This window comes from Alteromonas australica (genome assembly GCF_000730385.1).
Classification (GTDB): Bacteria; Pseudomonadota; Gammaproteobacteria; order Enterobacterales; family Alteromonadaceae; genus Alteromonas; species Alteromonas australica.
The window spans coordinates 57,672-115,342 of sequence record NZ_CP008849.1; the positions used below are offsets into that span (position 1 = coordinate 57,672).

Annotated in this window: 45 protein-coding genes and 1 tRNA gene (2 of these 46 cut by a window edge); 32 read left to right on the forward strand and 14 right to left on the reverse strand. The window is 44.3% G+C overall.

The features are described 5' to 3' along the window. The 5 genes from EP13_RS00270 to mutM form a co-directional block, all read left to right on the forward strand. Positions 1–1,675, forward strand: the 3' portion of a protein-coding gene (locus EP13_RS00270) for a YjbH domain-containing protein (protein ID WP_044055441.1). It extends 443 nt beyond the left edge of the window; only the last 1,675 of its 2,118 coding nucleotides appear in the window; its start codon lies off the left edge, out of view; its stop codon occupies positions 1,673–1,675. Positions 1,676–2,034: 359 nt separating this feature from the next. Further along, positions 2,035–2,271, forward strand: a complete 237-nt coding sequence (rpmB, locus tag EP13_RS00275) for a 50S ribosomal protein L28 (RefSeq protein WP_044055442.1) — start codon at positions 2,035–2,037, stop codon at positions 2,269–2,271. Positions 2,272–2,282: 11 nt separating this feature from the next. Further along, positions 2,283–2,438, forward strand: coding sequence for a 50S ribosomal protein L33 (rpmG, locus tag EP13_RS00280; protein WP_013786148.1), 156 nt, complete (start codon positions 2,283–2,285; stop codon positions 2,436–2,438). A 119-nt stretch (positions 2,439–2,557) separates the two neighbouring features. Continuing rightward, on the forward strand, positions 2,558–3,034 hold the full coding sequence (locus EP13_RS00285) for a hypothetical protein (RefSeq protein ID WP_044055443.1): 477 nt from the start codon (positions 2,558–2,560) through the stop codon (positions 3,032–3,034). A gap of 24 nt (positions 3,035–3,058) precedes the next feature. Continuing rightward, positions 3,059–3,868: a bifunctional DNA-formamidopyrimidine glycosylase/DNA-(apurinic or apyrimidinic site) lyase gene (mutM, locus tag EP13_RS00290; protein WP_044055444.1), complete on the forward strand. Its 810-nt coding sequence runs from the start codon at positions 3,059–3,061 to the stop codon at positions 3,866–3,868. Between the two features lie 28 nt (positions 3,869–3,896). On the opposite strand, the gene coaD is transcribed toward mutM, so the two are convergent. Next, on the reverse strand, positions 3,897–4,394 hold the full coding sequence (gene coaD, locus EP13_RS00295; RefSeq protein ID WP_044055445.1) for a pantetheine-phosphate adenylyltransferase: 498 nt from the start codon (positions 4,392–4,394) through the stop codon (positions 3,897–3,899). 59 nt (positions 4,395–4,453) lie between these two features. Further along, positions 4,454–5,281: a 3-deoxy-D-manno-octulosonic acid kinase gene (locus EP13_RS00300; protein WP_231401215.1), complete on the reverse strand. Its 828-nt coding sequence runs from the start codon at positions 5,279–5,281 to the stop codon at positions 4,454–4,456. A gap of 25 nt (positions 5,282–5,306) precedes the next feature. Between EP13_RS00300 and EP13_RS00305 the strand changes: the two genes are divergently transcribed. From EP13_RS00305 to glpG, 8 genes are all read left to right on the forward strand, one after another. Further along, a complete protein-coding gene (locus EP13_RS00305) occupies positions 5,307–6,269 on the forward strand; it encodes a glycosyltransferase family 9 protein (RefSeq protein WP_231497898.1) in 963 nt (320 codons plus the stop codon). A gap of 98 nt (positions 6,270–6,367) precedes the next feature. After that, entirely contained in the window at positions 6,368–6,847 is a 480-nt protein-coding gene (locus EP13_RS00310) for a substrate-binding domain-containing protein (RefSeq protein ID WP_196897817.1), read from the forward strand. Then, positions 6,844–8,031: a hypothetical protein gene (locus tag EP13_RS00315; protein WP_044055447.1), complete on the forward strand. Its 1,188-nt coding sequence runs from the start codon at positions 6,844–6,846 to the stop codon at positions 8,029–8,031. The genes EP13_RS00310 and EP13_RS00315 overlap by 4 nt, the downstream gene beginning before the upstream one ends. A 9-nt stretch (positions 8,032–8,040) precedes the next feature. Further along, positions 8,041–10,491, forward strand: coding sequence for a putative bifunctional diguanylate cyclase/phosphodiesterase (locus tag EP13_RS00320; RefSeq protein WP_044055448.1), 2,451 nt, complete (start codon positions 8,041–8,043; stop codon positions 10,489–10,491). A 141-nt stretch (positions 10,492–10,632) separates the two neighbouring features. Beyond that, on the forward strand, positions 10,633–11,829 hold the full coding sequence (kbl, locus tag EP13_RS00325; RefSeq protein ID WP_044055449.1) for a glycine C-acetyltransferase: 1,197 nt from the start codon (positions 10,633–10,635) through the stop codon (positions 11,827–11,829). Further along, complete coding sequence (gene tdh, locus EP13_RS00330; RefSeq protein WP_044055450.1) at positions 11,826–12,851, forward strand: L-threonine 3-dehydrogenase; 1,026 nt, start codon at positions 11,826–11,828, stop codon at positions 12,849–12,851. Before kbl ends, tdh begins: the two co-directional genes overlap by 4 nt. After that, positions 12,851–13,162: a thiosulfate sulfurtransferase GlpE gene (glpE, locus tag EP13_RS00335; RefSeq protein WP_044055451.1), complete on the forward strand. Its 312-nt coding sequence runs from the start codon at positions 12,851–12,853 to the stop codon at positions 13,160–13,162. Before tdh ends, glpE begins: the two co-directional genes overlap by 1 nt. A gap of 2 nt (positions 13,163–13,164) precedes the next feature. Next, complete coding sequence (glpG, locus tag EP13_RS00340; protein WP_044055452.1) at positions 13,165–14,046, forward strand: rhomboid family intramembrane serine protease GlpG; 882 nt, start codon at positions 13,165–13,167, stop codon at positions 14,044–14,046. Between the two features lie 28 nt (positions 14,047–14,074). Here glpG and EP13_RS00345 read toward each other — a convergent pair whose 3' ends face one another. Continuing rightward, positions 14,075–14,488: a flagellar basal body-associated protein FliL gene (locus tag EP13_RS00345; protein ID WP_081869406.1), complete on the reverse strand. Its 414-nt coding sequence runs from the start codon at positions 14,486–14,488 to the stop codon at positions 14,075–14,077. 193 nt (positions 14,489–14,681) lie between these two features. On the opposite strand from EP13_RS00345, the gene EP13_RS00350 reads away from it, so the two are divergent. Both EP13_RS00350 and ubiA read left to right on the forward strand, forming a co-directional pair. Further along, positions 14,682–15,233, forward strand: coding sequence for a chorismate--pyruvate lyase family protein (locus tag EP13_RS00350; RefSeq protein WP_044055453.1), 552 nt, complete (start codon positions 14,682–14,684; stop codon positions 15,231–15,233). Then, entirely contained in the window at positions 15,223–16,095 is an 873-nt protein-coding gene (ubiA, locus tag EP13_RS00355; RefSeq protein ID WP_044055454.1) for a 4-hydroxybenzoate octaprenyltransferase, read from the forward strand. Before EP13_RS00350 ends, ubiA begins: the two co-directional genes overlap by 11 nt. 83 nt (positions 16,096–16,178) lie before the next feature. Here the strand turns inward: ubiA and ubiK are convergent, their stop codons facing one another. Continuing rightward, positions 16,179–16,427: a ubiquinone biosynthesis accessory factor UbiK gene (gene ubiK / locus EP13_RS00360; protein WP_044055455.1), complete on the reverse strand. Its 249-nt coding sequence runs from the start codon at positions 16,425–16,427 to the stop codon at positions 16,179–16,181. Between the two features lie 113 nt (positions 16,428–16,540). On the opposite strand from ubiK, the gene rep reads away from it, so the two are divergent. Next, complete coding sequence (gene rep, locus EP13_RS00365; protein ID WP_044055456.1) at positions 16,541–18,556, forward strand: DNA helicase Rep; 2,016 nt, start codon at positions 16,541–16,543, stop codon at positions 18,554–18,556. Between the two features lie 6 nt (positions 18,557–18,562). Here rep and EP13_RS00370 read toward each other — a convergent pair whose 3' ends face one another. After that, positions 18,563–21,163: a sensor domain-containing phosphodiesterase gene (locus EP13_RS00370; protein WP_044055457.1), complete on the reverse strand. Its 2,601-nt coding sequence runs from the start codon at positions 21,161–21,163 to the stop codon at positions 18,563–18,565. A gap of 107 nt (positions 21,164–21,270) precedes the next feature. Then, complete coding sequence (locus EP13_RS00375) at positions 21,271–21,678, reverse strand: c-type cytochrome (protein ID WP_044058624.1); 408 nt, start codon at positions 21,676–21,678, stop codon at positions 21,271–21,273. Positions 21,679–21,922: 244 nt separating this feature from the next. Here EP13_RS00375 and EP13_RS00380 point away from each other — a divergent pair. The 8 genes from EP13_RS00380 to EP13_RS00415 all read left to right on the forward strand — a co-directional run bounded on the left by EP13_RS00380 (position 21,923) and on the right by EP13_RS00415 (position 34,062). Then, positions 21,923–21,999 (forward strand) — tRNA-Arg (locus EP13_RS00380). A 27-nt stretch (positions 22,000–22,026) separates the two neighbouring features. Next, positions 22,027–22,647 carry a hypothetical protein gene (locus EP13_RS00385; RefSeq protein WP_044058625.1) on the forward strand — a complete coding sequence of 207 codons (621 nt, stop codon included), beginning with the start codon at positions 22,027–22,029 and terminating at the stop codon, positions 22,645–22,647. A 246-nt stretch (positions 22,648–22,893) separates the two neighbouring features. Then, positions 22,894–24,480 (forward strand): DNA phosphorothioation-dependent restriction protein DptF, encoded by a 1,587-nt coding sequence (gene dptF, locus EP13_RS00390; protein ID WP_044055458.1) that lies wholly within the window; start codon positions 22,894–22,896, stop codon positions 24,478–24,480. A gap of 4 nt (positions 24,481–24,484) precedes the next feature. After that, positions 24,485–25,792, forward strand: a complete 1,308-nt coding sequence (gene dptG, locus EP13_RS00395) for a DNA phosphorothioation-dependent restriction protein DptG (protein ID WP_044055459.1) — start codon at positions 24,485–24,487, stop codon at positions 25,790–25,792. Further along, positions 25,773–30,878, forward strand: a complete 5,106-nt coding sequence (gene dptH / locus EP13_RS00400) for a DNA phosphorothioation-dependent restriction protein DptH (protein WP_044055460.1) — start codon at positions 25,773–25,775, stop codon at positions 30,876–30,878. Before dptG ends, dptH begins: the two co-directional genes overlap by 20 nt. Beyond that, a complete protein-coding gene (locus EP13_RS00405; RefSeq protein ID WP_044055461.1) occupies positions 30,865–32,328 on the forward strand; it encodes a HEPN domain-containing protein in 1,464 nt (487 codons plus the stop codon). Before dptH ends, EP13_RS00405 begins: the two co-directional genes overlap by 14 nt. Then, positions 32,315–32,818, forward strand: a complete 504-nt coding sequence (locus tag EP13_RS00410) for a hypothetical protein (protein ID WP_044055462.1) — start codon at positions 32,315–32,317, stop codon at positions 32,816–32,818. The genes EP13_RS00405 and EP13_RS00410 overlap by 14 nt, the downstream gene beginning before the upstream one ends. Further along, positions 32,818–34,062: a DGQHR domain-containing protein gene (locus EP13_RS00415; protein WP_052364219.1), complete on the forward strand. Its 1,245-nt coding sequence runs from the start codon at positions 32,818–32,820 to the stop codon at positions 34,060–34,062. The genes EP13_RS00410 and EP13_RS00415 overlap by 1 nt, the downstream gene beginning before the upstream one ends. Positions 34,063–34,094: 32 nt before the next feature. Here EP13_RS00415 and dndE read toward each other — a convergent pair whose 3' ends face one another. The 7 genes from dndE to EP13_RS18815 form a co-directional block, all read right to left on the reverse strand. Further along, positions 34,095–34,460: a DNA sulfur modification protein DndE gene (gene dndE, locus EP13_RS00420; protein ID WP_044055463.1), complete on the reverse strand. Its 366-nt coding sequence runs from the start codon at positions 34,458–34,460 to the stop codon at positions 34,095–34,097. Next, positions 34,460–36,448, reverse strand: a complete 1,989-nt coding sequence (gene dndD / locus EP13_RS00425; protein WP_044055464.1) for a DNA sulfur modification protein DndD — start codon at positions 36,446–36,448, stop codon at positions 34,460–34,462. Before dndD ends, dndE begins: the two co-directional genes overlap by 1 nt. After that, entirely contained in the window at positions 36,445–38,070 is a 1,626-nt protein-coding gene (locus tag EP13_RS00430; RefSeq protein WP_044055465.1) for a DNA phosphorothioation system sulfurtransferase DndC, read from the reverse strand. The genes dndD and EP13_RS00430 overlap by 4 nt, the downstream gene beginning before the upstream one ends. Further along, positions 38,067–39,152 carry a DNA sulfur modification protein DndB gene (dndB, locus tag EP13_RS00435; RefSeq protein ID WP_044055466.1) on the reverse strand — a complete coding sequence of 362 codons (1,086 nt, stop codon included), beginning with the start codon at positions 39,150–39,152 and terminating at the stop codon, positions 38,067–38,069. Before dndB ends, EP13_RS00430 begins: the two co-directional genes overlap by 4 nt. A gap of 138 nt (positions 39,153–39,290) precedes the next feature. After that, positions 39,291–41,171, reverse strand: a complete 1,881-nt coding sequence (locus EP13_RS00440) for a DNA phosphorothioation-associated putative methyltransferase (RefSeq protein ID WP_044055467.1) — start codon at positions 41,169–41,171, stop codon at positions 39,291–39,293. Beyond that, positions 41,171–41,851 (reverse strand): hypothetical protein, encoded by a 681-nt coding sequence (locus EP13_RS00445; RefSeq protein ID WP_052364220.1) that lies wholly within the window; start codon positions 41,849–41,851, stop codon positions 41,171–41,173. The genes EP13_RS00440 and EP13_RS00445 overlap by 1 nt, the downstream gene beginning before the upstream one ends. A 115-nt stretch (positions 41,852–41,966) precedes the next feature. Then, the gene (locus EP13_RS18815; RefSeq protein WP_052364221.1) at positions 41,967–42,395 is read right to left on the reverse strand and encodes a hypothetical protein; all 429 of its coding nucleotides are present in this window, start codon (positions 42,393–42,395) and stop codon (positions 41,967–41,969) included. Between the two features lie 350 nt (positions 42,396–42,745). Between EP13_RS18815 and EP13_RS00455 the strand changes: the two genes are divergently transcribed. The 5 genes from EP13_RS00455 to EP13_RS00475 all read left to right on the forward strand — a co-directional run bounded on the left by EP13_RS00455 (position 42,746) and on the right by EP13_RS00475 (position 52,932). Beyond that, positions 42,746–43,801 (forward strand): HlyD family secretion protein, encoded by a 1,056-nt coding sequence (locus EP13_RS00455; RefSeq protein WP_044055468.1) that lies wholly within the window; start codon positions 42,746–42,748, stop codon positions 43,799–43,801. Beyond that, the gene (gene rbbA / locus EP13_RS00460) at positions 43,798–46,530 is read left to right on the forward strand and encodes a ribosome-associated ATPase/putative transporter RbbA (RefSeq protein ID WP_044055469.1); all 2,733 of its coding nucleotides are present in this window, start codon (positions 43,798–43,800) and stop codon (positions 46,528–46,530) included. The genes EP13_RS00455 and rbbA overlap by 4 nt, the downstream gene beginning before the upstream one ends. Positions 46,531–46,533: 3 nt before the next feature. Beyond that, positions 46,534–47,655: an ABC transporter permease gene (locus tag EP13_RS00465; protein ID WP_197035940.1), complete on the forward strand. Its 1,122-nt coding sequence runs from the start codon at positions 46,534–46,536 to the stop codon at positions 47,653–47,655. A gap of 154 nt (positions 47,656–47,809) precedes the next feature. After that, complete coding sequence (locus EP13_RS00470; protein ID WP_044055471.1) at positions 47,810–49,903, forward strand: TonB-dependent siderophore receptor; 2,094 nt, start codon at positions 47,810–47,812, stop codon at positions 49,901–49,903. Positions 49,904–50,205: 302 nt separating this feature from the next. After that, positions 50,206–52,932: a TonB-dependent receptor plug domain-containing protein gene (locus tag EP13_RS00475; protein WP_231497899.1), complete on the forward strand. Its 2,727-nt coding sequence runs from the start codon at positions 50,206–50,208 to the stop codon at positions 52,930–52,932. A gap of 106 nt (positions 52,933–53,038) precedes the next feature. Here the strand turns inward: EP13_RS00475 and EP13_RS00480 are convergent, their stop codons facing one another. Beyond that, complete coding sequence (locus EP13_RS00480) at positions 53,039–54,259, reverse strand: acyl-CoA dehydrogenase family protein (RefSeq protein WP_044055472.1); 1,221 nt, start codon at positions 54,257–54,259, stop codon at positions 53,039–53,041. A gap of 174 nt (positions 54,260–54,433) precedes the next feature. Here EP13_RS00480 and EP13_RS00485 point away from each other — a divergent pair, with 174 nt between their 5' ends. The 3 genes from EP13_RS00485 to EP13_RS00495 all read left to right on the forward strand — a co-directional run. Next, the gene (locus EP13_RS00485) at positions 54,434–55,357 is read left to right on the forward strand and encodes a LysR family transcriptional regulator (RefSeq protein WP_044055473.1); all 924 of its coding nucleotides are present in this window, start codon (positions 54,434–54,436) and stop codon (positions 55,355–55,357) included. 40 nt (positions 55,358–55,397) lie between these two features. Further along, the gene (locus EP13_RS00490; protein WP_044055474.1) at positions 55,398–56,159 is read left to right on the forward strand and encodes an MBL fold metallo-hydrolase; all 762 of its coding nucleotides are present in this window, start codon (positions 55,398–55,400) and stop codon (positions 56,157–56,159) included. Between the two features lie 225 nt (positions 56,160–56,384). Then, positions 56,385–57,671 carry the 5' portion of a YcjX family protein gene (locus EP13_RS00495; protein WP_044055475.1) on the forward strand. 99 nt of this gene lie beyond the right edge of the window, so only the first 1,287 of its 1,386 coding nucleotides appear in the window; the start codon lies at positions 56,385–56,387; the stop codon falls past the right edge of the window.

A 57,671-nucleotide genomic window follows, 5' to 3' on the forward strand; every position in this document is an offset into this window, starting at 1 on the left:
CGAATACGTGAATGCCAGTAAGTCCATTGGCCCCTTTGATATTCACCTTGGCGTGGGTTGGGGTTATTTGGGTACCGCCAGTGATTTTACCAATCCATTTTGTGAATTTAGAGAAAGCTTTTGTGAGCGTCCGACAGGGTTTTCCGGTGAAGGCGGTAAAATTGATTACGACCAGTTCTTCAAAGGCTCAGCGGCCATTTTTGGCGGTATTGAGTACCAAACGCCGTGGGAACCGCTAACGCTAAAGTTAGAGTTTGAGGGTAACGATTATACCCAAGACCGTGCTGGCGTACTTGAACAAGATAGTCGCTGGAATGTGGGGGCGGTGTATCGTTTGGATAATTTTGACTTCAGTTTAAATTACCAACGTGGCAACACCGTGGGCTTTGGGGTGACGTACAGGTTCAATATGAACACAATTACCCAGCTTAAATTTGATAAGCCGCCTAAATCGCTAATGGCTCGTCGGGCCCCCGAAACGATTGACGAGGTAGACAAGTCTCGCTTGTATAATACCTTGTATCGCTCTGGTGGATTTGCCTTAACGGACGCCAACATCACAGAAAAAGAAGCCACATTCTACGGCACTCAGTATGCTTATCGAGATCAAGACGAAGCTATTGAGCGAATAGGGCGCATTGCTGCGGCAGAGTTACCAGATTCTGTAGAAACGTACCACGTTATTGATAATAGCGGTGGCTTGCCCATGGTAGACACGCAGATAGATGCAGAGGCGTTTATTGACGCTGCGCGCTACGAATCCCTTGAGGCTGACATTACGCAAACCTACACCCGTACAGCGCCGTCAGAGGAAATTATTGATGCCTATGATGCGTCAAATATCGAAGGGCTGTTCTACAGTGCTGATTTCTTCTTTACTCAATCATTCGGTAACCCTGAAGACTTCTATCTGTACCAAACCGGGCTTATTTTAAGTGGCGGATACTCGGTTAACAATAAGTTGTCTTTCATCTCCAGTATGCGCGTAACCTTGCTAGATAACTTCGACCAATTTAACTTTTTAGTTGATAACGAAGAAACCTCGGTGCCGCGCGTGAGAACCCGTGTACGTGAATACGTCACTGAAAACCCCATTGGTTTAGACACCGCGTTTGCGCATTACCAAGACAGCGTTAGCGAAAACCTATTTGGTCAAGTTTACGGCGGCTATTTAGAAACCATGTTTGCCGGTGTGGGTGGAGAGTTGCTGTATCGACCTGTAGATAGCCATTTCGCTTTTGGTATCGATCTTAACTATGTGAAACAGCGCGATCCTTACAGCAAACTGGCCACTATCGATTACGAGGCCATTACCGGCCATGCAAGTGTGTATTATCGCCCGCCGTTTTTAGAAGACACCCAAATTACCGCCAGTGTGGGTCAGTTCCTTGCTAAAGACAAAGGGGTTAATATCGACTTCGCGAAACGCTTCGACAGCGGCATTATCGTGGGTGCCTACGCCGCATTCACCGACGTGTCTTCTGAAGAATACGGCGAAGGTAGCTTTACCAAAGGATTCTATATTTCCATTCCTTCAGATCTGTTCTTATTGCAGCCATCTAAAGGTAGGGGATCCTTCCCTTGGGTGCCAATTGCCCGAGACGGTGGGCAAATGCTACGTCGCCCTGTTCGGTTAATTGATACCACTGAAGTAAGATCCCCTTTCTTCGACTAATCCGTTAGTAGGCGAGGGCTATTTGCTCTCGCCTATAATAATTATTTGCCAAATTTTACGAAAAAAGCGCGTTTAATTGTTTAACTTGTGTTACTTTTCACGCCCCACGTGAAGGTACAGATCCTAAAAATCGGCTTAGCCGATCCGCGAGGTAAAGACGAAAAACCCCGCTTTTTTGTCTAAAGTGGATAAATAAGTGACAAAAATTGAGCTTTTTATAGTTTCTTATTGAAATCCGCAGGGCTTTGCTGTATAAAATGCGCCCTCTAATTTATAGTAATACGTCATTTGACCCAACGTCTGTTTGAGCCGTGGGATTGACTGGCGCGACAGTTATCGTTGTTCTGGAGACAAATACAATGTCAAGAGTATGTCAAGTAACAGGTAAGCGTCCTACGGTTGGTAATAACCGTTCGCACGCAAGAAATGCGACTCGTCGTCGCTTTTTGCCAAACCTTCAAACTCACCGTTTTTGGGTTGAGAGCGAAAACCGTTTCGTTAAACTACGTTTGTCTGCGAAAGGCATGCGTATTATCGATAAAAAAGGTATCGATTCAGTATTAACTGATATCCGTGCCCGTGGTGAGAAAATCTAAGGAAGCCGACAATGCGTGATAAAATTAAACTAGTTTCTTCAGCAGGTACAGGTTTCTTCTACACCACTGATAAAAACAAGCGTAACATGCCTGGCAAAATGGAGATCAAAAAGTTTGATCCCGTTGTGCGTAAGCACGTTATGTTCAAAGAGGCAAAAATCAAGTAAACAAACTTGCTTTTGTCTCCACGAAAACCCGGCTTTGCCGGGTTTTTTGCGTTAGACAAAGTGGAAAGTCTACGCCGTTCCCTTTACTATGTTGTTGAACAAATACAGTAGGGTAAACAGTGGCAAGACTTTCTCAAAGGGCAATGAATAATGTGGTGATCCTCGCGATGTTAGTGATGATTGCTTTATTCAACTTAGACAAGTTTGCCTCAACGCCAGACGCCCCCTCGTCACGCTCGCTTTTACCAAGCGATGCCTATGTTTTAAAAATAGAACAAGATGGCCATAAGCTAGAGCGCAACGGCCAAACTTGGCGACAAGTGTCTGGCAGGGCAGCGTTGCCGGTAACGCCACAAGCGCAATATGCGGCATGGCAACAGGCTGCCCTAGTGCCAACGCCCTTGCCAGATAGTGCCTTATCTCAGGTAGAGCCCATTATTACCGTAGTATGGCTTGCGGGCTATTCTCAAGGCATTGTGTACGCCTTCTACCCCAGCTCTCACCCCACGACAGTAAAACTTGATGGTCAATGGTACGCATTGGAAAACGCCGAATTGCGCACGCTCTTGCCTTGGCTTTCCTTCGCTGACCAATAACGGCAGCCTTGTTGGAGTATTTTCATGCCTGAATTACCAGAAGTAGAAGTGAGCCGGTTAGGTATATCACCGTTTCTTCAAAACCAAACCATTACCAATATCATTGTACGTGAACGGCGGATGCGGTGGCCCATTCCCGAAACAATCGCCGACGTGATAGGCCATTCTATTTCGGCAATAAAACGGCGAGCCAAGTACTTGCTAATTGAAACTTCAGTGGGCACGGTTATTTTGCATTTAGGTATGTCGGGTAAGTTACGGGTTATTGATGCGGCAACGCCGCCAGTGAAACACGACCATGTAGATATTGTTTTAGCCTCTGGCCAGTGTTTACGGTTTAACGACCCCAGGCGTTTCGGTGCGGTGTTGTTCCAGCCACCCGGTGAAGCGTTAAGCCTACTTGCGCACCTAGGGCCAGAGCCACTCACAGACGACTTTGATGACCAGCGTCTTTTTCAGTTATCTCGGGGCAAAAAAAGCCCAGTAAAAACTTTTATTATGGACAATGCAGTGGTTGTTGGAGTGGGCAATATCTACGCAAACGAAGCCCTATTTTTGGCTGGCATTCGCCCAACTAGGCAAGCTGGAAATATTAGTTTAGCCCGTTACCAGGTGCTTACCGCTACCATAAAGCAAGTACTAGCCAAAGCTATTGAGCAAGGGGGCACCACGCTGAAAGATTTCGCCCAAGCCGACGGTAACCCGGGTTATTTTGCGCAACACCTCAATGTGTATGGGCGAAAAGGCGAGCCATGTGAGGTGTGTGGTAATGCTATTCAAAGTAAGGTGATAGGACAGCGGAACACGTTCTTTTGTACGCAATGCCAGCGTTAGAATAACACTGGCATGCTGGTTGTGGGGCTTAGACTTTTTTGTCGTCTCTGCTTAAGCGGTCTTTTAACGCTTGTTCTACCACAGGGTGGCAAAAACCGCCTACTTGGCCGCGGTGTAAGGCGACTTCTTTTACCAAGGTAGAAGAAATAAAAGAGTTTTCTTCAGCGGGGGTAAGAAACACACTTTCTAATTTTGGGTTAAGCCTACGGTTCATGTTCGCCAGTTGAAATTCGTATTCAAAATCGGATACCGCACGTAGGCCGCGGATAAGAATAGTCGCATTTTGTTGGTCAGCAAAATCGGCTAATAAGCCCGTAAAGCCAACCACTTCTACGTTGGCCAAATCTGTGGTGACTTTTTTAATCATTTCCACCCGTTCTTCAAGTGAAAATAAAGGCTTCTTGCTAGGGTTGGATGCAATGCCAACAATAACGTGAGAAAACAGTTGCGACGCCCTTTCTATAAGATCGGCGTGTCCATTTGTAATTGGGTCAAACGTACCCGGGTACAGTGCTCTTGTATGCATATCGTTCACATTTTTATCGTTGAAGCGCAACAGTAGCGATAATTGCTCAAAGATGCAATTCAGTTACTGTGGTAACCGTCTAGGCAATGCTGCCAATCGTCGGTCTGCCAATGAAAGACAGGGTTGAGGGCCTTCTCTTTATTTAACGAACGTAGCAGCCTATCGAGGTTTCCTTTTTTCCAATGATCGCCACCTCGTTTATGACATCGGTCAAAGTCTATTAACCAAATATTGCCCTCATCATCCATCATGATATTTCGGATGTTGGCGTCATGATGATACACCTGACATGCATGCATAGCGGCTAGGGCCGCGCCTACTGCCTGCCATCGCTCTGCGGATAAGGGCTCACGGGTTAAAATATGATGCAAATCTTGGCTGCTAGGAATGGTTTGGGTAATTAAATCACCACGGTAAATTAACCCGCGCCTATGGATGTACGCACCAATGGGGGTAGGCACATTCAGGCCATGTTGCCGCATGATGTGCAAAAGCCTAAATTCCTCGAATGGCCGAGAGTGTTCCACACCAAGAAATACGTATTGGTCGCTAAGTAGCTTACCCACTAGGCCGCCGCGCTTAAAATGGCGCAACACCCACTCCTGACCTTCGTGAGACACAAACACGGTGGTGCCTCTGCCCTTAGCGAACCCCGTAATTTTGTTATGGATCTGCCAAAACTCGCGACTGAACATGTCAGTGGTTGGCTCTTTCATCAGGGTATCATCGTATAGAAAATGATGCCCAGCACCTAAGTCTCGTCGTATTATCGCCATGCCGTCCACAACTTTATGGTAAATTTGCCATTCTAACGATTTATTCTGGTATTTCAGCAACGAGAGAGCATCTGTGGGAAAAAAGATTTGCTTAATGCGCCTATCGGCCATTGGAGATGTGTGTCATGCAGCCGCAATGGTAACAAGAATTCAGCATCATTGGCCCAGCGCGGAAATAACCTGGGTGATTGGCAAAGTTGAATATCAATTGGTTAAGTTAATGCCCAATGTACGCTTTATTATTTTTGATAAATCACAAGGCAAGGCTGCAGTAGAAGCATTAAAAGAGACCGTGCAAGGCGAAGTGTTTGACGCCTTGCTCATGATGCAAGTAGCGTTACGAGCCAATTTAGCCTCTCGCGTGATAAGAGCGAAAACACGAATAGGCTTTGACTGGGCGCGCAGTAAAGAGTTGCACTGGTTGTTTGCCAATAAGCGAGTGGCAGCGCACCAACACGCCCATGTATTAGAAGGCTTTATGGATTTCGCCGATGCCCTTGGCGTCCCCCCGTCTGATCCTCTACAGTGGAATATTCCAGTGTCTGAAGAAGATGCACAATGGGGCGAAGGGCAAGCGCAAGCACTAGGCAAGTATGTGGTCATTGCACCCGCCGCCAGTAAAGCAGAAAGAAATTGGTTGCCAGAAAGATACGCTGATATTGCAAATTATATCAATGACAAAGGGATGAGTGTGGTATTGTGCGGCGGCCCAGGCAAGCTAGATAGGGAAACCGCCGATGCTGTGCTTGGGCATAATGCAAAAATAGCGCAAGACTTCACGGGTAAAACCTCGTTACATCAGTTGCTTATGTTACTAAAACATGCCGAGTTTGTTATTGCTCCTGATACCGGCCCTGCCCACATGGCCACCACAGTAGACACACCAGTGGTTGGGCTTTATGCCCATTCTAACCCTCGTCGAACTGGCCCATATAAAAATATTCATCGCGTAGTGTCAGTCTACGATGACTGTATTTTGCAGCAAAAAGGTAAACCTTGGACGGCATTACCTTGGGGCGCGCGAGCGAAGGGCAATGATTTGATGGAAAAAATAACGTTGGACGCGGTAATTGAAAAAGTTGACGAACTCTTTACTTAAGTTCACTTAAATGCGTTAATTTTAAGCAAAATTTTAAATCATTATCTAAACTTGAGAAAGCGGTGATAAAAAACCTATTAAAGCAGGGAGACGTAACATTGAAGACGACGTTCGCGTTGTTGTGGAAATGGCGTAAATACTTACGTTTTCCCTCCCCAAAGCATATAGCTTTTATTGTTCTAGTGTTAAGCACTTGGTCGTTAAACGCGCAGGCAGATCAAACAGTGGTGGTCATTAACCCCAGTGTGGCCAAGCCTACCTTAACGCAAGTGGAACTTCGCCAAATATTCACAGGGCATCTTCAATACTGGGAAGACGGGAACAAAATCCATGTCTTTGTATTAGAAGATAACGACCCTTTACACAAAGCGTTCTGTCGGGAAACGTTGAAGATGTTTCCCTATCAACTATCACGTTTATGGAATCAGTTGACGTATTCAGGGCAAGGAGTCACGCCTACCCGCGTTTCATCGAAAGAAGAACTCATTGAACGGCTGGAAAAAACCCCCGGTGCTATCGGCTATATGCCCTCGGGAGTAGTGTCAAAGGCGAGAATGGTGAAGGTGGTATCACAATGACGTATTTTTATGGATTAATGACGGCGCTATGGTTGTGTTGTGTTTCTTTTAGTGCCAATGGGCAAGAATCTTCAAATCTGCAATGGCACGGTTACTTTTCACAAGGTATTACACAATCGATAGACAGTGATTTCATTACAAGCGATAACCAAATTAGCGCCGAGCTTACCGAAATTGGCCTAAACGGGCTGTATCAGGTAGCCAGTAATATCTCGATTGCAGGGCAGGTGGTTTACCTCGACGGCGGCAATAGGTTTGAACAGGGCAGTCGACTCGACTATCTGTTTATCGATTGGACTGTTGACGATATCGCCGGCTGGCAAGCACAAATTCATTTAGGCCGCTACAAAAACAGCCACTGGTTGTATTCCGTTACCCGTGACGTTCCCCAAACTCGGGATACCGCGGTACTGCCTCAATCGGTTTATTTCGATGGTTTTCGCGACGTAGCCCTAGGCAGTAACGGTATTCAAACCCGCTTTAGCAAATACACCGACAATCATGTGTGGGAAGTTAACTGGAGTTATGGTCGCTCGACTATTAACGAAGAACAGCGGGATTACCTATTAGGCAGCTTAGCGTTGGGGAAAATAAAACAAGATTTTGTGCATCAGTTTAGTGTGTTCTGGCAACCAGCTTCAATGAACTGGAAGCTGGGGGCAAGCTGGTTAGATTCAGATTTCGAATACATCCCCCTTGAACAAGATAATCGTTTTGCAGGGATGTCCAACATACGCCGCTTTATGATTTCAATGCAGTACTTTAGTGAGAACTGGGAGCTCAGTTCGGAACTGCTTAGGGAAATACAAGACTTTAATGGTGTATTTACCCCTGACTATTACGACAAGCGCACCGGTGAAGGCGGCTTTGTGCAACTACGCTATCTGTTTTCTCCACGGTTTAGCGGTTTGGTGAGTTACGACAGTTACACCAATGACGTGGACGACCCCAATGGCGTGCAGTTGGAATTGGAAAGTGGCGGTACTGTGCCTTCTTACTTTGGTTATATGGATACCACCGCCGTGGGCTTGCGTTGGGATATTGCGCCTAAATGGCGATTACAAGCAGAGCACCATTGGGTAAACGGCGCCACACGCGCTGTTAGCTTGCTTGACCCTGACATTGCCGACCATACTGAAGAAACATGGCGTATGTGGTCTATACAGCTGATGTATTGGTTTTAGGTCTTCTCTATGCAAGTAAAACTGTCGTTTACGACAAAAACGATTTTAATCTTACTGGCCATGGTGCTAACGGTAACCGTTGTTATCTCCACCATGCTTATTCGAGAATCTGAATCAAATATTACCTTTCAGCAGCAAGAAGAGCAGGTGTCGAATCAACGCCGTTTACAGCTTTTCTCTGATGTGCTGCATAGCAGAATGGTCATGTGGGTAGATACCTTCTCCCAAGCTGAATTAAAAAACCATCAAGATTTATCAAAACTGGCGCTTGCACTCAAAAATACGCAAGAGTACCTCATGCTCAACTTTCAGGTTGAGTCATTGTTTTTGTTTGACGAATACGGCGTGGTGGGAGACAGGCAAGCTGAACCCCCAGTGTTTGTTCAACGTCTGGTTAAAAGTACGCAAACCACGCTGGAAAGCAAAACCCTAGTTACCTGCGAACTCATTTGTCGTTTTTACTTGTCGGTTCCCATCATGACCTCAGATGATGTGGTGCCTGTGGTGGTCATGTCCACATCGATGCGCGAGATATTGTCGTTGTTTAGCCGCTCAACCGACGCGTACAAGTTAGCAATGGTACAATTCACCACCACCGATCACGGCACTAAGGTATTGAGTTTATCCAGCCAATTAGCGCCGTTAAACAGAGAATACCTTAACCGGGTTATTGATGCCTTGCCCAGTGACTGGAACCCGGATGAGCTGGTAATAAGAGGCCAGCGGGTTACCCACAATAACCAAGATTTACTGGTGAGTTTACTGCCTTTCCCATACACCTACGCGAATAATGATCACCCCTATTTGCTGGTGGTAAGAGACATCAGTGTGCTATTAAAGCAAAAAGCCCAATACGAGCTTTTAGTGATAGCCTCTGCCGCGGGGCTTTTCGTGGTGTTTTCTTTACTGTTATCCTTGTTTCTCAATCAATATCGCACCCGCCTTATTGCGGTTAGTGAACGCTTACCCATGCTTGCGCAGCACAACTTTAAAGAGTTTTACGCGCTATCAGCGCGGCGAAGTATCAGCCCAGCCTTTCGATTGACCGACGAACTTGATGTGGTAGAGCAAGCGGCGAATGATTTGGCTAAACAGCTAGAAGACTTCGACGGACAAATGGCCATAAACACCGCGAAGCTTGAGAAAATGGCCATGTTCGATGTGTTAACCGGGTTGCCCAATCGAAACATGCTCACCTTTCAGATAGAACAGCAACTGGCGCTTGCTGCTCGTGACGATCGTCTAGTGGCACTGATGTTTATGGACTTAGACGACTTTAAAAAGGTAAACGACAGTTATGGTCACGACGTGGGAGACAAACTGTTAAAAGCCGCCGCCATGCGTATCTCTAAACCCATAAGAGAAACCGACATTGCCTCGCGTTTTGGTGGCGATGAATTTGTGGTGTTGTTATCTGACATAGACACAAAAGAGCAAGTGACGCTGGTGGCCAAGAAAATCATTGCCGAGTTTGCCCAGCCGATTGAAGTTAATAAGCTGCAATTTTATGTGTCTATTAGTATTGGCGTGGCGATTACACGCCAAGCAAGGGCTACACCAGTAGAACTGCTACGTCATGCTGATATTGCCATGTATGAGGCCAAAGCTAAAAAGGGCACTGGCTATCGGGTATACGACGCCACCATGAACCTTAAAGTCATGAAAAAGGTAGAGCTTGAAGCAGAAGCGCGAGTGGCTTTACGAGAAAATCAGTTTAGCTTGGCACTGCAACCTCAATTAGACCTTAAAAGCCACAAGTTACTAGGGTTTGAAGCCTTACTGCGTTGGTATCACCCTGATAAGGGGCATATTTCACCCGCTGAGTTTATTCCGTTATTGGAAAACACCGCGTTTATGCTAGAACTGGACTATTGGGTGATTAACAAAGCCACCCAACTCGTGCGCGAACTCAACGCGAATGGTTACCCAGGCATAAAAGTGGCCATTAACCTATCCGCAGCGCAATTCTTAGACCCCAGCTTGCCTAACTTCTTACAGCAGCAAATTATCAACAATGACATTGCGCCATCTCAAGTGTGTTTAGAGCTTACCGAAACGGTATTGGTTACCGATATTGAACGCGCCACCAGTGTGATGCGTAAAATTCGTGAAATGGGATGTATGCTGGCTATTGACGACTTTGGTACCGGCTACTCTTCATTGAGCTACCTGAAATCGCTACCGGCAGACTACATAAAAATTGATCGTTCCTTTATTTCTAACATTACAGAAAACGCCGATGACAGAAATATTGTGCATTCCACCATTTCTATGGTGCGAAACCTTAATCTGCAAGTGATTGCTGAGGGTATCGAAACCATTGAGCAACACGAAATGCTGTGCCATTTTGAGGCGCATCAAGGGCAGGGCTATTTAATTAGTCGCCCCATTCCTGAAACGGAACTTTGGAATACGTTAGAAGACAAAGTGAGTTCTGGTGTGTGGAAAAGCACGATTTAACTGCAAGTAGTCGTGAAAACTTGCAAGTGTGCGCAAATATTTACACATACGAATTTTGACACCGTAAAATCCGCCCTTTGGTGGTATACCCTCTATTTGGGTTTCTTTAAAATACCCTTTTTAGCATAACGGGAGACAGGCATGTCTGCGGCATTTATCTCGCATCTAAACGCACAAATTTCAGCCACAAAAGATGAGGGCTTGTATAAAAAAGAGCGCGTTATTACCTCTCAACAGCAAGCCGATATCGACGTGGCGAATGGCGACCATGTCATTAACTTTTGTGCCAATAATTATTTGGGGCTCGCTAATCACCCCGACCTTATAGACGCGGCAAAGCAAGGCCTAGATTCCCACGGGTTTGGTATGGCGTCGGTGCGCTTTATCTGTGGAACCCAGGATATTCACAAACAGCTAGAGGCTGAAATCAGTGATTTTCTAGGGACTGAAGACACCATTTTGTATCCCTCTTGTTTTGATGCGAACGGCGGTCTTTTTGAAACCCTGCTAGGGCCAGAAGATGCGATTATTTCCGATGCCCTCAATCATGCCAGCATTATTGATGGCGTGCGCTTGTGTAAAGCGAAGCGCTACCGCTATGCCAACAACAATATGGAAGCCCTTGAAGATCAGCTTAAACAAGCTGATGCCGATGGCGCACGCTTTAAAGTGATTGCTACAGATGGGGTATTTTCCATGGACGGCGTGATTGCCGACCTTGCCAGCATCTGCGACCTAGCAGACAAATACGACGCCCTTGTTATGGTAGATGACTGCCACGCTACTGGCTTTTTAGGTGAGTCTGGCCGCGGTAGCCATGAGTATTGCGGGGTAATGGGTCGGGTAGACATTATTACCGGTACCCTAGGCAAAGCCATGGGCGGTGCGTCTGGCGGTTATACTTCGGGTAAAAAAGAAGTGGTTGAGTGGTTACGCCAACGCTCGCGCCCTTATTTATTTTCTAACTCGGTGGCGCCACCTATTGTTGCCGCGTCGCTTAAAGTGTTTGAAATGATGAAACACGGCGACGAGTTACGGGCACAGTTATGGCGAAATGCCGAGCATTTCCGCACTCGCATGGAAGAGGCTGGCTTCACCCTAGCCGGTAAAGACCACGCTATCATTCCCGTTATGCTAGGCGATGCGCGCACGGCCAGCAACATGGCTGATAAACTGCTGAGCAAAGGCATTTACGTTATTGGGTTCTCTTATCCTGTAGTGCCTAAAGGGCAAGCTCGTATTCGTACACAAATGTCGGCGGGGCACTCAATTGAACATGTCGATAAAGCGGTAGACGCCTTTATTGAAGTGGGCAAAGAAATGGGAGTGATTGCATGAAGTCGTTAGTGAAAGCGAAAGCGGAAAAAGGGATTTGGCTGCAAGACACGCCAGAACCCGAAGTAGGGCATAACGACCTACTCATTAAAATTAGAAAAACCGCTATTTGCGGTACCGACATGCACATATACAACTGGGATGAGTGGTCGCAAAAAACCATTCCTGTTCCCATGGTGGTAGGCCACGAATACGTGGGCGAAGTGGTTGGTATGGGGCAGGAAGTACGCGGTTTTAACCTAGGTGATCGGGTATCAGGTGAAGGCCATATTACCTGTGGTCATTGCCGTAACTGCCGCGCTGGACGCCGTCACTTGTGCCGTAATACTGAAGGTGTAGGGGTAAACCGCCCTGGTGCATTCGCTGAATACTTGGTTATTCCAGCGTTTAACGCGTTTAAAATTCCAGACAACATTAGCGACGAGCTAGCGTCTATTTTCGACCCTTTTGGTAACGCTGTTCACACCGCACTAAGTTTTGACCTAGTGGGTGAAGATGTACTTATTACCGGTGCTGGCCCTATTGGTATTATGGCCGCAGCGGTTGCCCGCCATGTTGGCGCACGCCATGTGGTGATTACCGATATCAACCCATATCGCTTAGCGCTAGCAAAGAAAATGGGCGCCACACGGGCGGTAGACGTGAGCAAAGAAGACCTACAAGAAGTGATGAACGAGCTAGGAATGTCGGAAGGTTTCGACGTTGGGCTTGAAATGTCAGGAGTGCCTGTCGCATTGCGAGATATGCTGAATAAAATGAACCATGGCGGAAAAGTGGCCATGTTAGGCATACCGCCACAAGACGTGGCTATCGACTGGAATCAGGTGATATTCAAAGGGCTGATTATTAAAGGCATATACGGGCGAGAGATGTTCGAAACCTGGTATAAAATGGCCAGCTTGCTACAAAGTGGCTTAGATTTATCGCCAATTATCAGTCACCGCTTTTCAGTTGATGACTTCCAGAAGGGATTTGATACCATGGGCTCAGGGCAATCAGGTAAAGTTATTTTGGACTGGCAATAATGACAACGTTTTCTCATATCAGCGTACAAGATGTCGCTAACTTCGACGGCGACGTGGCCATCGTGGATATACGCGACCCGCAATCGTACGCCAATGGTCACATGCCAAATGCATCACCGTTGAATAACGACAACTTTTCAGCTTTTGTTGAAAACACACCCAAAGACACCCCCGTGGTTGTGGTGTGTTATCACGGCATTAGTAGCCAGCAAGCGGCACAAGTTATTGCACAGCAAGGTTTTGCTGAGGTATATAGCATGGACGGTGGCTTTGAAGCGTGGCGAGCGAATCAATCTGTGGTTACAGAGTAATTGTGAGCCACCCTTTAATTGCGTTTCGCCAGCAAGGTGTTGCACACCTTCTGGCGAATTACCTAAAAAGCGAAAATATTGCCTGTTCAGTTAGCCCCACGGACGCCGGCGACGAATACGTGATATTGCTTAACGACGAATCTCAAGCGTTGAAGGCGCGAGAAATTACCGAGCAATTTTTAAGCGACCCCAATAACCCTAAATATCAACAAGCCGCATGGCAATATGGGGACAAGGTTAACCTGCTTCCTCAAGCGTCTGGCTTTAATCTTAAAGCGCTCTTCCTAAACGCCCTGAACACCCCTTTAACCACACTGATCTTCACCATTTGTGTGTTGGTGTATGGCTTTTCATTGCTCGGGTTGTTTAGCCCCATCGCGCAACATTTGCTTATGCAGCCTCTATCGGTATTGGCCGACAACAACCAGTGGTGGCGATTGCTCGGGCCCGCATTTATTCACTTTAGTGTACTTCATATTGTCTTTAACCTGCTTTGGTGGAGTACATTAGGCGCAAAAATAGAGCAGGCATTTGGCAGCAGTATGTTGCTATTGGTGTTTGTGGTGTCGGCGGCCACGTCGAACATAGCGCAAGCTTTCTTTACCGAGCCTGTGCAAGCCAACTTGCTGCTATTTGGTGGTTTGTCTGGTGTGGTGTATGCAGTAATGGGCTTTGTATGGTGGCTTGGATGGCTAAAGCCGCAATGGGGCTTACAACTGCCCAACGCGATTGTGGGCTTTATGTTGGTATGGCTGGTGTTAGGTTATGCAGATATTTTGTGGGTAAATATGGCCAATGCAGCGCACACCGCAGGTTTAATCACCGGGTGCGTAATGGCGGCCTTAATATCGTTATTGGCAGATAAACGTAAGGCGTCACGCTAGGTTTATCTCGCCTTAAACTAGCCCTGATTTAGCCTTGGTATAGGTACTTAGTGAAAATAACGTTTTTCACCACTTCACCACCTGTTTCTTGGCGCATATGATCTTGTAATGCTTTTAAAATGGCGCGACGAATATCTTCACGGCCGGTAAGAGATTTCACTTTTTCTTCCGGTTGGCGGCCAAAAATTTCAATGGCAGTGGCGCGCAGAAGCGGCATGTGATGTTCAGCCACTTCTAAGTTATCAACATCGTTGATCATCAGCTCTACCGTTACCCTAACATAGCCTAGCTTGCGAGCACTTTGGCCCACATAGTTAGTCACTATGTCTGGCTCTAAACCTAGGTAGGCGTAGGTTGCTTTATCCTGCGCAAACGAAGGCGAGAGTACGCCGCCAAATAAAAGGCAGGTGGCAATGAATCTGAAAACGCGAATCTTCATCATGGAATGAACAAAAACCAAATTAAAAGGTATAGATTGCTAGTGTAGCAAAACATGCAATAAACACACTACTGCAAAAGTAGAAGCATTCAAGCAAAATCAATATCATAAAGGTATAGTTGAGCATAACAGCGCATTAATGTTTAAAGAGAATGGTAAACACACACACACTCATTATTTCAAATAGGCATACCCTGTGAGCTTCGCAGGTGGTTTCCCAGTGGGGCTATCGGTAGATTGGCACGCACCAAATACTATAAGCATTCCAGATGCGTATTTGAAAAACTGGCTATTAGATACCGGCTCGCTCACCGAACGGGTTCAGTCTTTGTGCCATCAGTTTTCGCTCACCCTGTTAGGGCAGCAAACCATTACCCCTCATCAAAACGAATTGTCGTTACTAAACCGTGACGCTGAACAGGCCTTTCAAGTGCGAGAGGTTCTGCTGTGTGGTAACAATACCCCCTGGGTGTTTGCACGCTCAGTTATACCGCAACAAATGGTAGAGGCAGAATTGGCGAATTTAGGGCAGCAACCTTTAGGTAAGCGGCTATTTAACGATGCGCGTTTTGTTCGTTCAGCCTTTCAGCTTTGTAAGTTATGTTCAAGCAGTATGGGCTACAGCAAAGCGCAAACCCTGTGGGGAAGGCGTTCACTATTCACTTTAAACAATCAAAAGATGATAGTGGCAGAGGTGTTTCTTCCCGATGCACCGGTTTACGACTCAAGGTATCACTATGAAATTTAGTTTAAGACGCAAAAATTTATCTGCTTATTACCGATTAATGCGGTTAGACAAACCTGTTGGCATTTATCTTCTTCTGTGGCCCACACTATGGGCGCTGATTGTGGCGTCTAAGGGCCTGCCTTCTTTGTGTATTACGCTTATTTTTTTGGCGGGCGTGGTGGTGATGCGTTCTGCCGGATGCGTTATTAATGACTACGCCGACAGAAAAGTAGATGGCAGCGTAAAGCGCACCGAAAACAGGCCGCTGGCCAATGGTGAAGTTCAGGCTAACGAAGCCTTAAGCTTATTTTCATTACATATATTGGCCGCATTCTTTCTGGTACTTATGCTGAACTGGCTAACCATGGCGCTGTCGGTTGTGGCGCTACTGTTAGCCGCAAGCTATCCGTTTATGAAGCGTTACACGCACTTGCCTCAGGTTGTGCTAGGCGCAGCATTTGGCTGGGCAATACCGATGGGCTTTATGGCGGTGATGGAAACCGTACCCGCTTATGGTTGGTGGCTATTTGCCGCCAATTTATGTTGGACAGTGGCCTACGACACCATGTATGCCATGGTAGATAGAGACGACGACATTAAAATAGGCGTTAAATCTACGGCGGTGCTGTTTGGCCGATACGATGTAACCATGATAGTGGCGTTACAGGCGTGCATGCTTGCTATTTTATTGGGTGTAGGGCAAATGATTGATGCCAGCTGGCCATATTATGTGGCGTTAGTGATAAGTGCTTTACTGTTTTATCGCCATTACCAATTTATAAAAGGCAAAACGCGAGAAGGTTGCTTTACAGCGTTTATAGAAAACCACCAAGTAGGGTTAGTGATAACCTTAGGGCTGTTACTTCAGTACTGGCTGGCGTAGCTGGCTAATTAACCTAAAGCGTGGCGAATGCGTATAAAGAAGAGCGCGGTTGGCAACGTATTGCCAACCGCTTAAATGTGAATTTAGTCTGCTTGCGTGTTTTCTAACACGGCAATGCGCGCTTCCATCGCGTCGAGTTTTTCACGGGTGCGAATAAGCACTTGGCTTTGAATATCAAACTCTTCACGGGTGACTAAATCGAGTTTAGACAGTTGAGTTTGAAGCACTTGTTTAATTTTACCTTCGGCCTCTTCAGCCATATTGCGCACACCTGGTGGAACGGCATCTGCAATCTGTTTTGCTAAATCTTCGAGTTTTTTCGGATCCAACATGGAATTCCCTTATAATGCGCTGCGTCAAAGTATGTGGTCTATTCTATCGGCATAGCCATATCTTGCAATGAAAACTATGACACCACCATTATCTATTCGGTTTTAGGAAGGCAATGAAACTTAACGAAGCGCAAGAATCTGCTGTCACTTTTGTCTCTGGACCCTGTTTGGTTTTAGCCGGGGCAGGCAGCGGTAAAACTCGGGTTATCACCAATAAAATCGCGCATTTAGTCAGAAATTGCGACATGCCCGCGCGCTATATTGCTGCCGTTACCTTCACCAATAAAGCCGCGCGTGAAATGAAAGAGCGGGTGGCACAAACCTTAGGCAAGCCTGAAGCTCGCGGGCTAAAGGTGTCTACCTTTCACACCTTAGGGTTAACCATAATTAAAGCCCACGTGAAAGACCTGGGGCTAAAGCCTGGGTTTTCTTTATTCGACGACAAAGACTCGTTGTCGCTATTGACCGACCTCACCCGGGAAACCCTTGACGGCGATAAAGAACAGTTATCTTTGCTGCAAAGCTGCATCTCTAATTGGAAGAACGACCTTATTTTGCCAGACGCGTTACTCAAGCAAGCGCAAAGTACGGGCGAACGTGAATTTGCCGAAGCTTACAAGCGTTACCAAGATAACCTAAAAGCTTACAATGCCTTGGATTTCGACGACCTTATTTTACTGCCCACCTTGTTGCTTAAAACCAGCGAAACCGTGCGGGCTAAGTGGCAAAACAAAATCCGCTACTTGTTGGTAGATGAATACCAAGATACCAACACCAGTCAATATGAACTGGTGAAGTTGCTGGTGGGAGAGCGTGCCCGCTTTACTGTGGTAGGCGATGACGACCAATCTATTTATTCTTGGCGGGGAGCAAAACCACAAAACTTGCACCTACTACAGCAAGATTTTCCTCGGTTAAATGTTATTAAGTTGCAGCAAAACTACCGCTCTTCCGGGCGTATACTGCATTGCGCGAATATTCTTATTCAAAACAACCCGCACTTATTCGACAAAACCCTGTTTTCCGAGCTGCAATACGGCGAACCGCTTAAGGTAATAGAAGCCAAAAACGAAGAGCACGAGGCCGAGCGCGTAGTGGCCGAACTGCTGGCCCATAAGTTTATGAATGGCAGCCAGTTTAAAGACTACGCCATTTTGTACCGAGGCAACCATCAAAGCCGCTTATTTGAAAAGCTGCTGATGAGTAACCGCATTCCTTACAAAATAAGTGGCGGTATGTCGTTTTTTGGCCGCGCCGAAGTAAAAGACATCATGGCTTACTTGCGCTTGCTAGTGAATCAAGACGACGACAACGCCTTATTACGAATAATCAATACGCCAGGGCGGGGCATAGGCCGCGCCACGCTGGAAAAACTGGGTAACTTTGCTAACAGCTTAGGTGTGTCTATGTTTGAAGCGGCCACCCATGCCAATTTAAATAGCGTACTGCCCGACAAAGCCTTCCATGCAGTGTCTGGCTTTGCCCGTTGGATTGTAGAGCTAAGCGACAATGCAAACAGGGGCGATACCGCCGATGCGGTTCGCAGCATGATCCGCACCATGGGCTACGAAGAGTGGTTGTACGAACAAAGCGCCAGCCCAAAAGCCGCTGAAATGGCCATGGCCAACGTGAGTACCTTATTCGGTTGGGTGACCGACATGCTAGAAGGTAACGAATTAGAAAGCCCAATGACTCTGACTGAAGTGGTTAATCGCCTAATTCTTCGCGACATGATGGAACGAGGCGAAGACGACGGTGAAGGCGATCAAGTGCAGCTTATGACCTTACATGCTTCTAAAGGGCTAGAGTTCCCCATTGTCTTTTTAGTGGGTATGGAAGAAGGGCTATTGCCCCATCAAAGTAGCATAGACGAAGACAACGTAGAGGAAGAGCGCCGCTTAGCCTACGTGGGCATTACCCGTGCACAGCGCGAACTTATTTTTAGTTTGGCAAAAGAACGCCGACAATTTGGGGAAATTATACACCCTGAACCTAGCCGCTTTTTGTTCGAACTGCCAGCAGACGACGTGCAATGGGAAAACCAAAAGCCTAAGGCCACCAAAGAAGAACGCCAACAAAAAGCTCAAGTGGGGATTGCAAACCTACGGGGAATTTTAAACAAGAGTTAAGTGCCGCTAGCTGGCAAGCTGTTTCATGTCTAACACCTTAGGCTGTTTCAGTATTTTGCCTTGGGCGTAGTTACATTCTATTTCAGTTAGCGCAGATAACTGTGCGGTTGAGTCTACGCCTTCTGCAATAACCTTAAATTTAAGGTGCTCAGAAATAAGCATAACCGACTGAATAAGCTTGAGATTACGCTGCGAACGCGGCAGCGACTTCACAAACCTATGGTCTATCTTTATAAAGTCGAAGGGGTAGGCAAATAAATAGCTTAATGACGCAAGCCCGCTACCAAAGTTATCCAACACCAAGGTAATGCCAGCACGCTTCAGTTTTTTAATGGCTGGTAAAATATACTGCGAGCGACGATTTAAATCGTTTTCATCAAACTCAAAAACCAACTCGTGTGGCGACACCTCATAGTTTTCCACCAAGGCCACCATCTTGTTCACCATAGAGGCTTGCAACAAGTGGTTTATCGACACATTCACCGCAATACGCCCAGGGGCTTCGCCGCTATCCCGCCAATGCTTAAGAAGTTCGCAGGCTTTACGCAGTTGGAATAAGTCTAAATCTAGCGTTAACCCGCTTTGCTCGGCCACTTGCCTAAACTGCTCTCGGGCAATTTTGCCGTAAGCCGGGTGCGACCAACGAACATACAATTCGTGATACAGCGCAGAATCATCACGCAAATCAATCACAGGCTGCAAGAAATAATCAAACTCTTCTTCTCGTAACGCACGCCTAAATTCGTTTTCCAACTCAAGTTCTTCAATAAGACGATCGCGCATGCTTTTATCAAACATAACAAAACGGCCACGGCCCAAAGTTTTTGCTTGGTACATGGCTGCGTCGGCGTCTCTTAGCACTTCATCAGCGCTACGATAATAAGGCTCAAGATGGGCAATACCAATACTGGCGCCCGAATACATTTCTTTGCCTTCCAGTAAGAAGGGCTCAGAAATGGAGTTAATAATACGTGACGCTACTTCTTCAACGTCAGACACTTCATCGAAGTTATCAAGAAGCACCACAAATTCATCGCCACCCAAGCGGGCAAGCAAATCGTGGCCGCGAATACATAGCGCAATACGCCGTGCAACTTCAATGAGAAACTCATCCCCGGCGTGATGGCCTAGGGTGTCGTTGATGACTTTAAAGCGGTCTAAATCAATAAAGAGCACTGCAAACAAGTTATCGCTATAACGCTGCTTGCTGGCAATGGCTAATTCTAAACGGCTAGTAAACATAGCGCGGTTAGGTAGGTCGGTGAGCGAGTCGTGGTGGGCATCGTGAATTAGCTTTAACTCAATCTCTTTACGTTCTTCAATTTGTTGCTTCAAAAACGTATTGGCTTGGTCAAGCTCGGCGGTGCGCTCTTTAACACGCGCTTCCAGTTCGCTGTTGTAACGCTGAATAGCTTCGGTACTACGCTTACGCTCCATGGTTACCGCAATGTGGTGCGATACAAAACGTAAAAGCTCTAAATCTCTGGCGGTATACTTAGCGTGTTTACCGTAGGTTTGCACCGCAATAATGCCTGATATTTCTCCATCAACGATTAACGGCGAGCCCAACCACGAGTTCGCGCTATTCAGCATGGTTTGCGCCACGCTTACGTCAATCTCTCCGGCCTCTGCTAGCTCTAGTACCCGAGGCGGGTTAATCAGTTCAGCTTGCCCAGTACGCAATACAAATTCCGTTAAGCCAAGGCCAATAGGGCGCGACTCTATGCTTTCATTTTCTTTATCACTGAAATACGGGAATTCAAGGTGCTGCTTATCTTCACTTAGTGTAGAAATGTAGCAGTTAGGAGCGCTTATTAAGCGGGCTAAAATATCGTGCAAGCTGGTATAAAACACCGACATGTCGCCATCAAGGTTCGCTGCCAGCTCCGATATTTCAAACAGGGCTTGCTGTAATGCTTCTACCTTTTGGCGCTCGAGTATTTCTTCTTGTAAATCGTCATTTATTTTACGTAACTGGCGGGTACGGTCGCGAATAGTACGTTCGGTAAGCTCGCGGTTTTTAACTCTATCTACCGTAGTGACAATATGCTGCGAGACAAACAGCAGTACTTCTAAATCTTCTTGGCTATAGTGAATGCCTTCATCGTAGGTTTGTACCACCATGGCGCCAATAACCTGGCTGCCTCGCTTTAACGGCACACCCAATAATTCAAACGGCTGCGAGCCCACTAATTTAATGCCGTGCTCTTTGGCAAATCGCTCTTCTTCTTCACGCTTATAAAACAGGTGTTGGCCGGTACGCAGAATAAAACCTGTCATGCCGTCCATCATATCTTCAGCGGGCAGTTGCTTTACCGCTTGTTCGTCAAACTCATCAACAAAGTAAGCAAAATCTACCAAATTGTTATCTTGCTCGTAAAAGGCAACAAAGAAGTTATCGGCATTCATAAAATCAGCAATGATTTCGTGAATGGCAGAATAAAGACGATTGAGATGGCTAACCGAACTGGCTAATTCAGAAATGTCGAAAAGCGCCTTCTGAACACGTTCAGCGCGCTTATATTTATCGGTGAGTTGTTGAAGCTGCGGTATTAATTCCCGCAGCTCTTCTTCCGTCAACTCATATTGCGTTAAATCTGATGACATTTTGAAGCCGGCTAGAATAAGAATAGGTAATTCTAAGTTGCATTAAACTACCCGATCCATCAGAAAAACGCTACTTTTTCCAACAATTTGTTGTGTAAAGTGTAGAGTTAAATGCCTTCGATCATATATTCAATAGCGGCTTTAATTTCATCGTCTGAACAGCTGCTACATGTACCACGAGGAGGCATTGCGTTAATACCGTTAAGGGCATTTTGCCATACGCCGTCTAGGCCACGTTCGTCTAAACGGGGCTGCCAGTCTGCAGCTACGTGCAATTTAGGTGCGCCAAGAACGCCCGCTGCGTGACAGGCAACACAGGCAGAGTTGTAAACGTCTTCGCCTGACTTTGCACCGCCGGCTGCTGCGTTATTACCAGCGGCTTGTGCGCCTGCAACGTGTACCTGACCAATCGGCTTAATACGATCGGCAATTTCGTCGTCACTCATTTCTTGTGCTTGCGCAGCAAACACAGTTAGTGCTGTAGCTGCAACGGTAAACCAGGTTTTCAATTTCACATCTGTCTCCAGGCAATCATGAACTTTAAGTAAAGTATAACGTGCCAGATTATAACGGTAATTCATGCCTGAACAACTGTTTGCTACCAATTACCTATAAAAAGTAAGGATTTTTAATGCAGACAAAACCATCAATTCAGAAATGTTTTGCATAAACCAGTTGATGCAAGGCCGTGGCGTCAGTATTATTACGCCCCGTTTGCGAAGTCAGATTAATCACTACTGGTTTTCAAACATCCCCAACGCACCCGTAGCTCAGCTGGATAGAGCGTTGCCCTCCGGAGGCAAAGGTCATAGGTTCGAATCCTATCGGGTGCGCCATTTTTATCAAGTAGAAACAAGCTCGCATTGAATTACGAAAAATTCTACGAACCACTAAACGCTGTACATTCGGCTAACTTTAACCGCTGTATTTACTGCGGCTGCGAAAAGGCCCGCTCCGACTTTATCCCACCTATAAAATTTATTCACGACTGGCAAGATGGAAACCTAGAGGCCGATTTTATTTCTGTGCCTTCATGTCACGAATGTTTCGACCTATTAAAAAACGAAAACAATAGCACGCTAGAACCAAGAATTGCCGTGTTAAAAAAGCGATTGGCAGAAAAATACAAAAAGGCTATTAGGGTTTTTAACCACTGGAGTATGGAAGAAATTGAAGAAATGGACGCGGCATTTCAAATAAGCCTAAAAGGCGGCATGCGCTTAGGCAAAGAAACCCTGTCACGGCTTCAATTTACAGGGTTCGATTATGAAGTAAACGGCAGCATAACGCGGGTGGCAAAACCACAGCGCGAGGTGTTCAAAGTGTTCGATGACGAATTTAGCAGCTTTAGAGAAGCGCTAGCCTTTGCCAGCGCTACCTACCAAATAAAGAAAAGCAGGCTAAGTCAGCTTTATTTCGACAATGATGAAAGCTTTGATAGGGCGATTGAGGTTTTTCATGGGTTGCTCAAAAAGGAAGATTAAATATTCTACTATGTTTTATAGCTGTAAATAACATAGATTCGAACCACTATTAAGAGTGGCCATTTTTAAAAGTTGGTAGACATAGCGCTGTTTTCTCTTCTAACCGGCAACAAAAATTGAATTGAGAAAAGCTTGTTCTCAACCTTTAACAGTTCAGTTCTTGCTTAAAATTTAAGCGTTAAAGTTGGCAGTGCGAATCAAATAGTGTTAATTTGTTAGACTAAAGGCTAACTATAAGGATGTAGAATGCGTTTTGTTGACGTTTTGAACGTATTGTCCAAATCTTCCCCTTATGCTGTTTCCACTGAGCGAAAAGACGCCATTTCAGCTGAGCTTGATGCAGTAAAGAAATACCTTTATATCGAAACAGAGATTCAAAAAAACTTCGAAAACCACCTAAAGACATTATCTACTACCGCAAAGAAAATTATTTTTCTTTGCGGTAGTAGTGGTGATGGTAAATCTGAAATCCTTACTCAATATGCTTCAAAGTTTTCTCACAAAGCTACTTTTCATTTAGACGCAACACATAGTTTTGAACCTGATGAGTCTGCAATATCAACACTTGATAAAGTTTTTGCTGATTATCAGCGTAGTGAGAAAGCATTAGTAGTTGGTATCAATGTGGGCATGATGGGGAATTATGTCGAAGAGGGTAGCGATGAAAATGTGTGCGATGCCATCGCCAATTATTTAGACTCAAAAGAGTCAACTTCAGAGTATGTGTTCTTAAACTTTGAAGACTATCCAAAGTTCAATTTAACAAGTACCGGTCATTCTTCTGATTTTGTAAAAGCTATTTTGCAACGAATAACAAAATATGAAGACAATATTGTACGGCAGTATTTTGATAAAGAAAGAGCTAGTCATGATGGAAATAAACTCCTATGTACTAACTATCAGCTTCTTTCTATTCCACAAGTTCAAGATAGAATTGTCGATGTACTGTTTAAAGCTAGACTGATTAAAGACCAGTTTCTTACAGCAAGAACGCTGTTGGACTTTGTTCACACATTGTTATCACCGGAGGGGTATCTATTTGATAATATGTTCAATGCCTCTGATAACGAAATCTCATCCAAAATAGTAGATTTTGACCCTGCAGATGTTAGAACAGAAAACGTCGATAAGTTTCTCTTAAGTACTAGTTTGGGTTTGTACGACAAGCGCTTCGAAGAATTCACTTCTTATCTATCCTCTGAACTTGGTATTCGTCAGTCGAAAAATTCTCACTCATATCTAAGACTGTTCTACCTTCTTGGAGAAGCAGAGATCGCCAACAACTATCACAAAGATTTTCTTGAGGATTTTGATGAGCCTCTATTAGATAAGTACGCGAAAGTGTGGAATTTACATACTCACTTTGTAGGGGGTAAAGAAGAGAAAAAAGAGCTAAAAAGCTTCTATAAAGAGACAATATTCGCTGCAATCCACACATATATAAATAGAAATGCCAAATCGATTGCTAAAGGGAAGTTTCTTATCTCATCTCACAATGGTTATCAAATTATGACTGAAGTCGATATGGAACCTGACTTTACGGCTATTCAGCATGCACCACCAACAAGTACATCTTCTTTTGTAGCTAATATATCCATTGAAGGTAAAAGCGTTTCAATGCCGGTTAATATAAACCTTCTTAATATGATGAACAGAATTATTGGCGGATATAGACCAAACAAGCATGACAAAAATACCATCGTTATTTTAGATGACTTTGCTGACCATATAGCTGCCATAGCATCGAGCAAAGATAAGCTCACCATAGTTAAAGACGGCTTAACAATGAGCTTACGTTACGATGATGACGAAATAGAAGTAAGTGGGGTTTAGAAACATGTTTAAACTCAAATCAGAGCTAAAACCTCAAAACAACAAACTGACGTCTTTTTTTCCAATCAATACTAAGGATAGGAAAGGCATTTTTGATTGGGACATCGTACTTGGTCATTTCGTAAAGTACGCTTATCGAAAGAGTGTAGCGAGCAATCAATTTGAGCAATTCAAATTAAAGTGCAAAGAGGATTTTGAATCAAAGTTGGACGAACCACAGTTTTGGCAACATCTTGAAAAAATGTATTTCAGTGGTGATGAACTTTATAAGATAAGTCCAGAGCTTCTACTGTTTAAAGCGCAAGACATTAAAGGTAGCTCGGCAAATAAGAGGCTAGGCGATTTGTTCCTGAACTTATTGCAGGACCATCATCTGCAAAAATCACCAAGTTTAAGTCTGAACTTTTTAGAGAAAGAGCTAGTTGAAACATTCAATAGCTTCACTGTCTCAGGGTCTAAAGCGGGAACCGTTTCTAAAGCACCGACAGAAGTGCCTTATCTCCCTTTTCTAAGAGAGCTGTTTATTGAAGACTTAGACTTTATTGCATCGAAACCAAAGTACTTCATAGAAAACATAACAGACTTTTTAAAGCTTTATGCATTCCTTTATACCGCGCAACTCACACTTAACTTAAGTGAATGGAGAGCGGGTGTACCTACAGCCAAACCATGCTATTTCATTTTGGATACCGAAAAAGCTTCAGATGAACGTAGCTATGTAAAAAGCTACGGTTATCGTCAGCTAGCTAAAAATTTCGATAAGGTTTTCCCATACTTGGCAATGAACGAAAGTCTCCAAGATAGTGCAGCCGTTAAACAGCCACTATGGTCCATTACGAGTCTTGAACATACCCAAGGAGCGCTAGACGCGCTAAACGCTTATGCGGTTGAGTTCAAAGAAGAGCGAAAATTAGAAATAGAGCTCAAAGAAGCAAGCAGCGTGGCAGATGCGGTAGATAACTTGTTGGCACTTTTCTATGCGCAATTTGGCAGGAGTGAAACACGTCATGACGTAAATGTTAATTTCTGCAAAGCCATAGAGTCAGAGCTATGTGGGCACTTTGTTCAGAGCCGAGGAAGAGCGGGCCGAGTTTTAGTATTTAATCAAGATTATATATTGCTTCTGACCAATATAGTTATTGGGAAGAGGGATCGCCTACGACTTCATGAGTTACTGAAAGAGTTTGAAGCTAGAGGTATCTTTTTTGATAAGCAAACACAAAAAGTGCTTGTAGAATTTTATGAGCGAATAGGTAACGTAGAAAGAATGAGTGACAGTGGAGACGCAGTTTATGTCAGAAAAACAGTTTGAGGATTTTTTAGCTGAAAAGCTTATAAACTGGGGCGCTGAGCATTTCTACAAAGGTTATCGTTACCAATTCCAGTCACCAGATAAGGGCAACAGCAAAAAGCTATTTGATGCGCTTTGCGCCAGAAAAGCAGGTTTCATTACTATCAGGCAAGTTGAGATGCCCTTTATTCAAGTTGGGGAATATAAGCTCTTAATTGTCTTACACAGTGAAGAAAAAGGCGACGGCTGTAGCGAAAACTTTATTTCTCATATTCGAGATGTAGTCGCTTCCCAGCAAAGTGAAGTGAAAGACTCTTGTCTTCTGATTATCCATAATTCAATGCTTGATACGTTGATAAATTCAGCTGAGAACATTGCTCAGCCAAACTGGATTTGGCACCCGCTAAAAATTAAAGAAGCATTAGAAGGGGAAATCGATCCGTTAAACGATAATAAGCTCGTTACTCAATGCTTATTAAGTCACCGTTTCGAGCAAATTGTCGATGACGGTGCAACGATGTTTGGGTTTGAAGAGCTCTTTAACGCGCTTGTAGATGATGGTGAAATCAGCTTCCATGAAATAGCACTGCTAAACGACCCTCTTCTGAAAGGATGGGACTCTCCGAATCAGATTGCGAACAGGCTTGAGCAAAACAAGCAAATGTATGAAAAGCTAGACTATATTACCCATCACTTTCCCACAAGCTTGGAGGAAAAGCTTGGGGAAGAAGACTTTAGCCCGTCTTTCATTAAAAAGTATTTCGATGAACAAGACCCAGAAGCATGGAAATACAACTTAGAGTTAGAAGCATGCTTACAAGAACAAAAGAAGAATAAGGAAAACCTTCTAGAGCTTGAAAAAGAATCTATCTCAGAGGGTAAATTACTAGTAAGAACGCAAGCAGATACAAAAGCCGGACGGCGCACTAAGAACATCATTTATGTGATCCCGGAAGGTAGAAATACCTTCGAGCTTGAAATCAGCTTCATTGGCGGAAAAGTAGAGAAAAAAGAGTGCAAAGTTCTCAACGCTAGCCAACCAAGTATCGGCTATAGTAACCCGGATAATGCGGGTGGAAAGCGCAGCCGCATCATGATTTCAGGCAATTATTACGATACTGCTACTTTCTTCACATTCCGCGTTAAGCGAGATAAATCTGCTGAAACTCATAGTTTTAAGGTGTTAGTAGTTAAAGAAAACGAGTTCTATCTAGACTCAATTGAGAACAGCTTCCTTATAGATCCCAAGTGCCAGCTAATTACTATTCAAACCGAAGAGAACAAGATTCAAATTGCTGAACATGGTAAGGAAGAAGCGCTTACTGAAAATGCGCAAGAGTTTGAAAACAGCACCGTAGGTATGGTTGATTTCGAACAGCTAGCTTCAGAATCTGACAATGTTGAGTTTGTAGTAAAAGGTAGAGAAACACAGTTAAGATTCAGCATCGAGGGAGCGGTAGCAACTGATGCGTTATCACTACCGCTTATGTTTAATCAAGAGCGTTTTAATCAACTGTTTAATAACGACTATTTTGCGGTATTTAATAGACGTAAGAGCAAGATCCAACTCGACAACCATGAAATAGCACCCAAAGGAAAGCGATTAACTCTTTTACAATGGGAGCAAGAGCTTCTTGATAACAATAGTTTGTATCGCCCAGTATCTGAAAATTTGCATGTGACCGTTGCGGATATCGCTGCAAGTTACCCAGAACTTTCTTCAGCGTACTCTACTTATTTTGCCTACCTGACTAATAACAACACCTTACCAAGTTTGAGCGGATGGGGCGATACTTACCAAGAGCTTGTTGAACATGTAGTGCGCACTTACAACGAAGCACTAAGAAGCATTCAGTACGATACTTTACTAAGCCAATCACAAAAGCAGTTAGTTAATATCGGCTTTGCAGAGTTCAACGGCGTTGAGTACATAACGCCATATCATCCTATGGTTTTAGCTTATCACCTGTATCTTGTGCAAAGGGTGGTACAAGACAAAACCAACAGCTTCAAGCAGCTGCCAAAAGTCACGCTTTCCAGATTAAATGCGCAAGGGTTAATGCCATTTATTTATGACCCTAATAATGAGTTTGGATACTGTCAGTATGAGACTGACAATAGTATGTGGTTACGTATTGTCCCTCATCAAGAAACTAGTTACGGCTATGTACAGAAACTGGTTAGGGATAAGGTTTCTGAGTTTAGAGATGCGTTTTCAAGCCTATTTGAAAATGGCGAACGGTCCAAGTTAATAATCAATTCCATAAACAATGGGCAAAACAAGGAAGTCTTTCTTGGCCTTGTAGATTTTATCAAACAATACAAAAATAAAGTCTGCCAGATTCACGTAAATATTTATGACGATGAAATAGAGTACTGTGAGTTTGACCGCTTTTCAGACACTGCAAGCTACGACGTTATTAAAGCAGAATATGGTTTAAACAAAGGAAAAGATAAGGATATTGCTGATACAGTCATTGACCTACTTAGAACGAGGTTAACTTACAGTAAATTCGAAAACGAGAAGTTAGAAGATGGCATTTTTAAGCCTCAGCATTACGCCCATATTTCCTTTTTTAAGAACAACGACAAAGTACAGTCTAGAGACCGCAACATTAACGAAGAATTAAGTGGCGTTGTTGCTGAGGGCTTATTAGCCGGCGAAGCATCATCTAGTGAGGAAGATAGCTATTCAACCGCCTTTGGCCTTAAAGGTATCGAGTATGATGACAAGCCCCACCTGCAAATTGCGGAACGTCTTAATGGTCTCATAAAACCTGCGCGAAAACCTGATGAGCAGTATTCACGCTCTAAATCGACAGCATTAGTAATAAGTGGTAAGTTTAGGAAACTTCTTCAATGTGCTTATTCGAGTTCAATCTGGACGACAATTATTGACCCCAAAGTGACACTGGACTTCTTTGACAACGATAAAAACGTTGTGCTGATCCACTATTCGGATAACTACACCAACTCAATAAATTATGACGCGATAACCGTTACTGAAGAATCTGATTTATACAAAAAAGTCCTCGAGCGTGACCAGGGCGGCATCATTGAAGAATTCAACGCATTCAATGGTGAGTGGCTTCTTAAAATGATCACCGCTAACGACAATGAGCGCAAAGAAAAACGCGGAATCATTGGTGCGTATAAGTTTGTAAATTGCTTGCTTAATAAATCTGATATTACCTGGGTTCCACTTTCAGTTGCCGAGATGTTGCGAGTTGCAGGTAATATTGGCTTGAAAATGTCAGAAAGTGACTTTTCAAAAAGTAATATTACAGGAAACATCAAGGGTGCTATTTCAGACGACGTTTTATTTGTAGGCTTTAAGCAAGATGCAATGGTGTTACTGCCTGTGGAAGTTAAAACGGGTAAGAAGCAAACACACAACAAAGGTGTACAACAAGCCAAAGAGCTTAAACGCTACCTTGAAGAAGATGTTTTAAAAGAAGATAGCTTAGCTGCCCAACTTTATCGAGGATTATTTGTAAGGCAACTGCTGATGCAGATAGATAAGTACAAGTTGTATAACCTGTACAATGAGAGCTACTTTGATGAGTTGCTTACTCGTCGTGAATGGTGGTTACAGGGTAAATATGCTATCGCTGATTTGGCAAATTACCCTGAAGGCTTCCTTGTATCACACGTAGAAAATGACACTTTCTTTGAGCCGGCTTTTGAGTTGAAAGAAAATATTCTCAAAATAGAGCTGCCAATAAGCAACCTTTCTATATTTATAAAAACACCGCTATCACAACTTTTCGAACAGCAGCCTGAAAAGCTTTGTCACATCAATAGCGAATACATTTTAAGAGATTCCACACTACTTGTAGATAACAAAATACAGTCAAAAGAAGACACTTCTTTAAGTGTGGATGAGCAGGAAACTGACTACAACTTTAACGCAGAGTCTAATGCCGAAAAGCCCGAAGTAAATGTAGCTGACGGAGTTTATGTGGAAACCAACGAAACTTTAAAGGTGTTAGTTGGTCATTCTGTTCAAAACCAAGCGCCAGTTTTTTGGGAACCAACAAATACTGCCAAATTCATGAATACCAACTCGGGTATTATTGGAACAATGGGTACAGGTAAAACTCAATGCACGAAATCTGTTGTTACTCAGCTCCATCGAAATCAAAAAAATAATGTTGATGGTAAGCCTATTGGTATCCTTATTTTCGATTACAAATCGGATTATGTGGATGACAAATTTATCAGTGCGACAAGCGGTAAAAAATATAATTTATTTAGGCTGCCCTATAACCCGCTGAGCCTGTTTGGTGATACACCAATGTTACCTGTGCACACTGCTCGTGGGTTCTCAGAAACAATGGCAAAAGCCTTTAATTTAGGACAGAGGCAGCAACTCAAACTAAGACAGCTAATTTCCCAAGCATACGATTTAGCGGGAATTAGTAAAGCAGACCCCTCAACATGGGAAAAGCCGGCACCAACTATTGCAGATGTATGGGCGTTGTTTTTGGACAGCGAGCCAGCTGAGGATTCACTTTACGCAGCGCTTGAAAGTCTTCATGAGCTAGAAGTATTCGAAAGCGATGTCAGTAAATGCACAAGTCTGTACGAACTCATAGACGGAATTACGGTAATCGAGCTGGCCGGTTACCCAAGCGAAATCCAAAGCCTGGTTGTTGCGTTAACGCTTGACCTCTTCTATTCGCAAATGCAAAAGCAAGGTAAGCCATCTGTACAAGGCGACCTTCGGCAAGTCACAAAGCTAATTCTTGTGGATGAAGCTGATAACTTTATGTCTCAAAACTTCCCTAGCTTACGAAAAATACTTAAGGAAGGGCGCGAATATGGTGTTGGCGTAATCCTTTCTACTCAGGATATAACTCACTTTAAAACGGGCGACAATGATTACTCTGCTTACATATTAAGCTGGATTGTCCATCGAGTATCTCAAATTAAAAATCAAGATATTAAGTCGCTCTTCAATAAAGACGATAAGACTGACCAAGAGTATCTAATGAAGTCGATACGCGAGTTAGAAAAACACCATAGCTTGTATGTAGATGGTGATAAGAAAATAACAAAGATCAAAGATAGGGCTTTCTGGGAGTTAACCTATGAGCGCAAATGAATTTGTTACTACTGAGTATCTGGTAATATTAGAGAAGAGTTCAGTCGGTGCGCTTTTTAATTTCATCAAGTCAGGTAATGACCTGAATCAGCTTATACAAAACGAGTCTAGCCTAATAATACAAAGCAACAAGTTGCATTCTGGAAACCTGAAACTTGATTATAAAATAAGGTGTGGCTCAGTTTCTGGGAAGGCGCAGAGGTACTTTTATATCTCTGTAAAAGGTAAAAATAATGAATTGCTACAGTATACAAAGTCTTTGCGAGAGTTAAAAAAAGCACTAGGCGAGCAAAATTTTATAATAGAAACCCTCCAGGATGACGTTTCTTTTTATTATTCTAGAAAAGCCTATTCAATAATTCATGAAATAGAGAATTTAATGAGAAAGTTCATTACATTTTTTATGATTGCTAAAGTTGGAAAGGACTGGGTATCTGACAATTTGCCAAGTCAAGTAAAGTCAGCATTAAAGAAAACAAAACCTCGAAAGTATTCATCAGAATTACAGAAATTAGATTTTAAAGACCTAGGATTTATCTTGTTCGACACTTATCAATTAGCCGATAATACGTCACTTTACAACAAAATAAAAAGCTATAAGAGTTCCGATGAAATATTGCTTAGTGACTTAAAAAACTTCATACCGCGTTCCAACTGGGATCATTTCTTCAGTGAGCAAGTAGAGATAGAAGGTCCAACGCTTAAAAGTAAATGGGAAAGGCTTTATGAATTAAGAAATTCAGTGGCACATACTTCGTATTTAAGCAGTGACAAATACGAAGAAATTAGAGACTTGGTCAGCGAATTAAAACCAACGCTCGAGAGGGCTTTTGAAAGACTCGGAAAACTTCAACTTGATACATCTGAACGATTAGCCATATCCGATAGAGTTGCAACTACCCTAGATGCAAGAGTAGGCGCTTACTTTTCCGATATAAACTATTTAGAAAAAGAAATTCGAGCATTATTACCCAATGCTCATGAAATGCCACTAGCTGAATTGATTGATGAACTCGTTCGAAAAGGAGAAATTGAAAATTATACGGGTGAAAAAATACGAAAGTTGATTCACTTAAGGGGAAGTGTATCTTTTAATAGTATCACATCAAAAGAGAATATAAATGAACTTGCTAGCCAACTGCATGATGTTCAAAGTCAAATACAGAAGTCATGGAGTAAAGAAGTATATTTTGCGTTGAAAGCGCTAGGTGGACGAAGTCAGCTAGATAAGATTTATACCCAAGTAGAAAAGCAAACCAATAGGAGGTTGTTTGGTTCATGGCGCACAAGTGTGAGAAGAGCGATTTATTTTCACTCTTCTGATGTTGAGCTCTTCAATGGGAAATACGATATTTATAAACAAATATCAAAAGGAGTTTGGATGATAAGAAAAAGTATAGACCCCACCATGTTAAGAGAATTTTTGGGAGGGGAGGATGCCAAAAATTAGAAAAAACTCATGGGTCGGGATTTTTCCAGAAGTAACCAGTAGACTTGGTAATGCCCTAAAAAGCTTAAGGTTTATTGCATACTTCACTGTTGGAATACTTTTTGTGGGTGGTATCGGGGTTTGGCTTCCTCCACTAATTGACGCTGATGGAAATATTTCTTGGATAGAAAGTCAAAGTGTATTCACTTTTTCAGTGGCGATACTTGGAACTTTATTCGTTGAAGGTTTTCTTTCTAAGTCAAATCAGCAAAATTTCGCTGCATTGGGTTTAATTATTGGGATAATAGCTTTTATAACTTCCTTGTTAGGTTATGTTTTTTGTCCTTCTGGTTTATCAATCGCGGTAAACATTGGCGCTCTCATATCGCTCCTACTTTTCTTGATGGCTAATGTTAATGATCCGAGGTTTGATGATGATGATGAAGAGATCGTTGCTTCTTCTACAGGATATAAAGCTGCAAACGCAGATATGATTAAGGATAACAGTTAATGAGTAATTTTCCTCTCAAAGTGCCAGCGATCAAAGTCGAGCAACCTTTAGGTGATTTCTATGTAGTTACATTGACGGCTAAGCAGTTATTGCAGACATGTTACACGATAAAGGCTGAAATACTTCAAGATGAAGAAGAGACAAAAACAGGATATCTTGGAACATTCGTAAATCGATTAGTTGGAAACCAGCGAATTCGTACCACTAAGCGTCTTGACGAAATAAAGCGATATACTGAGACTGTAGATGCAAGCTTTCCTAATTCAATTATTTTAGGCGCAAATTATGACCAAGATGGCAACCTTATTACAAATTTAAAAGAGCGCTGGACTGTTGAAAATGTTGGCGGTAATTTTTATGAGTTGACAATACCAACCTCTAAAAAGCTTGCTTCAATAATAGATGGTCAACATAGAGTGTTTGGGTTTGAAAACTCTTCGTCCCAGGATATGAATCTTCTGTGTTCGGTATATCTTGACCTTCCTCTACCTTACCATGCAAAGATATTCACAAATATCAACATTAATCAAAAACGAGTTGACAAAAACTTAGCGTATAACCTTTTTCAGTTTGATATGGAGCAAGGCGAGCCTAAGTCATGGACGCCCGAAACTCTAGCTGTTTATTTTGCTAGAGTGTTAGCTGAAGATACTACTTCACCGTTACAAGGAATGATAAAACTCGGATTGGCAAATACACAAACAGAATCATCGATTTCGATGGCTTCGATAATAGACGGCATACTTTCATTAATAACAACAAATCCTAAGAAAGACAGAGAATTAATGCATACAGTATCTATCGATGGTGGCAGAGATAGAAGTTTATTAAATGATGAGGCGTCTACTGCTCCCTTGAGAGACTTGTATTTATTAAATAAGGACAAAACATTCTTTAATATTATAAAAAGCTATTTCGGTGCTTTAAAGAAAGTGCTTTGGGAATATGAAGTTTTTCGTAAAACCCTTGGAGTGCATGCATGTTTCGATTTTCTTAAGTTTGTTTGCAAAGATTATGATGGAACAGAAGAATTTAATGAGGAATATTTTTTAGAGTTACTGAGTCCAGTAAAAGAAATTAATTTTGACGACCAGTTTTTTGGTATCCAGACAAAATTAAGAAGCAGAGTTAGAAACTCAATGTTTTTGGCTGCTAGTTTGAAATCTTTAGCAGACTTAAAGCTAAACAATGACGAGCAAAAGTTATATCAAATACTTTTAAACGGAGCGGGAAAGACAGCCTAAATGTCTCATCTAGGCCGTATAGCTCAATAAAATTACACTTTAGACTTTATACTATAAGCTGATATGTCTCTGAGGGTTCTAAAGTTTCGAAGATTTCCAACCCCATGCTCAACATGAGCAGCCCAAGCTTGTTGAAGCTGCTTACCCTCTAAATCAGGGTAAGTATGTTTCAACAAAAGCTCTGTCATCTCTTGAGTGCGCCCTAGCCAAGTAATCTTATCCAATGTCAAACTTCCATTGGTGGCGTACTCTGTGGCTGGGTCATACCTGAAGTCAGACTCTATCGAACGGAAAAATGCGATACGAGCTGATACGTTTGGGGTTACTCCAGTGTAGCCTTTTAACTTCTTAAGTTGCTCTTCCACAGTACGTGATAATTGCATTCTATTAGGTAGCATTAGGCAATCTCCGCTTTTTCATTTTCCCAGAAGTAGCCCTCGGTTACTGAGGAACAGCGTGTGGCTTCGTCAAAGTTAATTTCAAACGCATGCGACACTTCTGGCTGTAAAATGGAGTAGAAATCAGCATCGACTTCGGTATCTGTAGACAAAAGAATGACCTGCTCGCCAGCTTCTGGGAAATAGTGCTTTATAAGCTTATCTCTGTGTTTAGAATCGAGTCTGCCAAGCGGAGTGTCTACAACAACAGGCAGTACTTTCCCTGATAACTTACCTAGGGCTTCTAGTATTGCGAAAGCAAAAATTTGCTTTTCGCCAGCAGAAAGCGACTTTCTATTAATTTCCATTCCATCCAGGTCGACTAGTGCTACATCGAAGGTTTCAGGATTTATTTTTGCTGTCAGCTTTAAATCTTCTTTTCTAGCAAGCTTTCGGTAAGCCAAAGCAAATAGCTCTTCAAGTTGGGCAACTCTTAGTTGCGTTAACTGCTTAGAAAACTCCTGTAACGCACCTTGTGTTGAGCTCACTCGTGCAACCGCCTTTTGCAACGACTTTTCATTTTTCTGTTGGTTAAATAATTTTTCAAGTCTTTTAGCTAGTTCCAGCGCTTTAGCCATCGACGTTTGTGCTTTTTGAAGTACATCCTTATAAACGTCTTTTTCTTTTGCCACTGCTTTGTCTAATTCTCGTAAGCGCTCATATAAACCAATCAGTTCTTTTTCGTCTGGCGCTCTTTGAATTCTGAGCGTTAGGGAGTCTAAGTCTGATTCGGCTGCAGTTAATTCCGATAGGGTGTTGCTCAGCCTAGCTTTTGATTCACTTGCATCGTCGCGTAAACTTTCAAGCTGGTGGAATTCTCTATCAGAGATATCTAGGTTTATAGTACCTTCAGCATTGGTACGCCCCTCAGATTCCATATAGGTTTTAAGTAGCTCATTAACTTGTACTTCATCTGCCGCTAGCGCCGATGACAATGTAGTAGCAAGCTTTTCAGTTTGTGCTAGAAAATGCTCGTTGAAAGACTGTTTAGCCTTAAGTTCTTTTTCTTTAGCAAGTTGTTGGAACAGCCCGTTTATGGCGTTTGGCGCTAAAGACAAAGGAAATGCACCATCTAGTTCGTGGAGTACCTTGCCCTTGATGGTATCTATTTCACGTTCTAGCGACTTTTGTTTGCCTTTTTCTTCGTCTCTTGTGATAGCAAAAGCACCACCGCGTTCTTGAATGCTTTTTTCGATTTGACTCATTTCAAAGCGAAGGCTGGTAATCTTCGGGTACAGCTCATTCGCTTGCTCTTTGTAAGCTTCTGCTTCTGCTTTAAAGCTTTCTTTTTGCTTTTGAAGGTCCGTAATTTCTTTTTGGATAGTGGCTGAAGCTTTACCTTCACTTTCTTTATTAAGGTATATATCTAAATCAATATTCAGCCTTTCTATAATATCCAACCCCAGCAGTTTTTGAACCGCTTCTTTAAGGTAAACTCCTGTATCATCTTCAGCCAATTCAGCAATCTTCTCACCGTCGAAAAAGAACAGGTCTCCTATACCCGGAGGAATCATTTCTGAAATAACTGACTGAATTTGTTCTGAGGTTAAGTTTGAATCTTCGTCTGCGTGCTCAAAGCTTATCTTTTCTTTACCATCAACGCCCCAAGTACGAGTGATTGTAAATACGCCGTGTTTACCTTGATGAGTGTGTGTAAACGCTAGGCTAATTGATGCTTTTGCCGAGTTATCTTCTTTTTTTGCTTTGTTATTTAACTGCTGTGAAAGGTAGTCTGCATATTCTTTATTATTTGGAATAGAACTAAGCGCTCGTCTTCCCAACAGAAGCAGTCGTATGGCAGTAAGAATAGATGTTTTACCTGCACCATTTAAACCGCCGAACAGAATAATCGGCTTAGATAGCAGGCCATCCTTTTTAGGCTGTAAATCAAGAGAGTGCTCGCCGTTGAACACTCGAAAATTCTTCATGGTTAGCTTTTTAAAAATCATAACTGCATCTCCTTATTTAAGGATGCTGTGATGGCGGCTAACTCTGCTTCGTAGTCTTGCACTTCTTTCGACTGATTAATTTGATTTTGCCTACTGTCTTTATTCTGTTTAATAATTTCTTCGGCTGATTCCCAATCCTGCTGGATGAGCCTTCCTATCTTTTTGTAAATACCAGTGCGTCGGGAAAGCCCAGACATTGAAATTTCTAAATCGATGAGCTTTTTAACAAGCTGAGGAGAAACACCGTATTCTGGTGCTATTTCGGTTATCAGCGCAGCATCTTCTCTACTAAACTGGTTAGTATCATCAACAGACCAGTCAAGGTCGTAACCAAAGACTTCGTTGAAAATAATAGGTAAATCATCGTCCCAATCAGGCTCATTAGGGTCGTTTAACCACTCATGACGCACCGCGTGTAACTCAGGCACGGTAATCAGCTCTACGTCTCTACCCGAATCTGCTAGTTGCTTTTGAATATTCAAAAGTAACTTTAAGGCAACTTTACGATACTTCAGCTTATAAGGGCCTGTAGTGTAATCGTCGGTTAAAATTTTCTCGCCATCTTCACGAAGCGTTTTAAACGCTAACCTACCGTCTCTTCTTATGTGGCTCCGATATTTCTTCTTAAGCTTTGGAGAGGTGCTACGTGACAATATATTCCTGTACTTAAGTAAAGGCAGCATCCACGTTTCACCATTTTGCACTAGGCTTTCCATTGCTCTGTCTTTTGTGACAACGGTGCATGTCCAGCAGCCAAAGCGAGAATTACCGCAAGAGGGTGTTGTCTCATCAATAACCATAGGGCATTCGCCCTGACCAGAGGAGTCTTTATAAAGGTTCCATAAAACAAGGTTTTTACCACCCCATGGTGTTTCCCACTCAAGGTCATACTTGTCGAACCATTTATTTTTCATACCGTAGGGAGTTTCTTGTTGCTCGAGATGACAAAAACGAAGAATTTTCCAGACGTCATCTACAGCCCACATATCAATTGGCGTGTAAATGAAAGCATTTGATAGCGTAGTGTGCTTCGCCAAGTCTGAGCCATCAATTTTGTGTTTAGCAATAACTTGTGCACGTGAAGCACTTTCTTGCGATCTAGAGCCAAGAACTACAATAACTTCATCATACTGATTTACTTTGTCGGTAATGAAAGTACTTACTGGGTCTATCTTCATTCTCTCAGTGCACCAGCGGAAATTACGTGTAGGTGCGGGATAGCCTTTACCAAGAAGGTTCGACCAAAAAGTTTCATTCGTCTTAGGAACGACTTTATGCGAAGTGATGGGTAACTTATCGCGCGCCGCGCCTCGCTGAATTGCCTCAAGAGAGCGGTTTACGTGGTTTACTACAATAGGCGTTTCAACCAATGTATCAGATGCAACGACAAACACGTGTTTGTGGCGTTCTTCAGGTTTTAAACCTAATAGCGCTAAGTAAACAAGTACCATTACAGCAGAAGAGTCTTTACCCCCACTGTAGCCAATAACCCATGGTCTAGTATCTTGTAAATAAACGCGCTGAACGTTGGCTACGTAGTCTTTTAGTGGGAGACCAGAAAACTCTTCCTGCTCGATGAACTCAATATAGTCTTCGAGATCGAATTGCTTGGCTAATGTCATGAGTCTAATAAATCTTTTTCTTTTTGAAGGTCATCTTGAGATAACTCAAGCCCTAGTTGGCGTTTAATTTCTAGTGCTGTGAGAAATATGTTTGAGCTAGCTTTGGATAGCTTGCCGTGCATCATTGCGCGTTTAACCCATTCAGGGTTGGATTTTCGCCAATTGACAGAGTTAAGCTTTTCCAACGTTGCTATTCTCTCTTCTTCAGCAAAGTCCAATAAGTGATTCCCAACAATCGCAATGGCTTGAAGGGCGATACCGTGTGCCGTCAAATATTCTTGACGAAACTCACCTACAGCAAGCTCTTTATCCTGTACTAATTGCCACTCGGGCATATTATCATTAATGCAATTCCAAAACTGCAAAGCGAACTGTTTTTCATCTTCAGAAATGTCGTCTTTGGGGCCTTTTCCTAGCAACGCTCTAGTTGCGTGTTTGATTGCGCTTAGAGCAAAAATCTTATTGCTCTTTATCGGGATGCTTCCCTTTTCCATTTCGGTGAACCCAATAAATGGCTTGGCGTTATTCGCAAGATATTTTGCTACGCGCGCGCCTGGGTCTCTATCATCGTAAAGCGTTGAAAGCGATGAGGAAGGGCGGATTGCATGCTGGTTTAAATCGGCAAACATCTGTTGGCTTCTACTTAACCCTTCATCGATGTAAAACACTATTGCGATATTGTCTTGGCCGAGCTCTGGCTTATGCTTAATCGCTTCTTCAATTGCAGCTCTGCGATGCTGCCCATCATTGATTAGAATGCTCGTATTCATAGAGACTTTTAGCGTGCCAATATTGGGTGCGTTTTCTTGCTCTATAAATGAAACTTCGCTGCCTACTGATGCAGTGAGTGCTGAAAAAACATAGTCATCTGGATTGTCAACCAAATACCTACTCATCTCTGGAATTCGAGTTTTATTCAGTGTGCGCTGAGCACGTAACTCTGGCGGCACTTCTTCTTCATCGTAAATAAAGATTTTCGGTATGATACGAAGAGGGCAAGTTGCAATGTAAAATGGTCTTCCGGCTTGAACGCCACGAACTGCTGGAAAGGAATAGCAGAAATCATTATCTAAAGTATTCAAAATTTACCCTCCTTGATTACTACGTAAAAATTTTACGTAATTTTTTGTGAAAGTAAATAATTTATCTTTTTTTACGTAAAATTTAATTATTGAAAGCTGAGAGTATACATCTTTGGGAAAAGAAGGGTGAGCTGGACTTTAGGCTCGATTTTCGCAGATGTAATCTGCTTTGTTACTCAATACAGCATCGGAATGCTCGTCGACATAATCAAAAAAGTCCACATCTTGATCCGCCATTTTGATCTTAACTCTTTCTTTTAATTTGGGCGCGCTGCTCTGTTCGAAATCCTCATAACCTAGTAAAGTGAGTTTACCTGAATTTATATGGATTTTAATTAGCTGTATGTCTTCAAGTTCACCATAAAGTTGCAAGGCTGAGCTTACGTACACCCTCAACAGTGGCGACAGCAAATCTAAGTATTGTTTATGAAAGGTTAAAGAGTGTGGCTTCTGGAATTCTTCTGCCAATACGCTTTTAGGCAAGGTTTTATGGGCTTCTAAGCATTCAGCTTCTATCATCTCTACATCTGCTATTTGAAAGAGAAGTTCTTTCGCTAGCGTTTGTGCATTTTTGTTAGTGTCGAAGAAGGCTTTTATGTCACGTTTTGTTTGCTCTGGCTGGTATTTGTATGGCTTTCTTTTACCAAAGTGGCCCACTGCGAAGTAAACGAGCAAATCTTCGGTGCGCATTTGCTGAGCAATATTTAAGTCACCATTGCCATAAAAGTTTAGGCACAGCCTAAAAGCTTTTTTCATAGTGCCAACAAGTTCTATTAACTCGTCAGCCTTACCAAATTCATCTTTCGCGGGTGCTCTGCCTAGTAACAAGCAAGTTTTCCAATATTCCTCAAACAGCTCGCTGTGTTTGGTGAATAAAAGCTGTGTATTGGCTTCTTTGATATCAACAGGCTTAGACTTATGCTCCCAAGTTCGCGTTCGCTTATGTCGGTTCTGAAGATAATCTTGTTCTAGATACTTATCTTTGAATACGAAATATATCCCGGGGGCTACTGCAATGGCTGACTCATCTAAGCTCAGCTCAATGAACATTTTTAGTTCGCTTTGCGTGAAGTACTTTTGAAAGGTATTTCGACTAGTGATAATGCCATCTTTATATGGCGTGAACTTAGCAAGGTAGCTTTCGTTTGCCAGCATAGCCGAGATAACAAGAAGCTTATCGGTAAGGGCCCAAGCGCCTTGGATAGCTTCCATACGTTCGTTTCTTTCTTCAATTACGTTAATTACAAAACCAATGTTAACCAAGTCAGCGTTTACTTTATCTGCGTCTGGCAGAAAATTTGGATCCCACCCGAGAGCATCTAGCCCATGCGCTTCAAGTTCTCGAAGATCATCTCCTCTACCGCACCCGTAATCAAATATGGAATATTGACCCTCCAGAAAGCCGTGCTTTGCTAACACCTTCATTGGGGCCGATAGTTCGTAGCGTACTATTGCGGTTTTATCGCGCTCAATTTTTTTATCATCTTTATTAAGTAGTAATGCAGAGTTTCGAAACAAGCGCCCGTCTACAAGTTCGTAGCCATGCGCATTTATCAAAGCCTCCCAAGACGCTTTAAACCCAATATGCCGCGAGTTGTCATAAAGGCCTGCTTGCTCACCCTCTTCGGTAATCTGTTTAAACTCTTCGTATTGCGGATGGTCGGGCAAAACCATGGTTTCTTTGCGGTGAAGAATAGGCGGGTTATCGTAGTTAGAATAGTCTGTTACTTTATGAGATAGCTTCTGCAGGTCTACGGTTACACTTTGCTTTAAGGCGGGGTAAGACTCTTCTTCAAAAGTGGGGTAGTGCAATAAACTTAATGAAAACTGCTTTCTAGAAAGCTTGATTAAGTTCCAGTGCTCCCGAGGGATTTTCAGCGCTTTGCCAACAGCTAAAACAACGTTGCGTAGTTTATCCGGTAGTTGCATTAATGTGCTGTCATGCACGTAAATGGCATCGGGAAGCTTTTTTCCTACTTCCAATTTATCAACCAACGATTTAAATAAAGCTGCGTCCACTACAACCCCTCTGCCAATATTATTGCTTGATCGCCAAATGCCTTTTTACCTGGATAGCGCCTACCATTTTCGCTTTCACACATAATTTGCAGGTGCTTGAGCGGGTCGGTTAAATGAATACTGACATGAAGTGGCCTTTTATTACCATAGTAGTAAATACGATCGTAATTTAGCTTTTGCGTAATGAAACGAACGATATTGGAAGTTGGAAGGCCTTCAATGTAGAAATCACACGCAGCACCACCCCGGCTACATATTTGTCTACCTGCACTGTTGATTTCGTATGATGAATGCTGATCTAGTGTCGGGGCAGTGCCGCTAGGTGATGACTTTTGGATATGTTTCTTTAGTTCGAACGAAGTAAAGCCATATGTAATTATTGGATTACCTAAAGAACGGTTTACAGGTAGAAGAACTTCATATAGTAATCGCTCTAGCGCTAATTTCGATTTCTGCTTTATTGGCTCGTTAGTTTTTGGGAAGTCATGTTTTTTCTTATGCCAGTTCAATAAAGCATTTCCTAGCGGGTGGTTAAGTGCCGAGTGCCCGTTGGGTAATGAATAAAAAAAAGAACCTCCGCGTTTTTCAAACGCAATCTTACCGAGTGTTCGCAAGTGCATTAACTGGCAGTCGGTGATCCTAAGTATCGTTTTAGTTTCTGTGCTAGTTAATTCACTCATATTGGATTCTTAGTTGCCAATTAGAGTATCAGGTTCACATAAAACTAGCGGTACGCAAAATAAAAAATTAAACGAAACATCCTTGTTTCATCAATCTTACCCTTTTGTATTAACGCTATTTAGCATCTAAATATTTGTATGTTTTATAGCTACTGTTACAAAACAAGTCTACGTGTGCATTATCTATAATTGAACCGTCACCATAAAGTCCCGTCAATTTAAAGCCAGTGTAGCCTCCATAACTATTCTTAGCATTTACATCGAAACAAACGCACTGAACAGCACCTTCTAAAAGCTCGGGATTGCTTTTAACTGATTCAGTGTCTATTACGCTGATACGAATGTTTCTATATTTAGCTGAATCAGGGTCCTTCAATGCGTAAGACATTATTTCTTTTGTTTTAGAAATGATTTGAGCGTCTTCTAGCTTATAAAAAGCATTCTGAGATGGGCTAGTCAGATATCTTGGGGTCGCCATGCAGCCACTAAGAATGATGAAAGAGAAAATAATTAAAGAAAGTTTAAAAAAACAACTGGTTTTCAATTAGATACTCCATTAAACGAACGTTAAAATTCGGGTGCGGAGAGTACCAATGTTTTTTGAAACTGACTAGGCCCATTTTTTCTAAGTGATTAAAGTTTGCCCTTTATAGAAGGGCGCTAGTTAAACTGATGTTCCTAATTCTTTTACTAATTAGCCAACAGTAAACCAGCCGCCCGAGTCCGGTAACTCAATTAATGTAGCTTACCCAGAGTTCTTTCATTACCTTGATCACCAACTGTTCAAAACATTGATTTACCGCAAAACTAAAATTCCCCACCTTTGTATAGTAAAGCGGTATACCTAGCTGTTATCGCCACCTACCTTTATCCTCATACACAGGGAGCGCCGCTGTGAAAAAAACGCCGTTTATATTATCTATTTTGCTTGTCGTGTTTTTAATTGTGGTGGGCAGCCTTATGTTTAGCGACCCTGACGTTACCAATGTGGTGTCGGGGAATGGGCGTATTGAAGCCACTGAAATTGGTATTTCTGCCAAAGTGGCAGGGCGGGTGGAAGACATTTACGTTAACGAAGGCGACAGGGTAGAAGCGGGGGATGTGGTGGCTAAGCTAGATACCGCCACCATTAACAGTCAACTTGAACAAGCGAAAGCGCAAGCCGAACAGGCAAAAAGTGCGGTAGAAGCCGCCAATATGGCGATTGCCCAACGGGAAAGTGAAAAGGCGGCGCTAGAGGCTGCGCTTATACAAGCTAAGGCGGAATTAAAAGCGGCAGAAGCGCATGCGGCGCGTACCAGTGAATTGGCCAAAACTGGGGCGGTGTCTAAGCAGCTTGCCGAAGATAATTTAACCACGGTTGAAAGTGCAAAAGCCGCGGTTAATGCAGCTAAGGCGCGCTTAACTGCCGCCGCCGCCACCATTGAAGCAACCCGTTCTCAATACTATTCGGCCCTTGCTGCGGTGAATGCCGCCAACGCCACCATTGCGCAAATTGAATCAGAAATGAACGACATGGTTTTAAAAGCCCCCCGTAGCGGCCGTATTCAGTATCGGGTAGTGCAGCCTGGTGAAGTGGTGGGGGCCGGCGGCCGTGTACTTAGTTTGGTCGATTTAACCAACGTGTACATGACCTTTTTCTTGCCGGCTTCACAGGTAGGTAAGCTCACCATGGGCGGTGAAGCGCGTATTGTGCTAGATGCTGCCCCTAACATGGCTATTCCTGCCACCATTTCTTACGTGGCTGACGTGGCGCAATTTACCCCTCGTTCAGTGGAAACCCAAAGCGAACGTGAAAAGCTTATGTTTAGGGTTAAAGCGCAAGTGCCAGTACCGCTATTAAAGCAGCACATCGATAAAGTAAAAACCGGGCTACCCGGTGTGGTGTGGGTGAAATTAAGTGATGATGCCCAGTGGCCTAGCGACCTGCCCGAACTGGTACACGAATGAGTCATATCATTGAATGCTCACAGCTAACGGTGCGCTATAAAAGCACGACAGCTATCGATAACATTCAGCTGAGTATTCCCGCTGGGGTAACGGTAGGCATTATTGGGCCCGACGGTGTGGGTAAGTCTACCTTACTGAGTTTAATTGCGGGCGAGCGTATGATGCAGCAGGGCAGCTTGCAGGTGCTTGGCGGCAACATGCGGGATAAAAAGCACCGCGAGGCGATTTGTTCCGACATTGCCTATATGCCTCAAGGGCTGGGTAAAAACCTGTACCCCACGTTATCGGTGGAAGAAAACCTGCAGTTTTTTGCCAAGCTGTTTGGCAATAGCCGCAAACAGCGCCGGGCACGTATAGACAACCTCACTAAGCGCACTGGGCTTTACCCTTTTTTATCACGCCCGGCGGGAAAGTTGTCAGGGGGTATGAAACAAAAACTGGGGCTGTGCTGCGCATTAATTCACGACCCTCGCTTGCTTATTCTTGATGAACCCACCACAGGGGTAGATCCCCTAGCGCGAAGCCAGTTTTGGTCGCTTATTCGCGATATTCACACCGCGCAACCGAATATTACGGTGCTGGTGGCTACCGCCTACATGGATGAAGCCCAGCAATTTAACCACTTAATTGCGTTAAACGCGGGAAAGATATTAGCTACAGGTTCGCCGCAAGACCTGCTGGCTCGCACCCAAACCAGTAACTTAGAGTCGGCGTTTATTGCGCTGTTACCTAGCGAGATAAAACACCACCACCATAGCGTGGAGGTTCAGCCGTACAACGCGGCTATTCATAGTGAAACCGCCATTGAAGCGAAAAAACTCACCATGAAGTTTGGCGATTTTGTGGCAGTAGACAAGGTGAGTTTTACCATTGGTAAAGGTGAGATATTCGGCTTTTTAGGTTCTAATGGATGCGGTAAATCGACCACCATGAAAATGCTAACCGGGTTGTTACCGCAAACCTCAGGCGAGGCGTGGCTGCTGGGTAGCCCGCTTGCCGCTAACGACATTAACACCCGCTATCGCGTGGGGTATATGTCGCAAAGTTTTTCTCTTTATACCGAACTTACCGTTAGGCAAAACTTGGTGTTACACGCCAAGCTGTTTAAAGTGCCTGCCACTAAGGTTGAAGGGCGGGTAGATGAAATGCTCAACCGCTTTGCCTTATCCCAGCATCAACACAATTTACCTCATGCTTTACCTTTAGGTATACGACAGCGTTTGTCGCTGGCCGTGGCCATGGTGCATAAGCCGGAAGTGCTTATTCTTGATGAGCCCACCTCGGGGGTAGACCCAATAGCGCGAGATAATTTTTGGCAGTTGCTTATTACCTTAGCGCGCCAAGATGGCGTGACTATTTTTATTTCTACCCACTTTATGAACGAAGCGGCTCGCTGCGATAGAATTTCGCTTATGCACGCAGGCAAAGTGCTAATAACCGATACCCCTGAAGCCATAAAGGCGCAAAAATCTGCCGATACCTTAGAAGCCGCGTTTATCGAATATTTGGTGGAAGCGCAAACGCCTTCAACCCACACCAATGCCAGCGAACAGGGTTTAGCCCTAGCTGCGTCTACAACAACACAACAAACGCCAAGCAGGCGGGCGAAAGGGTTACGGCGCTTATTGAGTTATGCGTCGCGAGAAACCTTAGAGCTTATGCGCGACCCTATTCGCTTAACCATGTCGTTCTTAGGTAGCATGGTGTTAATGGTCGTCATTGGCTACGGCATTACCATGGACGTAGAAGACTTATCCTATGCCGTGTTCGACCGCGACCAGTCATCCATTAGCCTAGACTACCGCAATGCACTGTCTGGCTCCCGCTACTTTGATGAAAAGCCCGCGATTACCAGCTATGCGGATATGGACAAGCGAATGAAAAGCGGCGAAATTTCCCTTGCCGTTGAGATACCCCCTGAGTTTGGCCAGTATGTTCACAAGGGCGAGCAGGTGGAGATAGGCGCATGGATAGACGGCGCCATGCCCTCGCGGGCTGAAACCATAGAAGGCTACGTAACAGGTATTCACGTAAAGTGGCTATTGCAGCAAGCTTCGCAAATGAGTCAAGCGCAATCGAGTAGTAGCATTAATGTGGTGTCTCGCTATTTGTACAACCCAGATATTCGTAGCTTAGTGGCCATCGTGCCTGCGGTAATTCCCATGTTGCTGCTTATGATCCCGGCTTTACTTACCTCGTTAGCGGTGGTGCGAGAAAAAGAACTAGGTTCAATTATCAATTTATATGTCACCCCGGTGAGCAAACTTGAGTTTTTGCTAGGTAAGCAACTTCCTTATATTGCTACCTCGTTTATCAGCTTCTTGTTGTTAGTGGCCATGGCAGTATGGCTGTTTAACGTGCCCCTTAAAGGGGATGTGCTGGCCTTATTTGTTATCGCGTTGCTGTTTGTTACCTTTTCAACCAGTTTTGGTTTGCTTGCGTCGGTGTTCACTAACAGTCAAATTGCCGCCATTTTGCTTACTACTATTGGCACCATGGTGCCCGCGGTGCAGTTTGCCGGCATGATAACGCCGGTTTCGGCGTTAGAGGGGGCAGGGCGGTTAATAGGGGAAGTGCACCCGGTTAGTTACTTTTTATTGGCCAGCAGGGGAATATTCAGCAAAGGCTTAGGCTTTGGCACCTTAGATTTTGCGGTATTTGCCATCGCCATTGCTATTCCTATTACGCTGTGGCTTGCCACTGTTTTGTTAAACAAACAGGAGCGCTAAACAGTGAATATGAAAAATGTTACCCAGTTAAGCATAAAAGAGCTTTGGAGCCTATGGCGCGACCCCGCCATGCTTATTCTTATTGTGTATGTGTTTACGGTTAATATTTACACCGCGGCCACGGCGGTGCCTGAGTCGTTGCACAATGCGCCCATCGCCTTTGTTGATCACGACAAATCGCAATTATCGAATAGAATTATCGATGCTTTCGTGCCGCCTTATTTTCTTCCTCCACAGCTAATTGAATACAGCGAGGTGAATGAGTACCTCGACACCGGCAAATTCACCTTTGTGGTGACCATTCCACCAAACTTTGAAAAACTCACCCTACAAGGGCAACAGCCTGATGTTCAGGTAAATGTAGATGCCACCCGTATAAGTCAGGCTTTTACGGGCAATGGTTACATTACTGAAATCATCACAGAGGAAGTCAGCGCCTATTTGCAGGGCTATAAAACCGACACCACCTACCCAGTACAGCTAGTGATGCGGGCGCGGTTTAACCCTGCGTTAGAAAGCTTTTGGTTTGGTTCTGTGATGGAGTTAATTAACGCGGTGACCATGATTGCCATTATTTTATCTGGCGCGGCGCTAATTCGAGAAAAAGAGCGAGGAACCATTGAACACCTGCTTGCTATGCCAGTATCAGACAGCGAAATTATGCTATCGAAAATTGCCGCCACCGGCCTTGTGGTGTGGGCGGTTACCTTAATGTCGGTGTATGGGGTAATACAAGGGGCGTTAGGGGTGCCCATTAACGGTAATGTGTGGCTGTTTATGGTGGCAGTGGCGCTTCAGCTTTTTGCCATTTCCAGTATGGGTATTTTTATGGCCACCATTGCCCGTTCAATGCCCCAGTTTGGCCTGTTGCTTATATTGGTGCTCTTACCCTTACAGCTGTTGTCGGGGGGCACCACAGCCCGAGAAAGCATGCCAGCATTCATCCAAAATATTATGTTGCTTACACCGAACACTCACTTTGTTATGGCTTCTCAAGGTGTGCTGTATCGAGGTGCAGGTATCAGCGTTATTTACCCTCAACTGCTTGCGCTTTTGGCGATTGGCTGCGTGTTTTACTTTGTTGCCTTAAAGCGCTTTAAAAGCACAATTGGCAGTATGGCGTAACGGCAGAGAGGCTTGTGCTTTCGCTTTAAAATAAAATCCTTACCGCCAAGATGTTAATAGTAATAATTATCATTTGAATTTTGTTTTCTTTGATTTATACTGCGTGCGAAAAATAAATCATCACGCTACACAACAACTAAAATCTGAGAAAACCATGAAACTAACTCGTTTATTTGCGTTATCGCCACTTGCGCTGGCGCTATCAGTACAAGCACAAACACCGCAAAACGATACACCAGAAGTTGACGAAGCCGACATCGAAACTGTACGTATTGTTGGCGTACGCCAAAACCGCGTTAGCCGAGGTGCCACTGGCTTAACGATGGAAATTAGTGAAACGCCTCAGTCTATTAGTGTTGTTTCAGAAGATCTTATGCAATCTTTTGGCGCATTTAACATCAACGATGCGCTAAAACTTGCCCCCGGTATCAACGTAGAAGAATGGGAAACTAACCGTACTAACTACACGGCCCGTGGTTTTGAAATTAAGAACACCCAAATTGACGGTGTTGGCTTGCCTAATAACTGGGGTATTGTCACTGGCGCGGTTGAAGCGTACGGCTATGAACAAATTGAGGTCATTCGTGGTGCCAACGGCCTATTAACCGGGGTGGGCAATTCATCGGGTACTATTAACTATGTTCGTAAACGCCCTAAAAATGAAGAGGGTGGCGATATTGGCGTAAGCATAGGTTCATACAACTTTATGCGTGCGCAAGGTGATTACTCTGTGCTGCTAACCGAAGACGGCCGTTGGGCTGCGCGTGTAGTGGGCAGTATTGAAGACAAAGAATCACACATTGATGGCCTAGAAAACGACCGTTCATTCTTATACGGCGTAGTAGACGGCCAACTTACCGACAACGCAACCGTAACCTTTGGTTTGTCTTATCAAGATGCCAACACCGACGGCAACACGTGGGGCGGCCTTGTCTTTAATTACAGTGATGGCACCCAAGCAGAGTGGGACATTAACAACACCACGTCGCAAGAATGGGCCATGTGGGATACCGAAACCACTAACGCGTTTGTTGAATTAGACTATGTATTCAATAACGATTGGCAGTTACTGGTAAGCTATAACTACCGTGACTTTGAAGATCAAAGCAAGTTGTTTTACGCTTCTGGCACCATCGACAAAGAAACCAATTTAGGCCTTAGTGGCTGGCCAGGCAGATACGATTCTGAACGTGATGCGCACCTGGTGGAAAGCCGGTTGTTTGGTAACTTCAACCTGTTTGGCCGCGAGCATGAATTTAACTTAGGTGTTAGCCATGCCACCAGTGATGATGACTCTATTGTTCATCCTTTTGACTACGCCACCACTGTGGCTTATGGCCCAACGCCAGCGTTCCCGTACGCGCTTGATGCCATTGAAGAGCCTGATTGGCAAGACCCTGTGGTTTACTCTCAAATTTCGCAAGATCTTACCCGTTACTTTGGTTCTGCAAAGCTGTCAGTAACCGACGACTTGTTTATTATTGCTGGCTTCAACGCCATTGATTTCAAGCGTAGTGGTGTGAACAATACCGTGGATATTGATAATAGCGAAAGCGAATTTAGCCCTTACTTAGGGGCCACCTATTCGGTAAGCGACACTGTGAACGCATACGTAAGCTACTCAGATGTTTATCAGCCCCAAGAACAGTACGACATTACGGGCCAGTATTTGGCACCTACCAAGGGTAAAAACTTTGAAACTGGGTTAAAAGCTCAGTGGTTTGATGACGCCCTATTAACTACCGTGGCTTACTTTACGGCCGAGCAAGATAACTTGGCATCGTATGCGGGTACTAACCCTGAAACCGCTCAGTTTTATTATGAAGGTGTATCGGTTGAGTCGAGTGGTTTCGAGTTTGAAATGGTGGGTCAAGTTACAGACGCGCTTCGTGTACAAGCGGCTTACACCATGATTGATGTGGAAGACGAAGATGGCGCAGACGCTAATGAATGGGCTGCTCGCGACGTTGTTACCTTCCAAGTAGGCTATACCGTACCTGCTGCCCCTGAATTTGAAGTAGGTGTTGGCGGTAAATGGCAATCTGAAGTGAGCAATACCACCTACAATGTTACACAAGGTGCGTATTTCTTAGGTAATCTATATGCCTCGCAAGCGGTAACTGAAGACTTCACCTTGCGTTTGAACATTAATAATATTTTCGATAAGAAATATATCAACAGCCTTCACACAGTGGGTTACTACGGTGCGGGTATTAATGCTCAACTTAGCGCATCATATACGTTCTAATTCGCTAAATTTACGCATGTAAAATCAATAAGGGAGCCCAACAGCGGCTCCCTTTTTTGTGTTCTTTCCTGTTCATCTCAGTGACTCTCATAATAAACCATATTATTCTAAAGTAGGATTTAACGTTTGCTTTAATGATGATAAAAATTTCTCTTACTCGATTTATGAGAAATATTATTCCAATAAACGCAGATGAGTAGATTGTTTATCTTGTTTTGAAGGTAAATCTACTCACCCCACACCCATTACAAATCTACAACAATAAAAACCACTTGAAGCCAGGTTCTTGAAGGAGAAACACATTGAAAACTACACATGCCTCTAAGGGCAGAAAACTTAATCGAATAACCTCTGCAATTATGGCGAGTTCGCTGCCCTTTTTAGCGGCAATGTCGGCACCTTCATTCGCGCAAGAAGCGGAAGAAGGGGCGGAGAACGTTGAAAATATTATTGTTACCGGTACGCGTATGAGCAACCGCTCTGCGGCCGATTCACCGGTACCTGTTGATGTTATTACTGGTGAAGAGTTCCGTTCGAACTCGTCGTCAGACGTACAAGACATGTTACGTACCAACGTGCCGTCTTTCGATGTAAACACCCAGCCAATCAGTGATGCCGCTACCATTGTACGCCCCGCTAACATGCGTGGTTTATCACCAGATAACGTACTGGTTTTGGTTAACGGAAAACGTCGTCACCGTGGCTCTATCATTTCATTCTTGGGCGGCGGTATTTCAGACGGTGCGCAAGGTGTAGATATTTCAGCTATTCCTTCATTGGCGCTTAAGCAAGTAGAAGTATTGCGTGACGGTGCATCGTCACAGTACGGTTCAGATGCCATTGCCGGCGTACTAAACTTTTTACTACGTGATAACGACGAAGGTTTTGAGTTCCGTGCGAATTACGGGTCTACCTATGAAGGCGATGGCGACAACTATACCATTTCTGCCAATGCAGGTTTCTCGTTAGGCGACAAAGGCTTTGTCAACGTCACCGGTGAAATTCGTGATGTTGAAGGTACTGTGCGCTCGGTGGTTCGCGATGATGTGGCGGGCATGGTGGACGCGGGTTATATCACGCAGTCTGATTTTTCTACCATTAATACCTATACCAATGAAGTACCACAATACTGGGGCCAGCCAGACGTTGAAGATGATTACAAAGTTTTCATTAACTCAGGTTACGAGCTAAGTGATAAAGCCGAGCTGTATTTATTCGGTAACTACGGCAAGCGCACAGTAACGGGCGGTTTCTTTTACCGTAACCCAGTTACCGAAGGCAGCCAGCGCGGTGGTGTTTATAGGGGCCCAACGGTGGACCCACTTACTGGCTTAGAAGATGAAGATGGCGTGCACTCAATATTGGTGGGTGACCTAGATGGCGTTGGTGTAGGTGGCAGTTGTATTGATGGTATCCCTATCGGTGGTGAAGGCAACGTTACCCCAGACCCAACATTGCTCGCACAAGTGGCCGCCGACGATAACTGTTTCTCGTTTATTGAAACCATTCCTGAAGGTTTTGTACCACGTTTTGGTGGTGATAACGAAGACATGGCGTTTACCGTAGGTGTACGTGGCGATTTAGATATTGGCACTGGCCTTGGCTACGACGTAAGTGCACAGCGTGGCTCAAACCGCACCGATTTCTTTATTAAGAACACTATTAATGCGTCTTTAGGCCCTGATACACCGCGCGACTTTGTGCCCGGCGGCCAAGAGCAAACCGAAACGCTAGTTAACCTTAACTTTGTGTACGGTGTAGATGTAGGCTTAGTGTCAGATCTTAACGTGGCATTTGGTGCTGAATATCGTAAAGAAGAGTTCGACCTGTTCGCCGGTGATGAAGCCTCTTATGCCCTAGGCCCGCTGGCTAGCCAAGGTTTCTCATCAAGCTCCAACGGATTTGGTGGTTTCCCTAGTTCTACCAGTGCGTCTCAAGATAGCACGGCGTTCTATGTAGATTTAGAAGCCGATGTAACAGACGAACTTACGCTACAAGCCGCGGTACGTCGTGAAGATTTTAGTGAGTTTGGCGACACCACAGATTTTAAAATTGCGGGTATCTATCATGTCAGCGACGACTTCCGTCTTCGTGGTGCCTATTCAACGGGTTTCCACGCTCCAACGGCAGGGCAAGCTAACATTACTAACGTTACCACACAAAACGTAAACGGTGTGTTGGTTGACCAAGGTACGCTGCCATTATCATCAGCGGCGGGTCAGCTTGCAGCTGATTTCATTGAAAGCCAAGGCAATGGCCGCCCAGACTTAGGGCCAGAAGAAGCGGTTAACTTCTCGTTTGGTTTCTCGGTCGACGTGGCTGATACAAGTTGGACAGTCGATTTCTATAACATCGAGCTTGAAAACCGTGTGGCACTGGGCGCAAACGTAGACTTCCTTGATGCGCTTAACTTCGCTGGAGGCGGTACAGATTACGCTACTGTGTCTGAAGCGTTAACAGAGCTAGACGCCTCTGGCATTATCGACCGTTCTGACTATATTGGTTTAGACGACTTGTCTGAATTCCGATTCTTCTCGAACAGCTTTGATACCACTACTCGAGGTGTTGATATAGTGGGTAACTACAGCTTCGACTTATGGGAAGGTAACTCTCGTTTAACCTTGGCGGCTAACTACAACGAAACTACCGTTGATGATGTAGGTACGCTGAACCCTATTGACGACGATCGTGTGTCTGCCATTGAAGATTTACTGCCAAACTTGCGTGGTAACATTTCATGGACTCACACACAAGGTCAACTACGTACATTGGTACGTGCTAACTACTACGGTAGTTGGGACGACACAGGTAATGGTGTTGCAGACATCGACCCCGCTATTCTTATCGACGTTGAAGCCGTGTACTCCTACACTGAAAACCTCGATCTTGTGGTGGGTGTCAACAACCTGTTCGACGAATACCCTGAAGAAAACCCTGATGCAGGTAGCTTAGGCCAGCTTTACTCTGAGTCTAGCCCGTTTGGTTTTAACGGGGGTATGTGGTACGTGCAGGCACGTTACACTTACTAAGCTATAATCAGCGGCCTTGATAACAAGGCCGTTGTGTACAATGCAAATGCAATCAATAAAAAGGCCGCTTAATTAGCGGCCTTGTTGTTTCTGCGTTAAGTCAGGTTTACTGGTACTTTTTAAGCTCTAATCGCGACACCATGCCCTTGTGCACTTCGTCAGGGCCATCGGCCAACCTCAGTGCTCTTGCGCCGGCGGCAAAACGCGCCAGTGGGAAGTCGCTGCACATACCCGCGCCACCGTGAATTTGTAACGCCATGTCTACCACGTTTTGCAGCATATTCGGCACCACCACTTTAATGGCAGATATTTCTGTCATGGCATGTTTAACGCCTAGGTTATCTATCTTCCATGCGGCATGAAGGGTTAATAACCGCGCTTGTTCAATCGCCATGCGCGCGTCGGCAACCCGTTCTAAATTTCCGCCTAGTCGAATAATGGGCTTACCAAAGGCTACCCGTTCGTGGCCTCGCTGTAGGGCAAGTTCAAGGGCTTTCTCTGCCATGCCAATTGCACGCATACAGTGGTGAATGCGGCCGGGGCCTAGTCGGCCTTGTGCAATGGCAAAGCCTTTGCCTAACCCCATCACTAGGTTGTCTTTGCTTACGCGCACATTGTCAAAGTGCATTTCGCCGTGCCCATACGGTGCGTCGTAATCACCATAGGCGTCTAGCATTCGCTTAATGGTTATTCCTGGTGTGTCTAGCGGCACAATCACCATGCTATGGCGGCTGTGTTTGTCGTTCTCTGGGTTAGATAAACCCATGAAAATCGTGATGTCAGCATTGGGATGGCCTAACCCGGTAGACCACCATTTCTTACCGTTAATCACAACATCGTCGCCATCTTCAATAATAGTGGCTGCCATGTTGGTGGCGTCAGATGACGCAACATCAGGCTCTGTCATACCAAACACCGAGCGAATTTCTCCGGCCAGCAACGGCTTAAGCCATTTTTCCTTTTGCGCCTCACTGCCAAAATGGTAAAGCACTTCCATATTGCCGGTATCAGGTGCGTTACAATTAAATATTTCAGGCGCAAATAGGTACTTGCCCATACGTTCTGCCATGGGAGCGTATTCTAAGGTGGTAAGGCCCTGACCTAGCGCGGCGTCGGGCAAGAACAGGTTAGCCAAACCGGCGTCACGGGCTTTCGCTTTTAAGGCCTCTGTGCCAGGGTGAAGCTTCCAACGTGTCCAGTCACCGTGATTATTTTCTTTGTGGTGAAAGTCGTACACGTCATTTTCAATGGGTGCAATGTGCTCTGCAATAAAGCTGTCGAGTTTATCTAACAACCCTTGTGTTTTTTCATTATGTGAAAAGTCCATACCTATTCCCCATGTTGTCGCTACGGCGTGATTATCACGAGCATAGAGAAAACACAGTAGTGAATGAAATGAAATATAGTCTCACGAAATTGTGAATTTCATTCATAGTATGATTTACTGGTTATGGTTGACTCGGTAACGTCTACTGAGAGTACCGCTGATGAAGGCATAGCTATGAGTGAGAGCAGGCAGTTTGAAAAACTAGACTTAAACCTACTGAAAGTGTTTGAGGCACTTTGGTTGCAGCGCAATATGACCCGCGCGGCAGAAGTGCTGTTTATTACGCCCTCGGCGGTGAGTCACGCCATGCGCCGCTTTCGTGAACTGTTGGGCGACCCGCTATTTATACGGGAAAAACAAAGCATGTTGCCTACCGCAGCTTGCGAACGCTTAGCCCCAGATATTTTACATGCTTTAGGCCAAATACGTGGTGCGTTGGGGCAGTTTTCACATTTTGACCCCAAACAAAGTCATCAGCGTTTTGTGATTGCTATGCAAGAGTCGTTAGAGCTCAGCGTGCTGCCGCTTTTACTAGAAACGCTGGAACGAGAAGCGCCTTTTGTTGAGGTTGTAAGTACTCGCTTACAACGAGGCTCTCTATTTGCTGACCTCGCCAACCGCCACCTTCATTTAGCCATTGATATTGGTCGCGCGGTGTCTTCGCCTATTGCTCATTGCCTATTACGACAAGACAACTACCGGGTGCTAATGAATAAAGCGAATCCATTGGTGCGCACGCTTACGGCGCAACAATATTTAGCGGCGCGCCATATTACGGTGTCTAACCGTGCAAAAGGGGCATCGGTAGAGGAGGTGGCATTGCAACAACTCGGGGTGAATAGGCCGTCTATATGGCGATGCCAAAACTACCGCGCGGCGGCGGAGGTCGTGGCCAACACCCATGCCATACTTACCTTACCTGGCACCATTGCCAGTGCGGTTTCAGGCAACCAACTTACCTCTGTGGCATTGCCCTTTTCGTTACCCGCCCTTGAAACTCACCTATATTGGCATAGCCAACAGGAAGGAGAGCCAGGTTTAATGTGGTTGAAGTCGCTCATGTTGCAGTTGTTCGCGGAATCTGGTCTAACCAGCTGAACTTTGGTAGTATAACATTCTGCTAACATTTGGGTGCATTATGAGATTACATACGCTATCGGGCTATATTCAACACATTTACTTGGCAGAGCACGACGATGGGTTACTGCTTTTAGATGGATGCAGCCGCGCCGATGTGAATGCCGTATGTGATTACATTGCTCACACGCTACAGCGCCCACTTACGCAACTTAAGCTTATTGTGGTGACGCATATGCACCCTGATCATGCGGGTGGGGCTATGCTACTACGCAAGAAAACCGGCGCAAAGGTGGCTGCCCATCCTAAGGCGGCTAACTGGTACAAAGGTGTTGCTGGGCGCACGGCGCACGGTATCGACTTGCTATTAACGTGGTGGGTGGCCGGTCGCATTGGTAAGCGTAAAATGCCTATTTGGTATAATCCTGTTTTAGCACCGGATATCATCTTAAATGACAAAGACACGCTGCCGTATTTTAACCACTGGCAGGTGCTATATACCCCAGGTCATACCGATCATGATTTATCGGTGGTGCATTTACCGACTAAGCAAGCGTATATTGCCGACGTGCTAGTGAAGGTTAAGGGAGAATTGGTGCCGCCGTATCCGTTATGCCACCCCAACCAGTACCGAGAAAGTTTGAAAAAGCTGGCGCAGTCATATATTGAAACATTTTTTTGTGCTCACGTGCCGCCAACCCCGCGCCGGGATATTAACTTTGGGCATGTTATTTTAAATGCACCTCGCAAGCCAAAGAATCATTGGCATTCCAGCAAAAACCGAATAAAGAAAAAGCTATTCGGGCTTACCCAAGAACATTAACCCCTACGTTGTCTTTCGTTATCCCTTCATGGCACTGCCCTTGCTTTTAGCGTACAAGTAACCACATTTATTAATACCTATACTGGTAAACCGGTTAGCGGCTTGTATAAGCCCTTTTAATGGTTTTGCATCTTGCTTCACTGTAGAGAACGGTGGCGCTGCAGGCGTTGTGCGAGATCGCCACCTAGGTTAATCGAAGAATAACAAAGGATATCTCTTACCATTATGCAGAAGAATATCGCTGCCCTGTTAGACAAAACCTTGGCTGCTGCGTCGCTAACTGGCGACAAATTGGCAGACGTTTTTAGCAAGGAAACCCACCGTTTTACGATTACGGGGTTAAGCCGTAGCGGTAAGTCTATGCTGTTCACCAGTTTAATCACTATGCTAAAAAGCCGTAGTGAAGAGGGCTATGCGTGCTTGCCTTTGCTACGTTATTTACCGCCTTCTCAAGTGCTGGATATGCGGGTGGAGCCATTAGACGGGTATAAAGCGTTCCCTCATCAGGAAAATGTGGCTGCGTTAGCGCAAGGGCAGTGGCCTTCAGCCACTGAAGAAGCATATGGTTTTAAGCTGGTGGTGAGGCTAAAGCAAACGGCCACGTTTAAAAAACACCTGCTGCCTCATACCGATGTGGTGTTTGAGTTTATTGATTATCCAGGGGAGTGGATTACCGACATTCCTATGTTAAGCAAAACCTATGCGCAATGGTCAGACTCTACGTGGGCGCAACTAAGTAGTGGCCCACAACAGTACTATGCAGAAACGTGGAGGCAGGTGATTAATCAATTCGATTTTGAACAGCCGCCTACTGCTGCCAATATTCACGCTTTGGTTCACGCCTACAGAAACTATTTAATTTACGCCAAGCGCGAGGGGATATCGCTATTGCAGCCGGGCAGTTTTTTACTCGACTCAAGCGACTTTAACTGGCAGGAGTTTGGTTTTACGCCCTTGCCGTCTAGTATTACCAGCGATGTGTCGCACCCTTGGTATCAGGCGTTTAACAAGCACTTTTGTGCTTTTCAAAACAATTGGCTAACGCCCTTGAAGCAATCCATTTTTAAAGAAACAGATAAACAAATTATTTTGGTGGATTTGTTTGAAGGCCTAAATCACAGTCGACAGCATTTATATCAGCTAAAAGAAACCTTAAGCCATTTGGCCGATACCTTTGTGTACGGACAAAGCAATTGGTTCTCGCGCAAGGTGTTGAAGAGCGAACAAATTGGCAAAGTGGCCTTTGTGGCCACGAAAGCCGACCTTATTCCTGTCAGTCAGCGTGAAAATTTACTTAATTTGCTACATCAGGTTAGTGAAGGTGCGCGAGCCAAGTTTAAGGATAAACCCATTGAGTTTGAACACTTTTTGGTGTCAGCCATGCAAATAACCGATGAGGGAAGTTCCGCGCAAGCAATACGCTACACAGACAGCAATGGTCGCTACGTGGAGTCAAGCTTTGAGCCTATTCCTGCTACCTTAAAAGACATGGAGGAAGGGGCTCATTTCCCT

What these genes read in the sequence shown, in the direction of transcription:
- rpmB (WP_044055442.1), top strand. Translation starts at nt 2,035, where the DNA reads ATGTCAAGAGTATGTCAAGTAACAGGTAAGCGTCCTACGGTTGGTAAT.
- rpmG (WP_013786148.1), top strand. Translation starts at nt 2,283, where the DNA reads ATGCGTGATAAAATTAAACTAGTTTCTTCAGCAGGTACAGGTTTCTTC.
- mutM (WP_044055444.1), top strand. Translation starts at nt 3,059, where the DNA reads ATGCCTGAATTACCAGAAGTAGAAGTGAGCCGGTTAGGTATATCACCG.
- coaD (WP_044055445.1), bottom strand. Translation starts at nt 4,394, where the DNA reads ATGCATACAAGAGCACTGTACCCGGGTACGTTTGACCCAATTACAAAT.
- EP13_RS00300 (WP_231401215.1), bottom strand. Translation starts at nt 5,281, where the DNA reads ATGGCCGATAGGCGCATTAAGCAAATCTTTTTTCCCACAGATGCTCTC.
- EP13_RS00305 (WP_231497898.1), top strand. Translation starts at nt 5,307, where the DNA reads ATGGTAACAAGAATTCAGCATCATTGGCCCAGCGCGGAAATAACCTGG.
- EP13_RS00315 (WP_044055447.1), top strand. Translation starts at nt 6,844, where the DNA reads ATGACGTATTTTTATGGATTAATGACGGCGCTATGGTTGTGTTGTGTT.
- EP13_RS00320 (WP_044055448.1), top strand. Translation starts at nt 8,041, where the DNA reads ATGCAAGTAAAACTGTCGTTTACGACAAAAACGATTTTAATCTTACTG.
- kbl (WP_044055449.1), top strand. Translation starts at nt 10,633, where the DNA reads ATGTCTGCGGCATTTATCTCGCATCTAAACGCACAAATTTCAGCCACA.
- tdh (WP_044055450.1), top strand. Translation starts at nt 11,826, where the DNA reads ATGAAGTCGTTAGTGAAAGCGAAAGCGGAAAAAGGGATTTGGCTGCAA.
- glpE (WP_044055451.1), top strand. Translation starts at nt 12,851, where the DNA reads ATGACAACGTTTTCTCATATCAGCGTACAAGATGTCGCTAACTTCGAC.
- EP13_RS00345 (WP_081869406.1), bottom strand. Translation starts at nt 14,488, where the DNA reads ATGATGAAGATTCGCGTTTTCAGATTCATTGCCACCTGCCTTTTATTT.
- ubiA (WP_044055454.1), top strand. Translation starts at nt 15,223, where the DNA reads ATGAAATTTAGTTTAAGACGCAAAAATTTATCTGCTTATTACCGATTA.
- ubiK (WP_044055455.1), bottom strand. Translation starts at nt 16,427, where the DNA reads ATGTTGGATCCGAAAAAACTCGAAGATTTAGCAAAACAGATTGCAGAT.
- rep (WP_044055456.1), top strand. Translation starts at nt 16,541, where the DNA reads ATGAAACTTAACGAAGCGCAAGAATCTGCTGTCACTTTTGTCTCTGGA.
- EP13_RS00370 (WP_044055457.1), bottom strand. Translation starts at nt 21,163, where the DNA reads ATGTCATCAGATTTAACGCAATATGAGTTGACGGAAGAAGAGCTGCGG.
- dptF (WP_044055458.1), top strand. Translation starts at nt 22,894, where the DNA reads ATGCGTTTTGTTGACGTTTTGAACGTATTGTCCAAATCTTCCCCTTAT.
- dptG (WP_044055459.1), top strand. Translation starts at nt 24,485, where the DNA reads ATGTTTAAACTCAAATCAGAGCTAAAACCTCAAAACAACAAACTGACG.
- dptH (WP_044055460.1), top strand. Translation starts at nt 25,773, where the DNA reads ATGTCAGAAAAACAGTTTGAGGATTTTTTAGCTGAAAAGCTTATAAAC.
- EP13_RS00405 (WP_044055461.1), top strand. Translation starts at nt 30,865, where the DNA reads ATGAGCGCAAATGAATTTGTTACTACTGAGTATCTGGTAATATTAGAG.
- EP13_RS00410 (WP_044055462.1), top strand. Translation starts at nt 32,315, where the DNA reads ATGCCAAAAATTAGAAAAAACTCATGGGTCGGGATTTTTCCAGAAGTA.
- EP13_RS00415 (WP_052364219.1), top strand. Translation starts at nt 32,818, where the DNA reads ATGAGTAATTTTCCTCTCAAAGTGCCAGCGATCAAAGTCGAGCAACCT.
- dndE (WP_044055463.1), bottom strand. Translation starts at nt 34,460, where the DNA reads ATGCTACCTAATAGAATGCAATTATCACGTACTGTGGAAGAGCAACTT.
- dndD (WP_044055464.1), bottom strand. Translation starts at nt 36,448, where the DNA reads ATGATTTTTAAAAAGCTAACCATGAAGAATTTTCGAGTGTTCAACGGC.
- EP13_RS00430 (WP_044055465.1), bottom strand. Translation starts at nt 38,070, where the DNA reads ATGACATTAGCCAAGCAATTCGATCTCGAAGACTATATTGAGTTCATC.
- EP13_RS00445 (WP_052364220.1), bottom strand. Translation starts at nt 41,851, where the DNA reads ATGAGTGAATTAACTAGCACAGAAACTAAAACGATACTTAGGATCACC.
- rbbA (WP_044055469.1), top strand. Translation starts at nt 43,798, where the DNA reads ATGAGTCATATCATTGAATGCTCACAGCTAACGGTGCGCTATAAAAGC.
- EP13_RS00470 (WP_044055471.1), top strand. Translation starts at nt 47,810, where the DNA reads ATGAAACTAACTCGTTTATTTGCGTTATCGCCACTTGCGCTGGCGCTA.
- EP13_RS00480 (WP_044055472.1), bottom strand. Translation starts at nt 54,259, where the DNA reads ATGGACTTTTCACATAATGAAAAAACACAAGGGTTGTTAGATAAACTC.
- EP13_RS00485 (WP_044055473.1), top strand. Translation starts at nt 54,434, where the DNA reads ATGAGTGAGAGCAGGCAGTTTGAAAAACTAGACTTAAACCTACTGAAA.
- EP13_RS00490 (WP_044055474.1), top strand. Translation starts at nt 55,398, where the DNA reads ATGAGATTACATACGCTATCGGGCTATATTCAACACATTTACTTGGCA.